The sequence below is a fragment of the Alsobacter soli genome (assembly GCF_003004785.1).
GTDB classification, from domain to species: Bacteria; Pseudomonadota; Alphaproteobacteria; order Rhizobiales; family Beijerinckiaceae; genus Alsobacter; species Alsobacter soli.
Genome location: NZ_PVZS01000022.1, coordinates 1 through 55678, shown reverse-complemented (window position 1 = coordinate 55678; position 55678 = coordinate 1). Strand labels below are relative to the sequence as shown.

Here is a 55678-nt window from a genome sequence, read left to right as displayed (position 1 = left end):
CCCATCCTTGCCGTGACAACGCGATCGCGGCGGCCAGTCCGGCAGCGCCGCCGCCGGCCACGGCGACATCGACGCGGACGGGGTCCTGGGCCGGGGCCGATGCTTCGGTCATGGTTCGCCTCTCTTGCGCACCCGCTGCGCATGAGCCGTCTTGTCCCGCGTGGCCATGATCCGGGTCAAGGCTTCACGCCGCAGTGTGTGTCCCTCTGGTCCGGACCAAACGACGCGGAAGACGGCGTTCGTGTTCCTCCGCATTGTGTTTCGAGCGTTTCGTGCGTTTGCTGCTTTCCGGCTAGACATGTCTCTGGAAACTGTATCCCAGCCTCAGCGGGCCTCTGCGCGCTCGCTCCTTCGCTCGCCAGGCGCCGTGGCCGCTTTGGCCGTCGCCGTCCTGACGCTGGCTGGGTGGGCCGCGTTGCTGGCGGAGGCCTTCCGTGCGGGTGGCGGCGCCGACGCCTTTCTGGGAGCGATCTGTCGCCCCGTGGCGCTGGAGAGGGGCTCAAGCGCGTGGTCGCTCGCCTCGGCTTTCGCAGCTTCCGCGGCGCTTTGGATCGTCATGTCAGTCGCCATGATGCTGCCGACTGCGGCGCCCATGGCGCTGGCCTATGCCGACGTGGCGGAGCGTCGGGCAGCCCAGGGCCTGCGCAGTCCGAGCCCGCTGCTTCTGATCGGGGGCTATCTGGGCGTCTGGGCGGTGATCTCAGTCGCCGCAGCCGCCCTGCAATCGGCGGCGGGAGCTTTCTGGCCCCTCCTGGGCGTGCCGGAGCGCGCCGCCGGCGTGCTCGCCGGCTTCGCGATCGGGGGCGCAGGCTTGTACCAGTTCAGCGACATGAAACTGCGCTGCCTGGCCTTCTGTCGCACGCCAGTGTCCGCGTTCGAGGCCGGCTTGACGGAGCGCCCGTCCAGCGCCCTCCGCTTGGGCGTGCAGCAAGGTGTTCAGTGCCTGGGGTGCTGTGGCGCGACGATGGCTCTGATGCTGGTGGCGGGAACAATGAACCTGCTCTGGATGGGCGTCTTCGCCCTCCTGAACACGGTCGAGAAGGTGACCGCAGGTGGTCTTGCGCCGCGCATCATCGGCGCGGGGCTCATCTTGGCCGGGCTGGGGGTCGCCGTGTCTGCCGTCGGCTTCGACCTCGTATGGCGCGCAATGGTCGCCCGCTGAGACCCCTATCGCGCAGGGCCTGACAACCAGCGGTGCGCAACCGGCGCGAATCTCTGGCCAGAACGGGGCCTGTCGTGATTTAACCCCAAGGGTTTGTTCACCGCTCAGGTGAAATGTCCCTTCGGGCCGTCCGTCCGCGTCGGTCCCTTCTCGGATCGGTGTGCGACGCGTGGAACCTGAAGAAGCCGTAGAACATCGGGCCAGGCGCAACTTCTCGGAGCGACTGCCCGGATATTGCGTCCACTTCTTCACCGCCTCGGGCGGGGCCCTGGCCTTTCTGGCGCTGCTGGCGGCCATCGACCACAACCTTCCGCGCGCCTTCGCCTGGCTCGGGATCGCCCTGATCGTGGACGGGATCGACGGCACCATCGCGCGTGCGCTGCATGTGCGCGACCGCGTGCCCAATATCTCCGGCGACGTGCTGGACCTCGTAATCGACTTCACGACCTACGTCTTCGTGCCGGCCGCCATCCTGGTGTTCTGCGATTTCTGGGCGCGGGACGTAGCGATCCTGTGGGGGATCGTCATCATCGTTTCCGCGGCGCTGTATTTCGCCGACCTCCGGATGAAGACGCCCGACAACTGGTTCGCCGGCTTCCCGGCCGTGTGGAACGTGATCGTGTTCTACCTGGTCGTCTACCATCCGCCTGTCTGGACGGCATCGGCCGTGATCCTGGCGGCTGCTATAGGGCAGGCGCTGCCGATCGTGTTCGTGCATCCGTTCCGGGTGCGTCAGCTGAAGCCGCTTACCTTGCTGATGTCGGCTGTCTGGGCCGTGGCCGGTTTCGTGGCCATCGCCGAGAACCTCAAGCCGGATACAGCCACGCATGCTGCGCTGTTGGTCTGCGCGGCCTATTTCACAGGCCTGGGCTTGGCGCGCCGCCGCCCCAAGACGCTGCAATCTGATCACTGAATGGAGACCTAACGGATGTTCGACTGGCTGACGGATCCCGCCGGCTGGGCGGCCCTGGTCACGCTCACCGCAATGGAGATCGTGCTCGGCATCGACAACGTCGTCTTCATCTCGGTGCTTGTAGCCCGGTTGCCCGAGGACCAGGCGAGAAAGGCGAGGGCGGTCGGGCTCCTATTGGCCCTGGTCTTCCGCATCCTGCTCCTCTCGTTGCTCACCTGGATCATCGGCTTGACCAAGCCGGTGTTCACCCTGATCGGCCACGGCTTCTCCTGGCGCGATCTGATCCTGCTGGGCGGCGGCGCCTTCCTGGTCGCAAAGGCGACTCACGAAATCCACGCCGGAATGGAAGGAGAGCACGACGAGAACGCCGGCGCTGCGCCGAAGGCCTTCGTCGGCGCTATCCTCCAGATCGCGCTGGTCGATCTCGTTTTTTCGATCGACTCCATCGTGACCGCCATCGGCATGGCCGACAACCTGGCGATCATGGTCGCCGCGGTGCTGCTCTCCATGGGGGTGATGTACGTCGCGTCTGGCCCGGTGGCGGCCTTCATCGCCGCGCATCCCACCACGAAGATGCTGGCGCTCTCGTTCCTGATCCTGATCGGGGCCTCGTTGTGCGCCGAGGCGACCGGCTTCCACCTGCCGCGTGGTTACATCTACGCCGCAATGGCCTTCTCGGGCTGCGTCGAGGCGATCAACATCACGGCGGGGCGCAAGGCGCGGCAGCGCCGGGCCGCAAAGCGTTCGCAGTGACGCGCGCCCTCACGCCGCGAGGGCAGTCAGGCTCTGCTCTCGCGCGTCCTCGAGGGTGGCCGCGTAGTCGATGAGCGGCGGGCGCGCGCCGTTCTCGATGAGGGCGCGGCGCACGGCTGGCGAAGCGCCGACCGCGTACACGCGCGACCCGCCACGCACAGCCTTCTCGGCGAAGCTCTTGAGCGACTTTCCAGCCGTGGCGTCGGCGAACGGCACGCGCGTGAGGTCGAGCACGAACACCTTCGGGGTCTGGCCGATGCGGTCCAGCACCGCCGCAACCTCGGCGGCGGCTCCGAAGAAGAAGGGCCCCGAGAGCCGGTAGACCAGGAAATCCTCTTCCGTCTCGGCCCGGTACCGGCCGCGCGCGCCGGCCGCATCCGCCTCGTCGCTTTCGATCAGCCTGGCGCCGGTGTCGATTTCCACGATTTCGGCCATGCGGTGCATGAACATGATCGCGCCAAGCACGACGCCTACGGCGATGCCTTCCGACAGGTCACGGAAGATGGTGAGCAGGAACGTGGAGAGCAGCACGAGGGCGTCGCCCCGGGAATTCCGCAGGATCGCAGCGAACTCCGCCTTTTCAGCCATGTTCCAGGACACCACCGCCAGGACGGCTGCGAGCGCGGCCAGGGGCACGTAGGACGCCAACGGCGCCGCGACGAGCATCAGGACCAGCAGGAATACGGCGTGCAGCATGCCCGACACGGGCCCCCGCGCCCCGGCCCGCACATTCGTGGCCGTGCGTGCGATGGTGCCCGTCGCGCAGATGCCGCCGAAGATCGCGGAAGCGATGTTGGCGACGCCCTGGGCGACCAACTCGCAGTTGGAGCGATGGCGCCGGCCGCTCATCCCGTCGGCGACCACGGCGGAGAGGAGGGACTCGATTCCCCCCAGCAGCGCGAACGTGACCGCGTCCGGGAAGGCCGCAGCGATGCTGTCGGCGGAAAGCGCAGGAAGCGACGGGGCAGGCAGCGTGCTGGGGATCCCGCCGAACTTCGAGCCGATCGTGGCCACCGGGTAGCCAAGCCTGGCGAGCAGCACCGAGAGAAGCGACGCGAGGGCGATGGCGATCAACAGCCCTGGCCAGTGCGGGCGGGTGCGCCTCAGTCCGAGGATCAGGACCACCGAGAAGCCGGCGACGAGCACGGCCGCGGGCGTCACCGTGGCCAGCGATCCCCAGATCGCCTCCAGCTTGGGGACAAGCGCGGCGGGTTCTCGCCCGGGCAGGGTGAGGCCGAGCAGGTCCGTGATCTGGCTTGCGAAGATGATCACCGCGATTCCGCTGGTGAAGCCCACGGTCACGGGGTGTGGGATGTACTTGATGTAGGTTCCGAGCCTCAGCAGGCCCATGGCGGCCAGCAGCACCCCGGCCATGATCGCCGAAAGCAGAAAGCCGTCGAAACCCCTCTGCTCGATGCTGGCCGCCACCACCACGATGAAGGCGCCGGCCGGGCCACCGATCTGGAAGCGGCTGCCGCCGAGCAGGGAGATCAGGAATCCGCCGACGATGGCGGTGAACAGTCCGCGGTCCGGCGTCGTGCCGCTGGCCTTGGCGATCGCCATCGAGAGCGGCAGGGCCACCATCGCGACCGTGATGCCCGCGACGGCGTCGGCCTTGAAGTCCGGGAAGCGGTATCCTTCCCGCAGCACGGTCACGAGTTTCGGAGTGAAAAGCTCAGCAAAGGTGGGCTGGCGGCGGCTGGAAGCCTCTGGGCGCATGATGGGGAACACACCGATGGGGACCGGCGAACGCCGTCGGCGGCGGCGCCAAAATGTACATGGCGCGTATGTGGAATGCACCTTGCCAGATTTGGAGGCAGTTGCCGAGTCAGGGCATCTCCGTAAGATGCCGAAAACTTCAGCCCAGGGGGTTCGAATGGTGAAGGCGGTCAGGGTGCACAAGGTTGGCGGTCCGGAAGCGCTGACCTATGAGGATGTGGAGCTTCCGCATCCGGCCGCGGGCGAGGTGCGGGTGAAGCACCGGGCGGTGGGCCTCAACTTCCTCGACGTCTATGACCGTACGGGCCTCTACCCGGCTCCCTTGCCCATCATTCCGGGCAGCGAGGCCTCGGGCGACGTGGTCGCGGTGGGCGAGGGCGTGACGGAGTTCCGCAAGGGCGACCGCGTCGCCTACGTGGCGCGTTACGGCGGCTATGCGGAAGAGCGCAACGTTCCCGAGAAGGTCCTGGTCAAGCTGCCCGACGCAATCGACTACGAGACGGCCGCCGGCATGATGCTGAAGGGCCTCACGGCCCAATATCTGCTGCGCCGGACCTACAGGGTGCAGAACGGCGACACGGTCCTGATCCACGCGGCGGCCGGGGGCGTCGGCGTGATCGCCAGCCAGTGGGCCAATCACCTCGGCGCGACCGTCATCGGTACGGTGGGCAGCGCCGACAAGGCCGAACTCGCCCGGCAGAACGGCTGCCACCACACCATCCTCTACCGCGAGGAGGACTTCGTGGCCCGCGTGGCAGAGATCACGAAGGGCGAGAAGTGTCAGGTGGTCTACGACGGCGTCGGCAAGGCGACGTTTCCGGGCTCGCTCGATTGCCTGCGCCCGCTCGGCATGTTCGTGAGCTTCGGAAGCGCGTCGGGGCCCATCGAGGCGTTCAACATCGGGATCCTGGGCCAGAAGGGTTCGCTCTTCGCCACCCGCCCCACGCTGTTCACCTACATCGCGAAGCGATCCGACCTGCTGACCATGTGCGAAGACCTCTTCGCGGTCGTGGGCTCCGGCGCCGTAAAAATCCCGGTCACCCGGACATTCAAGCTCGCGGACGCCGCCGAGGCCCACCGCGCGCTGGAGGGCCGCGAGACGACGGGATCCATCGTCCTCACCCCCTGAGGCTGGCGCTGGGCGCCACGCCGATGCATCGTGGCGCCCATTCTGCATGACGGCCTCAGGGCTGGGCGAGGAAGTTCATGGCACGGAGTTTGGACCCGCAGGGGCAGGCCGGCGCGCCGCCGCTCGTGAGCCTGCGCGGCATCGTCAAGCGGTTCGGAGAACTGACCGCCAACGACGGCGTCGACCTCGACATCCGCGCCGGAGAGATCCATGCCCTCCTCGGCGAGAACGGCGCCGGCAAGTCGACGCTGGTGAAGATCCTCTTCGGCCTGCTTCAACCCAATGAGGGCGAGATCCGCTGGCAGGGGCGCCCCATCACCCTGTCGAGCCCGGAGGACGCCGGGCGGCTGGGCATCGGAATGGTGTTCCAGCACTTCTCGCTCTTCGATAATCTCACCGTCGCCGAGAACATCGCCGTCGCTCTGCCGCGCAGCGAGAGCAGGCGCAGCGTGGCACGCCGGATCGGCGAGGTCGGGCAGCGCTACGGCCTCGCCCTGGAGCCGGAACGTCCCGTCTGGACGCTGTCCGCGGGCGAGCGGCAGCGAATCGAGATCGTTCGGGCGCTCCTGCGAGAGCCGAAGCTGCTGATCCTGGACGAACCCACTTCGGTGCTCACGCCCCAGGAGGCCGATACCCTTTTCCTGACGCTCGAGAAGCTCGCATCCACCGGATGCGGGCTCCTCTACATCACCCACCGCCTGGAAGAGGTGAAGCGGCTCTGCACGGGGGCCACGGTCATGCGGGCCGGCAAGGTGGTGGCGGCCTGCGACCCGCGGGTGGAAAGCGTCCGTCGCTTGGCGAGCCTCATGGTGGGTTCGGAGGTCACCGAAGTGCGGGCCGCACCGGCTCACCAACTCGGGCCCGTGCGATTCGAGCTTCGACAGCTGTCCCTGGCGCCAGAGGACGTGCATGGCGTGCCGCTGCGCGGCGTTGATCTGGCGGTGCGGGGCGGGGAGATCGTCGGCGTCGCGGGCGTGGCCGGCAACGGCCAGGCTGAACTCTTCGCCGCCATGTCCGGCGAGCGCCTGGCCGAGGGGCCCGACGCGGTGGTCATCGACGGGCGGCCCGTTGGCCGCGAGGACATCGACGCCCGCCGGCGCCGGCAGGCCGCTTTCGTTCCTGAAGAGCGCAACGGCCACGCGGCCGCGCCCAACCTGACCCTGTCCGAAAACGTGGTCCTGTCCCGCCATGCGACGGGAGGCGTCGCCAAAGGCGGCCTGATCGACTCCCGCGCCGCCGCGGCGGTCGCCGCCGAGGTCATCCGCGTGTTCGACGTGCGCAAGGGACGCGCCGATCCGCCAGCAGGCACGTTGTCCGGCGGCAATCTTCAGAAGTTCGTGGTCGGCCGCGAGATCCTGCGCGAACCGGGCGTGCTGGTCGTTAACCAGCCGACCTGGGGCGTGGACGCCGGCGCCGCCGCGACGATCCGCCAGGCGTTGGTGGATCTCGCCGCCCGTGGCGCGGCGGTGGTGGTCATCAGCCAGGATCTGGACGAGATCTTCGCCATTGCGGACCGCATCGCGGTGATCCATGACGGACGCCTGTCCGCGACGCATCCCGCGCGCGAGATCGATCGCGAGAAGATTGGCCTCCTGATGGCTGGAAGCGCCGAGGAACACCCCCATGCGGCTTGAACTCGTCCCGCGTGGGGACGTTTCGCCCTGGGCCCGGGCTTTGGCGCCGGTGGCCGCCGTGGTCGCCGCCATCCTGATCGGCGGTCTCGTCGTCGCCCTGATGGGCCGCTCGCCGCTCGCAGCCTTCCAGGTCTATTTCGTCGACACCCTCTCTGAGGACTGGGGTCTTCAGGAGATGGCCGTGAAGGCCACGCCGCTGCTCATCATCGCGGTCGGCCTGTCCTTCTGCTTCCGGGCAAGTCTCTGGAACATCGGGGCGGAGGGGCAATTCATCATAGGGGCGCTCGTAGGCGGGATCCTGCCGCTCTATACGGCAGGGACCGAAGCCGGAGCCTGGGTGATCCCTGCTGCGATGGTCCTGGGCGCCCTGGGCGGCCTGGCCTACGCCATGATCCCGGCCCTGCTGCGGGTCGCCTTCGGCGTCAGCGAAATCCTGACGAGCCTGATGCTGGTCTATGTGGCCGATCTCACGCTCGACTATCTGGTCCGGGGCCCCTGGAAAGACCCGAAGGGATTCAATTTTCCCCAGACCGTCAATTTCGACGCGACGCTGCCTTACCTCGCGGAAGGAGGCCGGCTGCATGCCGGCGTCCTCGTCGGCCCGGCGCTGGCGCTTCTGGCCTGGTTTGTGATCAGCCGCACCCTGTTCGGCTTCGGCGTGCGTGTGGCGGGCGAAGCCCCCAAGGCCGCGCGATTTGCGGGCTTCAGCGCGAACCGGATGGTGATCGCGGCTTTCGCGATCTCGGGCGCCGCCGCGGGGCTCGCGGGCATTGTCGAAGTGCTGGGCCAGATCGGGCAGCTCAAGCCCGGCATCTCCTCCGGCTATGGCTTCACGGCGATCACGGTCGCTTTTCTTGGCCGATTGCATCCGCTCGGCATGATATTCGGCGCGCTCGTGGTGGCTTTGACGGTGATCGGCGGAGAAAGCGCCCAGATTGCGCTGAAGCTGCCCCTGGATCTGACGCGCGCGTTTCAGGGTGTGCTGCTGATGTGCGTGCTCGCGGCTGACGCTTTGGTGTCCTACCGCGTCCGCCTGGTGACCGTGGCGAGGGCCTGACAATGGACATCTGGCAGGCCGTTCTCATCACGGTTGTCACGGCCGCGACGCCGCTGCTGATCGCGGCCTTGGGCGAACTCGTGGTCGAGCGTGCCGGAGTCCTGAACCTCGGCCTGGAAGGCATGATGGCCGTCGGAGCCTCCTGCGGTTTCGCCGCCGCCACGCTCAGCGGCTCCTCACTGGTCGGAGTTCTGGCCGCGATCGCGGCCGGTGCGGCGCTGTCGGCGCTCTTCGCCTTGCTGGTGCTTGGCCTCGCCACCAACCAAGTCGCCTCTGGCCTGGCCCTGACCATCATGGGTCTGGGGCTTTCAGGCCTGATCGGCGCCGGGTTCGTCGGCTCCGGCCGGGAAGCTATCCCGCCGATCCGTATCCCGGGCCTTTCGGACTTGCCTGCCGTCGGCCGGCTCGTCTTTGGCGAGGATCCCTTTGTTTACCTGTCGCTCGCCCTGGCTGGAGGCATCCTCTGGTTCCTCTCGCGCAGCCGGGCCGGCCTCACGCTTCGCTCAGTAGGGGAGAACCACACCTCGGCCCACGCCCTGGGCCTGCCGGTGATCCAGGTTCGCCTGCTGGCCATCCTGTTCGGCGGGGCCTGCGCCGGCCTGGCCGGCGCCTATCTCTCGCTCGTTTACACGCCGTTTTGGTCGCCGGGCATGACGGCAGGCCGCGGCTGGATCGCCCTTGCCCTGGTGGTGTTCGCCTCCTGGAAACCGCTCCGCGTGCTGTTCGGAGCCTATCTCTTCGGCGGCGCGACCGTACTGCAGCTGCATGCACAGGCGGCTTCGTTGGGCTTCCCGTCCCAGGTGATGTCCGCCTTTCCCTACGTGGCGACCATCGTGGCGCTGGTGCTGATGTCGCTGGGTCGGCGCAAGGCCGCGATTGCGCCTGGATCTCTGGGAACCTCTTTCGTGCCGGATCGCTGATTTGCTACAAGCAGAATGCGCGGCGATCGATGCCGGATTTCAGCTTGTGCGATGCGGCGCGATGTATTTTGGGGAGAGGCAGGGACGGGATTGGCCTCGCCCGAAGTCATAGTCCCGGAGTGGAGACGAGAATGAAGACAGTGCTCAAGATCGCTGGCGCGCTGGCGATCGTGGCGGGTCTGGCCGCGCCGGCGGCAGCCGCGGACAAGCTCAAGGTCGGCTTCGTGTATGTCGGCCCGATCGGCGATTTCGGCTACAGCTATCAGCACAACCAGGGCCGGCTCGCGCTCGAGAAGGCGCTGGGCGAGAAGGTCGAGACGACCTACCTGGAGAACGTGCCGGAGGCGGACTCCGAGCGCGCCATCGAGCAACTCGCCCGCACCGGCCACAAGCTCATCTTCACGACCTCGTTCGGCTTCATGGAGCCGACCCTCAAGGTCGCCAAGAAGTACCCGAACGTCTTTTTCGAGCACGCCACGGGCTACAAGCGCGACAAGAACGTCGCGACCTATTCGGCCAAGTTCCACGAGGGCCGCTACGTCCAGGGCGTGATCGCCGGCAAGATGACGAAGTCGAACGTCATCGGCTACGTGGCGTCCTTCCCCATCCCGGAGGTCGTGTCGGGCATCAACTCCTTCATGCTCGGCGCGCAGTCGGTGAACCCGAACATCAAGGTGAAGATCGTCTGGGCCAACACCTGGTTCGACCCCGGCAAGGAGGCCGACGCCGCCAAGGCGTTGCTCGACCAGGGCGCGGACATCATCACCCAGCACACCGATAGCCCGGCTCCGCTCCAGCAGGCCGAGGCGCGCGGCAAGCTCGCCTTCGGCCAGGCTTCGGACATGATCCGCTTTGCGCCCAAGTCGATCCTCACCTCCATCGTCGATCACTGGGACGACTACTACATCGCCCGCACGAAGCTCGTGCTGGACGGCAAGTGGAAGTCCGAGGACACCTGGGGCGGTTTCGCCGCCAACATGGTGAACATGGCGCCGTTCACCAACATGCCTGACGACGTGAAGAAGATGGCCGAGGACACGGAGCAGGCCATCAAGTCCGGCAAGCTGAACCCCTTCAAGTGCCCGGTCTACGACCAGGAGGGCAAGGAAGTCCCGTGCAAGGGCAATGGCGCTCTGTCCGATGAGCAGGTTCTCGGGATGAACTTCTACGTGAAGGGCATCGACGACAAGCTGCCGAAGTGATCTGCGGGTCTTGCCTGCAGGGACGGGGCGGCCGGAAGGCCGCCCTTTTCGTTTACGTCTCCGGCCGGGCGGTGGAGCGCCCTGTTTCTGCTGCTGCGGAGCCGGCATCGACCACGGCGGCGTCGATCACATTCACTGCCCCCGACGCGATCAGACTCTCCATGCGGGGAACGGCCTCATCGAGCCTCCCCCAATCGATCTCGCCCGCCGCTTCGCAGCTGGGCCAGTCGTAGTTCCACCAAGCGAGGATGAGCAACGCGTCGCACAATCGTTCGGGGAACCGGGACCGGATAACTTTTGCTGGATTTCCAACCGCGATCGCGAAGGGCTCGACGTCTTTCGTCACGACCGAGCCCGCGCCGATCACGGCTCCCGGCCCGATGGTGACCCCATCTCGCACAAGGGCATGGGCGCCGAGCCAGACATCGGGGCCGATCCGAACCCGCTTTCCGCGCCGATCGAAGGCGGGCGGCGCCCAGGCCTGAGGACCGAAGAGCCGGCGGTCATAAAAGGCCGGCGAGGTCGATACGGCATCCAAGGGGTGCACCGATCCGCCGATGGTCACGTGGTCGCCGATGCTGCAATAGCGATCGACGTCGACGAACAGCAGGTGAGCCCATGGCGCGACGTAGCTGTAAGCTCCGAAGGAGCAGTCCCGCGCCGACACCGAATTGTACAGGACGACCTTGCGCTCGAAGCGGCCATAGCCGCTCAGCTGCGCCGTGCGATGCACGGTCACCTCGTGAGCCTTCAGCCTGGCTAGGATCTCCGGCGCGACCATCCCATCCAGCTACACCGCGACGCCGTGCAGGTCGTAGGCGTCTGCCCTTTCGATCTTCACGGTCACGATATCACCGGCCCGCAGAGGCCGGCGGCTCCCCACAAAGACGGAGCCGTCGATCTCCGGCGCATCCCACTGCGAGCGTCCCTTCGACACCGTCGGTCCGGGCTCGTCGATGATGACCTTGATGCGCCGGCCCACGCGCGAGGCGAGGCGCTTGGCGCTGATCGCCTGCTGCCGGGCCATGAAGCGGTCCCAGCGCTGCTGCTTGACCTCTTCGGGCACGACAGGAAGCCCCAACTCGTTGGCCTTTGCGCCCGTTACCGCCTCGTACTTGAAGCAGCCGACGCGCTCGAGCCTAGCCTCGTCCAGGAAAGCGAGCAGCTGCTCGAAATCCTCGTCCGTCTCGCCCGGGAAGCCCACGATGAAGGTGGACCGGATCGCCAGGTCCGGGCAGACCTCCCGCCAGGAGCGGATGCGGTCCAGGGTCTTTTCCTGGTTTCCGGGGCGACGCATCGCTTTCAGCACGGTAGGGGAAGCATGCTGGAAAGGGATGTCGAGGTAGGGCAGCACCTTGCCCTCCGCCATCAGCGGGATCACCTCGTCCACGTGCGGGTAGGGGTACACGTAATGGAGGCGCACCCAGGCGCCGAGCTCGCCCAGCTCCTTGGAGAGGTCATAGAAGCGCGTGCGCACCTCCCGGTCCTGCCAGGGGCTCGTGGCGTACTTCACGTCCACCCCGTAGGCCGAGGTGTCCTGGGAGACGACCAGCAGCTCCTTGACGCCGGCTTTCACCAGCTTCTCGGCCTCGCGCAGGACCTCGCCGGCCGGTCGCGAAATGAGATCGCCGCGCAGCTTCGGGATGATGCAGAAGGTGCAGCGGTTGTTGCAGCCTTCTGAGATCTTCAGGTACGCGTAGTGCCGCGGCGTGAGCTTGACGCCCTGCGGCGGGACAAGGTCGAGAAACGGGTCGTGCGCCGGCGGCACGGCCTCGTGGACGGCGCTCAGCACGCTCTCGTAGGCCTGCGGCCCGGTGATGGCGAGCACGCCAGGATGCGTCGCGCGGATCTGCTCCGGCTCGGCGCCCATGCAGCCGGTGACGATGACCTTGCCGTTCTCCTTGAGCGCCTCGCCGATGTTGGCGAGCGACTCCGCCTTCGCACTGTCCAGGAAGCCGCAAGTGTTCACGATCACGGCGTCGGCGCCCTGGTGGGACTTCACCAGCTCATAACCTTCGGCCCGCAGCTGCGTGATGATCCGCTCGCTGTCCACCAGCGCCTTCGGGCAGCCGAGCGAGACGAAGGAGATACGGGGCTGGGCCGTCATGTCGATCCGCGATGTTGGAAAAGTCAGGGGCCGGCATCGCGCATCGCGTCCGGCCCGTTGCGGCGTCTCATACTCTGGGCAGCGCGGTGGAGCAAGCTTGGCGCGAATCCGTATGAGAAGATCCGCGATGTGCGCTGGCGCACATGCTGATCCAAGCGTGACGGATTGAACACGCATGTCCTCTAATGACGGCAACTCACGGCAGCGTTCTTGACCGTGGGACGCGCAGTAAGAAGAGTGCACAAGGTTAAAGGCAAGGTTGCGGAACAGTTTTTCAAAAACCGCAATACAAGGCCGTTTCTTCCCTGCTCGGGCCAGAGCGTTTCAATGCGCGCCTTAGACGCGCAGGGGCATGATGGATGATACGCGGGGCTGGATTTTACGCGGCGCTTGCTGTGGCCGTTTGTGCGTCGGCGTCTGCGGCGCGGGCCGAGCCTGTGTCACGGACGGACAGGGCGCTCGGATCGATCGTCGCCAACAAGGGCGGCGAGGAGCTTCGCCTCGTTCGGGATGAAGGCTGGCGGCCGGCCGAGGTGCGGCAGGACCTGCTGGGCGGCGACACCCTGCGCACCAACGCGATCGGCAACCTGGGCATCCTGTTCTCGGACCAGACCCAGATCCGCGTCGGCCCCCGCTCCACGCTCGTGCTGGATCAGATCGCCCAGGGAGATCGCCCCACGACGGTCGAACTCCCCTCCGGCAACGTGTGGGCCCGCGCCGCCCGCGGCGGGACGGGCGTCGTCGTGAAGACGCCTGCCGCGGCCGCCACCATCCGCGGCACCGACTGGTCCTTGTCGGTGGAGGGCAACCGCTCGTCCCTGATCGTCATCGAGGGCGTCGTGGAGTTCTCCAACCCGCAAGGGTCGGTGATCGTCCGCCAGGGCGAGGGGGCGGTCGCCACCCTGGGCTCGGCCCCCACGAAGATCATCCTGGTGCAACGCAAGGAGCGGGAGCAGATGCTCCTGCACCTCAACCTTCGCGACGCGTTCGGCTGGATGCCGGCGACCCCACTCGGGGGACGCACGCTGCGCGCCGAAAAGGCGCGCATCGAGGAGACGCCGGCGGAGCGCCGCACTTCCGAGGATTGGTTGGCTCTGGCGGAAATGGCGCTTGGCCGCGACACGCGCCCGGTGGCCGCGAATGCGCTGGCCCAGGCGAGGGCGAAGGGGCTCTCGGGTTCGCAGCGGGCGCGAGCCGAACTGGTGGCGGCGAGCCTCGCGGCTCTGGATCGGCGGTGGGCGGAGGCGGCGGCTGGTTACAAAAGAGCCGAAGCCGGCCTGACTGGCCGTCGACGCGTGACTGCCGCCTACGGCGCATACATCGCCGCCTCGCTCGCGGACCCGCGCAAGCGGCTCCCGGAGCCCAAGGTGGACGCCGGCGACGCCTACGGCGCGCTCGTGCGCGCCTTCCTGTCCGGCTTCACAGTCGGCCTCGAAGAAGCCGCGCGGCAGGCTGAGGAAGCCGAGAAGCGCTTCCCAAACGACCCGTTGCTGACCGCCTTCTCCGCCCAGGTCGCCTACGCGCTGGACCGGCGGGACGCCATGCGCGCCCGCGTGGAAAAACTGAACAGGCTCGACCCGGACGACCCGATCGCGCTCCTCACCCGCGCCATGTTGAAGGGCGACGTCGACAGCGATCTCGACGGCGCCCTGGCCGACCTGCAACGCGCGGCCGCGGCTGCCCCCGGCGACGCCCAGGTGTGGAACGCCATGGGCCTGGTCCACGACGCCAAGGACGCCCCGCTCGAGTCCGAGGCCGCCCTGCGCCGGGCCATCGAGGTCGATCCCGACGACCCGGTGGCCTACGCCAACCTCGCGATCAAGCTCCTCGACCAGAGCCGCGTGGCTGAGGCGGACGCGCTCGTCGAAAAGGCGTTGGCGATCGACCCCGGCTTTCCGGCCGCGCTCACGGCCAAGGGCCGCGTCTTCCTGCAGCGCGGCGACAGCGCCAAGGCGGTCGAGTATTTCCTGGCCGGCACCGCCGCGAACCCCTCCTATGCAAACGGGGTCCTGGCCGCCGCCGTCGGCTACTACATGGACGGGCAGGTCGACCTCGCGATCCAGCAGTTCGATGCGGCAGAACGCCTGGACCCGAACGATCCTGTCACCGCGCTGCTGCGCACCGCCATCGCCATCGACCAGATGCAGGCGGACCAGGCCGTCGAGAACGCCCGCGAGTCGATCCGCCGCTTCCGTGCGAGGGGTGGCTACTTCTCGCCCCTGGCGGCCACCAAGTCCGGCGGCTCGTACATGGCCGAGGCCTTTCGCCTGATCGGCCTCGACGCCTGGGCCCGCTACTACGGCGACCGTGTCTTCGATCCTTTTTCGGCCACCGGCTATTTCGACGCCGCCAATGCGCGGCTCGGACCGACCCTGCTGAACACGGTTCCAGACCTCAAGAACGAGACCTTCGGGGCCGACAACCAGGCCTTCAGCCTCATCATGCAGGGCCTGCTCTATGATCCGCTGGCGGTTTCGGGTCGCGCCGGCCGCATTGACGTGATCCGGCGGCCCTTCCTGGACACCGAGCTGACGGCCGGGACCTTCACGCAAAATGGCCGGACAGGGTGGACTTCCAGCGCCACGGTCCAGGGCTTCTCCAACCTACCGTACCCGACGTCGTTCACGGCGTCTGCGGGCGTGCTGCGCACGCCAGGCCCGAACCGTCGCGAGTGGGACACCTCGCGCGTCGGCAGCGTGTTCGTTGGCGTAGCGCCCAGCGAGGCGGACCACTTCGTCGCCTACGGCCAGTATTCGCAGCTCGATCCGTACCTGAACGGGCTCTCGCTTGGACCCGACGGGGTGATGCGCGAGCCCAGCACCAGCGGGCAGGGCGGTTTAGCCTGGAGCCATTCCTTCGGTTATCGCAACGCGCTGAACGTCGGGGTCTTCGCCGGCACGGCCAAAACACGTTCGGTGACCACGACCGACACGAGCTTCGACCTCTTCGGCGTCGGTCTGCCGTTTCCGACCGTGCTCTCCTCATACGACCAGCGCCGCATCAATTTCGGAACGGCGGCCGTCAACCACGCGATCGGACTGGGTGATTTCACGCTCCGCTACGGCGTCGAAGGCACGACCGGTCGGAGCGCCGGCTACGACGCGCTCGGGGTGGGGATCGACATCTTCGGATTCCGGGTCGGCGGGGTCGGCGCCACACGGGAGGACGCCACCTTTCGATCGCTGCTCGGCTTCGCCGACGTGATTTGGCGCCCCTCGGACTTTTTCGAAATGGAAGCCGGCCTTTTCAGTCGGGCGACGGACAGTCGCGTCCGGAGCGCGGGTGACGTTTTCACAGCGCTCGTGAATGGGGCCCCGGTTGACCGCCCCTTCAGCGCCCAGGACCGGCGCCTCCTGGGTCCCCGCATCGGGGTGGCCGTGTCGCCGTGGGAAGGCCAGTGGCTCCGCGCCGCCTACCGCCAGGACGTCGAGCCGCTCGGAAACCTGACCCTCGCCCCCGTGAACACGGTCGGCCTCGCGCCGAACCTGCTGCCCAGCCAATTCGGGGGCCGAACCGACTCCGGGATCCTCCGCTGGGACGCCGAATGGACGAAGCGCTTCTTCACGGTGGTGGAATACCAGCACCAGGACGTGCGCGGCCTGTCGATTGAAGTACCCTATTCGCAGCTTGGGTACGGGATCGAGAAAGCGCGCATCGATCGGGTGGCGGCCACGGCCAACGTCTGGCTCGGCTACGGCATCGGACTGTTCGGAACAGTCGGCGCGACCGACAGCGCGATCAAGGACGGCCTCGGGGCCGGTCTGCCCGTACCCTACGTGCCGGCCCGCTTCGCCCGCGCGGGGCTGACGTTCGTGCACCCGTCGCGCATCAAGTTCACCCTCGCCGAAACGGTGGTGAGCGGTCGCCGTGGGGACCTCGCGGGAACGCGCATCGACGATTTCGCGACGACGGACGCTTCGCTCACCTGGGAGACACAGGACCGCCATCTTCAGCTCGGCGTGGGCGTCCTGAATATCTTCGACGAGAAGGCCGAGCGGGTCAGCGGCGTCATCGGCGCGCGCCGCACGTTTACGGCGACCGCCACCGCGCGGTTCTGACGTGAAGCTCGCGCTGCCCCGTCCGTCCATCGCCCTGCTCGGGCGCCGCGATCCGGAAAGCCGCAGCCGGGCCCATCTGCTCGCGCTGGCGCTTGCCGTCGCGCTCGGGTTGCTTTTCCTGCTCGAGCCCTTCCGCCTCGTGGACCAGCGCCTTTTCGACTTCGCGTCCACGACGCTTCCGGCCCGACCCGCCGAGCCAGGAGCTGTGATCGTCGCCATCGACGAGCCTTCGTTTTCCGAACTGGGCCAGCGCTGGCCGTGGCCGCGCAGTCTCCACGCCCACCTCGTCCGCAAGTTGCGCGAGGCGGGCGCAAAGGTCATCGCGCTCGACATCCTCTTCAGCGAACCGTCGCAGCCGCAGGACGACGCGGCGTTGGCCGCCGCGATGGGGAATGACGTCGTGCTCTCGGCGGAGGAGAGCGTGATCGCGATGCCGCAGGGCGTGCAGACCACGCGGGTCGAGCCTATCCAGCCGCTGCTCGACGCCGGGGCCCGTTCGGGGTCGACCTCGGTCGATCTCGATGGAGACGCGTATCTCCGGCGCATGCCGGATGGCGAGGACAGCTTCGCCGCGCAGGCGCTCCGGGCCGCTGGCCTGGATCCGAGGACGCCTCCGCCGGGCGCCATGATCCAGTATTTCGGCCCGGCCCGCAGCTACCCCACAGTTTCCTATTACCAGGCCCTCGACCCCGACCGCTTCCTTCCGCCGGGACGCCTGCGCGGCCAAACCGTGTTCGTGGGCCTGAGCCTCAGCCATCCGCCCGCGGCCAACAGCGGCGCAGGAGACGCTTTTGCGACAGCCTATACGGTTCGGGAGCAGACGCTGACCGCCGGCGTCGAGATCCAGGCCGCGATCTACGATAACCTTCGGCTTGGGCTCTTTGTGGCGCAAACGCCATGGCTAGTGCTGTTCTTCGCGGGGCTGGCGTTTGCGGGCGTCGCGTCGCTCGTGGCGGGCCGGCGGACGTCATGGCGCACGGCTATCGTTGCGGCCCTGTGGTTTCCGGCGCTCCTGATGGGCTCGTGGGTCCTGCTACGCTATGGCCGCGTCTGGGCTTCGCCGGCCCTGCCATTGGCGACATCGCTTTCAGCCTTCGCCAGCCGGGTCGGCCTCGATTACGCCCGCGAGCGACGACTCCGGCGAGCCGTTTCGGACGCCTTCTCGCGCTACCTCGCGCCGGCCATGGTGGAAGAGTTGGCCCGAAACCCGGAAGCCCTGCGCCTCGGCGGTGAGCGGCGCAGCCTGTCGATCCTATTCTGCGACGTGCGGGGCTTTACGGAGATCTCCGAGCGCCTTCGGGATCAGCCGGAAAGGCTGACTTCCCTCATCAATCGACTGCTGGAGCCTCTGTCGGCGGCCGTCCTGGAGCAGGGCGGCACCATCGACAAGTACATCGGCGACTGCGTCATGGCGTTCTGGAACGCTCCCCTGGCGAATCCCGGCCATGCCGCCCAGGCGGTCCGCGCGGGCTTGGCCATGTTGCGGGCTGTGGATCAGGTGAACGCGGAACTCGCGGCGGAGGAGGGCCCCGGGGCGCCACGGTTCGCCGTTGGCGTCGGGATCAACACCGGCGATTGCGTGGTCGGCAATTTCGGATCGCGGTGGCGGTTCGACTATTCGGTGCTGGGGGATCCGGTGAACCTGGCCTCCCGCATCGAGGGCCTGTCCAAGACGTTCGCGGTGTCGCTCCTGGTGGGAGAGGAAACCGCAAAGGCCGCCGGGGACGAGTTCGTCTTTCTTGAACTCGACCGGATCGCCGTGAAGGGACGACAGGAGTTGTCGCCCATCCTCGCGGTCCTGGGAGAACGATCCGCCCTGGGGCCGGAGGCGGAAGCGTTCGCGCGTGCGCACGACAGCCTGCTTCGCGCGATGCGCGTAGGGGATTGGAGCGTCGCGCTCGGCCTGATTGGCCGTTTGCGCGACGCTCATCCTGGCCTGGAGGCCTATTTCGCACGCCTGGAAGCGCGCGTGCTCGCCGATCTGGGTGGCGAGGGCTGACGTCAGGCCGTGGGCGCGGTCGCCTGCATGGAAGGCCGGACCGCGAAGGTCTCGTACCATGCGGCTAGCCGGTCGCGGCCCGTGCGCCAGCCGATCGTCGGGAAACGGAAATCCAGATAACCGAGGGCGCATCCGGCCGCGATCGAACCGATGGTGATCTCGCCGGTGAGCGCCTCCAGCCAGGTCTCCTCGAGTTGCGCGACGGAGGACAGGACCTTCGCCTTTTGTCCTTCCGTCCATTCGGCCCAACGAAGCTGCTCGGGGCGTAGCACGGTTTCATACCGCATGAGCAGGGCCGCGCCGGTCATTTCGTCGGCCAGGGACTGAAGGCAGAGCGCCGACCACCGGGCCGCGCCAGCGGCCGGGAAGAGCCTGGGCCCGTCGATGGCGTCCAGGTACTCGGCTATGACGCGGCTGTCGTACAGCGCCGTGCCGTCGTCGAGCAGGAGAGTCGGAATCTTTCCGGAGGGATTGTGGGCGACCACCTCCGGGTTACGCGCGACGGGACTCGCCGCTGCTGGGACAAGCGTGATGCGCTCATCGAGCCCGCGCTCCCGAGCGACGACGAGGACTTTGCGCACGTAAGGCGAGGCGGCGGCGAAGAAGAGCTTCATGATCGTCCTAAGAAAGCCGGAGATGATGCGCCCGCATTCTCACGGCTTTCCTCGGGATGTAAACGCCGGGATGCCCCGGCGCAGGTGGCTTTTCGGAAAATTCAGTGAACCGACCGGAGATCGGCCAGTACGATAGCCGTCATGCGCTCCTGCAGGTGCGTGAGGCGGCGCTCGAACGTCAGCCGCTCCTGCTTGCGCTCCTGGTCGAGGCGCATGCGCATGTGCGCCCGCATGGAGTCCGGGCCATCCCAGCGGGCGAGGCGGGCTCGCTCCTGCTGGTATTTGAGTTCGATGTCAGCGAGTTTGCCCAGAGTTTCCTGCACCTTGGGCAGCAAGTCGTCGGGGTAGTAGATGAATTCCTCGGCGGCGCGCAGGGGGCCGCACAGCGACATCCGCGTCATACTAGGCCTCCACTTTCTCCCTGTACGCGGATAGTAACCCGGACCTGTGACACTGGGAAGACACTCTTCTAAAAAATCGAACAACGCTCATCAATTCGATCTTGACAGAATTTGAAACGTTCAAAACGACGCGATGTCGCCAACTCGGCGTCCGGAACGGAGGCCAAGCTGGCGAACTGGTCCCGAAATGAACGTCAGACGCGTTGCATGGGGCCATATTCAGCCACGCGGAGCAGGTCCAGCGGCCGCCACGGCTTCTGAAGAAACGTCACGGCGCCGCCCGGCGTCCTCGAGGGCTGGCGGCCGGAGGTCACGATGACGCGGATCCAGGGATAGTGAGTCGCGCATCGCTGGCCCAGAGTTAGGCCATCGAGTTCACCGGGCGTATTGACGTCCGTGAACAGGATGGCGACTTCCTCGGGACGGGACTTCGTGAACTCCCAAGCCTCGTCTGCGCGCTCGAACTCGCAGACCTTCAGTTCAGCTTCCTCGAACAGGGTCGCGGCCAGGGAGCGCAGGTCAGCTTCGTCCTCGACCACCACGATCGTCGTCGGTCTGATTGCGCGTCCCATGTCCCGCTCCTGTGCTGCTGCAGAGTGGGTTGGAACGGGACGGCAGCCCGGATGTTCCCCGGCTCGGGAACTTTTCCAGCGTACGTAGCCGTGCTCAAGAGCAGCAAACGACCATCGACGAGGATCGCTACGACACCTGTCCGGGGTCCGCGCTGAATATAGGCGTCACCGCCTTGAGTTCTTCTATGGGGATGTGACAGGCGATCATGTGTCCGCCGCCGGCGTCGCGCTCCGGCGGAGGCGTATTATCGCAGATGGCTCCCACCTTTCGGGGGCAGCGCGCCGCGAAACGGCATCCCGCGGGGACATTGATGGGACTCGGCGGTTCTCCCTCGAGCCGCAGGTGCTTCTGCTTGACGGTCGGGTCCGGGACCGGCACCGCCGCCAGCAACGCCTCCGTGTAGGGGTGGTAGGGCGGTGCAAAAATGGACGCTACGGGTCCCATCTCCATCACGCGTCCGAGATACATCACGACAACTCGGTCCGCGAGGTGACGCACCAGGGCGAGATCGTGGCTGATGAACACGATGGTGGCGCCGCGGCGCGCCTGGATCTGGAGGAGGAGGTTCACGATCGCCGCCTGGACCGAGACGTCCAGCGCCGATACCGGCTCGTCCGCGACCAGCATCTTCGGATCGCCCGCGAAGGCGCGGGCGATGGCGACGCGCTGCTTCTGCCCACCCGACAATCGTCCTGGCCGCTGTCGCGCCAGGTGAGGCGACAGGCGCACCATGGCGAACAGGTCGCGCACGCGGCTGTCGATCTCCTTGCGGGAGCGTGCGATCCCGAATTTCCGAAGCGCGCGCCCGATGGAGAAGCCGGCCGTGTGCGACGGGTTGAGCGTCGCATCCGGGTTCTGGAACACCATCTGCACGGCGGCGAGCTGCTCCATCGTGCGCCGGCTGGCCGGCATGCGCGACAGGTCCTCGCCGAGCACCCTCAGCTTGCCCCCGCTGGCGTCCTGGAGCCCGGCCAGGATGCGGGCGAAGGTCGACTTGCCCGAGCCGGATTCGCCCACGATGGCCAGGATCTCGCCCTTGTTCGCGTCGAACGACAGGTCTTCGTTCGCCACGAGCTGGCGCGCGGAGCTGAAGCCGAAGAAAGCGTTGCCAAGCTCATAGACCTTGGAGAGGTCGATCGCCTCGAGCACCTTTTCGGCGCTCGGAGACGCGGGCGCGACGTGCTCCTTGTCCCGGCTTTCAAACTGGTCCAGCTCGCGCCAGCGCACGCAGCGGACCGCGTGGCCGGGATCGGTCTCCTCCTCGGCGATCGGCGCCATGCCGCAACGCTGGGGTTCGAAGCCGGCGCAGCGGGGTCCGAAGCTGCAGCCTCGCGGCCGGCTCCCCAGGGAGGGCGGCTGCCCCGGGATCGGCAGGAAGGTCGTCGTGTGCTTGTCGCTGTCCAGCCGCGGCACGCAGGCGAGCAGCCGGCGCGTGTACGGATGGCGCGGGCGCGCGAAAAGCTCCTCCACGGGCGCTTCCTCGACGAGGTCGCCCAGGTACATGACGCCGACCCGGTCACACACCTTCGCGATCACGCCGAGGTTGTGGGAAATGTACAGGAGCGTGGTCCCGTACTTCTCCCTCAGCTCGTTGACGAGGTCGAGAACGGCGGCCTCGACGGTCACGTCGAGCCCCGTGGTCGGCTCGTCGAGGAGCAGCAGCTTTGGGTTGGCGAGCAGCGCCATGGCGATCACCACGCGCTGCTTCTGGCCGCCCGAGAGCTGGTGCGGGTAGCGGTCCATCACCGCGTCGGGATCGGGCAGATGGACATCGGTGAGGATGCGCCGCGCGCGGGCGCGGGCGGACGCGCCGTCGAGCCCCTCGTGCAGCATCGGAACTTCGGCAAGCTGCCTGCCGATGGTCAGCGTCGGGTTGAGGGCGGCGTTGGGATCCTGGTAGACGATGGAGACGCCCCGGCCTCGGATCCTCGCAAGGGCGGCGGCGTCCGCCTTGGTCACGTCCATGCCGTCGAAGACGATGCGCCCGTTCGCGATCCGGCCTGTCGGTCCGAGATAGCCCAGGATGGCCATCAGCAGGGTGGACTTGCCGCAGCCGGACTCGCCGACCAGGCCGTAGCTCTCGCCGGCCCGGATCGTGAGCGACAGGTCCGGAATGGCCGTCACGGCTCCGAGCGACGAGACGTACTCGACCTTCACATGATCCAGCACGAGGAGATCACGCCCGGCAGGGGCGGGCGTTTGGAAGGAAGAGTCGACCGCGGCGCTCATCTCACTCCCTCAGGGACAGTTCGCGCACGCCGTCGGCGAGCAGGTTGAAGCCGAGGATCAGGCTGACGATGGCCAGAGCCGGGAACAGCGACATGTGGGGGCGCACGGAAATCATCGCCGTGCCCTCCTTCACCATGGTGCCCCAGTCGGGATCGGGCGGCGGCAGGCCCAGGCCGAGGAAGCCCAGGATACCGATCGTGATGATGGTGTAGCCCACCCGCAGGCAGAAATCGGTGATCAGCGGCCCACGGCAGTTCGGTAAAAGCTCCACGAACATGATGTAGAGCGCGTTCTCGCGCCTGAGCTGCGCCGCCGCGATGTAGTCCAGGTGCCGCTGCTCGAGCGTGAGCCCGCGCACGATGCGGGCGATCCCCGGCGCGGCCGTCAGCACCACGGCCAGCACGATGTTGAGGGCCGAGGGGCCGATATTCGCGATCAGGATGACGTAGAGGATGATGATCGGGAACGACAGGATGATGTCGGAGAGCCGGCTGATCAGGGTGTCGACCTTCCCGCCGTAGTAGCCGGCCGCCAGCCCGAGCGGGCAGCCGACCACGTAGGCCGACAACGCCGCGAGCGGGGCCACGCTGAGCACCGTCCGGGCGCCCCAGATCAGGCGCGAGAGGATGTCGCGTCCCTTGAAGTCCGTGCCCAGCCAGTGCCGCCAGGACGGCCGGGGATCGGCGAGCGCCATCAGGTCCTGCTTGTTGGGCGGGTCCAGCGGCAGCAGCGGCGCCAGCACGGCGAGGGCGACCCAGAACAGGATCAGCCCCAGGCCCACCATCGCCACGGGCGAGTGCGGCAGCCTTCGCAGGAGGCTCGGCGGAGCCCTTTCAACCGGTGCGGCCGTCAAGGCCGCGGCGTCGGGCGTCGTGGCGGTCATGCGAGCCTGATCTGCGGATTGAGGAAGGCGTAGCCGACATCGCTGACCAACTGGGTCAGGATGGCGATCGTGAGCGCGATGAGCGTGGCCGCCTCGATCAGCGCGATGTCGCCGAACAGCGATGCGTCCAGAATCATGCGCCCGAAGCCCGGATAGGCGAATACCATCTCGGTCACGACCACGCCCGAGATGAGGAAGTTGATTTGCAGGAGGATGACCGTGAAGGGCGCGATCATGGCGTTCCGGACGGCGTGCCGGACAACCACCTCCCGCATCGGCAAGCCCTTGAGAATGGCCGTGCGGATGTACGGCTTGTTCATGACCTCGGCCATGGAGCCGCGCACCATGCGCACGACGTAGCCGGAGTCATAGAGGACCAGCACGGCGACCGGCAGGACCATCTGCGTCCAGATCGGCCATCCCGAGCCCGCGTCGAGCGGGCTGGTGCCCGGCAGCCACCCCAACCCGACCACGAACAGCGCCACGAGGAACACCCCGGACGCGAACTCGGGCACGGAGGTCGCCACGATGCCGAAGATTGAGATGGTCCTGTCGAGACCGCTCCCCTCACGCATGCCGGCCAAGACGCCCAGGACAAGCGACAGCGGCACGATCAGCGCGAATGCGATGCCGGCCAAGGCAGCGGTGGCCTTCAGCCGGCCCCAGATCACGTCGTTGACGGGCGCCTTGTAGAGGGTCGAATAGCCGAAATTGCCGAAATATTTGTCCCCGCGGGGATCCTTGAATTGCAGGCCGAGCGCGGGATCCTGGAGCGGGTCCGCCTTCAGTCCGAGCAGCACGCCCAGCCAGCGCGAATAGCGGACGGCGAGCGGGTCGTGCAGCCCGAGCTTCTGATACAGGATGTCCACCTGGCTCTGCAGCGCGAAGGGCCCGAGCGTCTTGCGCGCCACGTTCGAGGGCGAGAATTCCGTGACGGCGAACACCAGGAATGACGCCGCGAACAGCGTCAGGACCAGGCTCGCCGCGCGCTTGAAGATGAAACGGCCCAAACGCCACCTCGCGGAATGCTGCGGAAAGCCTTGTCGGCTCGCCGCCGGCCCGGCGCGCGAACCACGACGGGCGTCCATACGAGAGATCGCTCCGCGCCTCCGGCGCGATTGGCGCCGGAGGGCAAACGACGGAAAGGGGCGGCCCGGCCGCCCCCACGGTAGGTCAGGCGTCGACCGACAGCTTCCAGGCGAAGATGTAGTTGGTCGGGTGCATCGAGAAGCCCTTCACGCGCTTGTCCATGAACGTGAAGGCGGAGCGGAAGACCGGTTGCACCAGCGGACCGTCCTCCTGCAGGATCTTCTCGAGCTTGGCCACCGTCTCCTTGCGCTTGTCGATGTCGAGCGTTCCCTCGGCCTCGGTCAGGAGCTGGTCGAACTCCTTGTTGGAATAGCCGGACTCGTTCCACGGCACGCCCGTACGGTAGGCGAGGCCCAGGCACATGATGGCCAAGGGGCGGTGATACCAGATGGTCGTGCCCATCGGCACCTTGGTCCAGACGTCCCAGTAAGCCGCGCCCGGCATCGGCGAGAGCTTGATGTTGATGCCGGCGTCCTTCCACATCTCGATGCACGCCTCGGCCTGGCTCTGGAACCACGCCTGGTCATTGGGCACGATGAGTTCGGAGGAAATCCCGTTCGGGTAGCCGGCTTCCGCCAGAAGCTTCTTCGCCGCGGCCACATCGCGCTTGAACGGCTCGAGCTTGGCGTAGTCCGGATGGGCCGGCGAGCAGTGGTGATGCTCGCCGATGATCCCGAGGCCGTGAAGCGCGACCTTCAGGACGACATCCTGGTCGACCGCCAGGCGCATCGCCTTGCGCACCTTCGGATTGTCGAAAGGCTTCTGGTCGCAGCGCATGCGGATCACGCCAGTCTCGGCGGTCGGCACGCTGTAGAAGCTCAGGTGCGGCAACGCCTTGAGCGCGTCGTACTGCCCGGGGTCGGCGAACACGAGCCCGTCGATCTGCTTGGAAGCGAGCGCCGCAATGGCCGCGCTGGCGTCATCGCCCACATCGATCTGCTCGACCGTGTCGATGGCGACGGGGCCGCCCCAGTAGTCCTTGCGCGCCTTCAGCACGGCCTTCTTGCCGAGCTCGAATTCCGTGAGCTGGTATGGACCGGTGCCGACCGAGCCGACCTCGAACACGCCCTTGGAGTCCGGGTGCATGATCGCCATCGGGTAGTGGAACAGGTGCTCCGGCACCGCCACCTGCGGCGTCTTGCAGTTCAGGCGAACCGTGTAGTCGTCCACCTTCTCGACGGCGTTGTCGGACCAGATCTTGGTGGAGGGCTTGCCGTCCACGGTGACGTCGTCCAGCAGGTAGCCCTTGACGAGGCCGATCATGGAAGAGCCGACCGCCGGGTCGAGCACGCGCTTGAGATTCCACACGATGTGGTCTGCGGTGAGGTCCTGGCCGTTCGACCACTTCACGCCCTTGCGGACGTTGAAGGTCCAGGTTTTCAGGTCCGGGCTCACCGTCCATTTCTCGAACAGATAGGGCCGGGTGACGCCCTTCTCGTCCGTGAAGGTCAGGTATTCGAGCACCTGGCGCGAGATGTTGGAGTCATAGCCGCCCCAGGAATAGGTATGCGGGCTCTTGATCTCCTTGACGCGCGTGCCGATGCGCAGCGTTCCGCCCTTCGCGGCCTGCGCCTTGGCGGGCGTCGCCATAGGCACGCCGGCCAGGGCGTAGGCCGAGGCGGCCGATACGCCGACCAGGCAGGCGTAGCGAATGAACTCGCGCCGGTCCATGCGGCCGTCCGCGAGCTGCTGCTGCAATGTTTTCAGATGCGGATTGTCGCGATCGTCCGTCATGTTCCCGCCTCCCGTGGTGGCTTCGCCACCGTTCAACCGTTCCCCTGACGGATGTTCGCGCTTCGCCGGTCTTCCTGCAATGGCTGCGAACGGAGGCTCTTCGGAAGCGGCCGGGCCGCCTCGCCATCCTTGTTCGTCAGCGCATGAAGCTCCCCTTGCCGGCATCCGGCGAAATCCGTCCGCCGGTCCGCGAGCATGCTCCGTTCCCCTGGAGGCAGGCGCGCGTCGCCGGCCCGCCCATGATGCGGCTGCGAAAGCCGCGCTCGCTCAGTCTGATTGCGACATGAACCTGACGAACCACGACATTCGGCCCCCCGGGCGTTGGCTGCGTGGAGCCGGCGCTCGGAACCATGCGAAGCCGTGGCCGTTCTCAAGCGACCTGAAGCTTGGGAGACCACGATGGACAGCGATCGGATCAAAGGTGCCTTCAATCAGGCCAAAGGCAAGGTGAAGGAAGCCGCGGGCGAGATCACCGGCGACGCCAAGCTGAACGCCGAAGGCAAGGCGGACCAGATCAAGGGCAAGATGCAGAACGCTGCGGGCGGCGTGAAGGACGCCGTTCGCGACGCGGACCGGAAGTCGCGGGAGGTCTGAGATGATCCGCTGGGCAATCGTATTCCTGGTGATCGCCATCATCGCCGCGGCGCTTGGCTTTGGCGGCCTCGCCGGCACGGCCATGGAGGGCGCCAAGCTGCTCTTCTACGTGGCTGTCGTCCTCTTCGTGATCTCGGCCGTCATCGGCCTGATGCGGGGGCGCAGTCCAACAGTCTAGCAATCCTGCATCGACGCAGCGCGGCGCCCCCCGGGGCGCCGCTTTGCTTTGAGCGGGAACGAAGGTCCGGGCCCTCCGTTGCTGCGCGGTGGGTCGCAGTCTCGCGCCCGGAACCAACCTGACGGGGATTTCATGGCGGCCGGACACGCGGCTCAACCGGCGGTGCACGCCGCTCTATTCGGGAACCTCGCCGTCGCGACCGTGAAGTTCGGCGCCGCCGCCTGGACGGGCAGTTCCGCCATGCTGAGCGAGGCGGTGCACTCGCTCGTGGACACGTTGAACGAGGTTCTGCTGCTTTACGGCCTGCGCCGGGCCGCGCGCCGCCCCGATCCGGATCATCCGCTCGGCCACGGGCGCGAACTTTATTTCTGGAGCTTCGTGGTCGCGCTTCTCGTCTTTGCGGTGGGCGCGGGCGTCTCGGTCTACGAAGGGATCGTCCATCTGCAGCAGCCGGAGCCGATGGAATCCCCCATCGTGAACTACGTGGTGCTCGGCCTCTCGCTCGTCTTCGAGGGCCTGTCCTGGCGGGTGGCCTATCGCCAGTTTCGGGACAGCAACCCGCACCGAAGCGTGTTCTCCGCGATTCGCCGCAGCAAGGATCCGGCGACTTTCACCGTCCTGCTCGAGGACAGCGCGGCCATTGCGGGGCTGTTGATCGCGGCCCTCGCGACGGCGGGTTCCCAGTACCTTGGCAGGCCCGAACTGGACGGCGTCGGGTCCCTCGCCATCGGGGCCTTGCTGGGCGCGACGGCGCTGCTTCTGGCCCGAGAAACAAAGGGGCTGCTGATCGGGGAGCCCGCGGACCCGGTCATCAACGACCTGATCCTGCGTTTGGCGAAAGAGCAAAAAGGCGTGGTGAGCGCCAACGGCGTCATCACCACCCATCTGGCGCCTGACCAGATCACGGCCTCGCTCAGCATCGAGTTCGACGACGCCCTGCGTACGCCCGAGATCGAGCACGCGGTGCACTGCATCGAGGAAAAGGTGAGGGCGGCGGAGCCGGCCATCACGACGCTGTTCGTCAAGCCGCAGTCAGCTGGCGGATTCGCCCGCGCCAGGAACCGCCGCTACGGCCTGGCGGAACAGGGGCCGGAAACGCGCTCCGAAGTCGGCGCGTGACACGAGGGGAGCGTGGCCGGCCCGAAGGCCGGCCTCAGGCTTGGATCAAGCCTCGAATCAGCCGGCGATTTCGCCGAACTTGCGCGAGATCTGACGCTCCAGGTCGTCGGTCAGGCGACCGCCGTGCTGCTGGATATACTGGGAGATGATCTGCTCGGCCTGACGCTCGCGGACGGCCTGAAGATGTCCGATGAAGCTGGCAAGCAGACCCTTGCGCGGCTCGCGGGCCGGAGCCGAGTGAGCCATGACGCTGAGGGCGAGAGACGAGTTGGCCATTGGGAAATCTCCTGATGTCGAGATCCCCGAGCGCTTCCTGTTCTTGTGTTGGCTGGAATCTAGGATGTTTGCTGCGCTGCAGCATCCGCTGTTTGCTCATGTGCGCCATGAACGGACTGCATGGTTGTCGAAAGGTTTCAGTAACAATGGCGCGCCGCATCAGCGCGGGCGCCGCCGAAAGCGGCCGACTGCCAGGATCTTCGGCAAAAAAGGGCTTCGATTTCAGGCGCTCCCGCAATAGCGTCCGCGCCGGGGGGAGACGCCATGCATTCGATGACGCTCAACGCGCGCCTTGATCGCGCGACGGAAATCGCTCGGGAGGCGGGGACGCTCATGCGCCGTCGCTTCGCGGACCGCGACTCGCGCGCCTACGCCATGAAAGGGCATCAGGATTTCCTGACGGCGGTGGATGGCGAGGTGGAGACGCTCGTCGCCGGTCGCCTGCGGCAGAGCTTCCCCGAGGACGGAATCATCGGCGAGGAGCACGGCGCCACGGGGAGAACCGATGGCGTCTGGGTCGTGGATCCGATTGACGGAACGGCCAACTTCGCCCGCGGCATCGCCCATTTCTGCATCTCGATCGCCTATGTGGCGGCCGGCGAGCCGGTGGTCGGCGTCATTTACGACCCTGTGCGGGACGAGCTTTTCGCCGCCGCCTCGGGCTTGGGGGCGGCGCTGAACGGCGAGGCCATGCGCGTGTCCCAGGCGGAGGATATCCGCGCGGCCTCGGTGGAGTGCGGCTGGAGCATGCGCCGGCCCGTGCAGGACTACATCGCCCTGTGCGGGCGCGTGATGGGGGCGGGTGCGGGGCTGTATCGTTGCGGGTCCGGAGCGCTCGGCATGGCCTATGTCGCCGCCGGCCGGCTGGACGGCTACATCGAACTGCACATCAACGCGTGGGATGTCCTGGCCGGCGTCGTCCTGGTGCGCGAAGCCGGGGGACGCACCAATGATTTCATGGGGGAGGGGGGACTGCAGCGCGGCGCCCCCATCCTGGCCTGCGCGCCGGGGCTGGCCCCGGCGCTGGAAGGGATCGCGGGCATTCGGCTGTGAGTTGGACCGCCGCTGGCGGGATGCCGGTTGACGGCCCGCAGGAGGTCGGATCAAATCTCTCAAAACAAAGCGTTTTGGGAGGAATATGACAATGTCGACGACAGGCGCGGGCCTGCGCTCCGCACTGCTGGCCGCTTCGGCCCTCACCGCCGTCTTCTCCGCCGCCGCGCCGGCCGCCGCAGAGGGCCAGCTCACGGTCTACTGCTCCGTGCAGGAAGAGTGGTGCCGGCCCATGATGGCCGCCTTCGAGAAGGAGACCGGCATCAAGGTCTCCATGACCCGCAAGAGCTCGGGCGAGACCTACGCGCAGGTGAAGGCCGAGGCCGCGAACCCGAAGGGCGACATCTGGTGGGGCGGCACCGGCGACCCGCACATGCAGGCGGCCGAGGAAGGCCTCACGCAGGAATACCAGTCTCCCAAGAACGCCGAGTTGAACGACTGGGCCGTGAGGCAATGGGAGCAGTCCAAGCATCGCGCCATCGGAGTTTATTCCGGCGCCCTCGGCTTCGCGTACAACACCAAGCTCATCGCCGAGAAGAAGCTCGCCGAGCCGAAGTGCTGGGCCGACCTGCTCGATCCCAAGCTGAAGGACGAGGTGCAGGTCGCCGACCCGAACTCGTCGGGCACTTCCTACACCATGCTCGCCACGATGGTGCAGATCATGGGCGAGCAGAAGGCCTTCGACTACCTGAAGGCCCTGCATAAGAACATCAACCAGTACACCAAGTCCGGCGCGGCCCCCGCCAAGGCGACGAGCCTCGGCGAGACCACTGTCGGCATCGCCTTCATGCACGACCATGTCACCATGATCGTGGAGGGCGCGCCCATGAAGGTCGTCGCTCCCTGCGAGGGCACCGGGTACGAGATCGGCTCAATGTCGATCATCAAGGGCGCCAAGAACCTGGACAACGCCAAGAAGTTCTACGACTGGGCGCTTACCCCCGCCGCCCAGGCCATCGGCGCGCAGGCGAAGTCATACCAAGTGCCCTCCAACAAGGCGACGCCGGTGCCGCCGCAGGCCCCGAAGCTCTCCGAGATCAAGCTCATCGACTTCGACTTCGCGAAGTACGGCTCGTCGGAAGAGCGCAAGCGGCTGCTCGCCAAGTGGGACGCCGAGGTGAAGAATCAGCCGAAGTAGTCCTTCCCGTCATGGCCGGGCTCGCCCCGGCCATCCAGAGTGGGCGCATAGAATGACGGCGATCACCGACGTGGCCGGCAGGCCGACCCGGCCGCGGGCGGCGGGCGAAGGCAGCGGGCGCAAGCGGCGCTCCGGCGCCGAGGGCGTGCGCAGCGGGCCCGTCCTGCTGGTCGCGTGGATAGCCTACGCCATCCTGCCCTGGTACTGGCTCGACCTGTCCGGGAGCGCCCACCCGCTGGCGGGCTATCCCGTCGGTCCCGGCGGCAGCGCGCTGGCGCTGGGTGTCACCGGCAGAGCCTGGTGGCTCCTGCCGCTGCTCGTCCCGCTCGCTATCGCCACGGCCGGGTGGCGTAGCGCCGACCCGCAGCGCCGCAACGGGCTCCTCGTTCTCGGCGGCGCGCTGGGGCTGCTCGCAACGCTGAAGCAGGGCTTCCTCATCGGCCTGAAGGGCTGGAGCTTCGCCTGGCTGGCCGCCCTGATGGGCGGGCCGGGTCCGACCCAGGTGGGCTTCGGCCTGGGCGCGGGCGTGCTGCTCTACGCCTTCCTGCTGCTGGTTTGCCAAGGACTGGCCGGCCGCGGGTGGTGCCGGGGCGACGCCTTCGTGGTCGGGGCGGTGGGGACGGTCGTCGCCCTCATCCTGCTGTTCGTGTTCTTCCCGGTCTCGACCATCCTGGCCAGCGCATTCCAGGACAACGCCGGCCATCTCGCGCTGGGCGAGTTCGCCGCCAAGATCACCGACCAGTCCGTGTGGGGCCTCGACTGCGTCACCGGCCAGCTCCGCTGCGGGGTGGCGTGGAACACCGTGTTCCTCGGCCTCATCGTGGGTGTCGCCACCACGGCGCTGGGCCTGGCCTTCGCGCTGATCGCCACCCGCACGCGCTTCCGCTTCAAGGGCGCGCTGCGGCTTCTCTCGATCCTGCCCATCATCACGCCGCCCTTCGTGATCGGCCTCGCGCTGATCCTGATGTTCGGCCGCTCCGGCGCTGTGACGGCGCTCCTCTCCGAATGGTTCGGCGTCCCGCGCTCGCGGTGGATCTACGGTCTGCCGGGCATCTTCATCGCCCAGGTGCTCGCGTTCACCCCTATCGCCTACATGGTGCTCGTCGGCGTTGTGCAGGGCATCAGCCCCTCCCTGGAGGAGGCGTCGCAGACCCTGCGGGCGAGCCGCTGGACCACATTCCGCACCCTCACCCTGCCGCTCATCCGGCCGGGTCTCGCCAACGCATTCCTGCTCGGCTTCGTGGAAAGCCTCGCCGACTTCGGCAACCCGCTCGTGCTGGGCGGCAACTACGAGGTGCTGTCCACCAAGATCTTCTTCGCCGTGGTCGGCGCCGCGACCGACCAGGGGAGGGCGGCCGTGCTCTCCATCGTGCTGCTCGGCTTCACCCTCCTGGCCTTCTGGGCCCAGCAGATGTGGGTCGGCAAGAAGGTCTACGTCACCGTCGCCGGCAAGGGCGACGCCGGCTTGCCGGCCCCGCTGCCCCGCCGCGTCGCTTGGGCCTGCTACGCGACCGCCGTGCCCTGGGCGCTGTTCACCGCCGTGATCTACATCCTGATCCTGGTCGGCGGCTTCGTGCGCAGCCTGGGCCGCGACTACACGCTGACGCTCGACCACTACGTCGCCGGTTTTCGCATCGAGCAGGGGCTCGGGGGATGGGTGTTCTCGGGCGGCGCCTGGGATTCCTTTTTCGCAACGGTTGAAGTCGCCGCCATGGCCGCGCCTCTTACGGCCGCGATCGGCCTGCTGACCGGCTACCTGCTCACGCGCCAGCGTTTCGCCGGCCTTCGCGCCTTCGAGTTCTCGACGCTGCTGAGCTTCGCGATCCCCGGAACCGTGATCGGCGTCAGCTACATCCTGGCCTTCAACGTGCCCCCGTTCGAGCTCACGGGCACGGCGCTGATCCTGGTGATCTGCTTCGTGTTCCGCAACATGCCGGTCGGCGTGCGCTCGGCGGTGGCGACCCTGAGCCAGATCGACAAGTCGCTGGACGAGGCCTCGCTCACGCTGGGCGCACGCTCCTGGACCACCATCCGCCTCGTCGTGGCCCCGCTGCTGCGGCCCGCCATCATGGCCTCGCTGGTCTATTCCTTCGTGCGCGCCATGACGGCGGTGAGCGCCGTGATCTTCCTGGTCTCGGCCCAGTACAACATGGCGACCACCTATATCGTCGGTCGCGTCGAGGCCGGCGAATTCGGCATCGCCATCGCCTATTCCTCCGTCCTGATCGTGGTGATGCTGGTGGCGATCGTGGGCATCGAGGCGCTGGTCGGGAAACGCAAGCTCGGCCGCCGCGAGACGGCCGCGTCCCCGGCAGTGGCGGTCGGCGGCTGAACGCTCCATTCAAGGGAAAGAACGATGCCCAAGGCCCCGGCCTCCGTCGAATTCCGCTCCGTCAGCAAGCGCTACGGCCTGGTCACCGCAGTCGACGACGTCACCTTCACGATCGAGCCCGGCACGCTGGTGACGCTGCTCGGCCCCTCCGGCTGCGGCAAGACCACGACCCTGCGGTTGATCGCGGGCCTGGAGATGGCCTCCGAGGGCCAGATCCTGATCGGCGGCGCCGACGTCACGCGCCTCTCGGCGGCGGACAGGGACGTCAGCATGGTGTTCCAGTCCTATGCGCTCTTTCCCCACATGAGCGTGATCGAGAACGTGGCCTACGGCCCTACTGTCCAGGGCGTACCGAAGGCGCGCGCCCGCGAGATGGCGGCCGAGAAGATCGCCGTGGTCGGCCTCTCCGGGCTGGAGAATCGCTCGCCGTCCGAACTGTCCGGCGGCCAGCAGCAGCGCGTGGCTGTCGCCCGCGCCCTCGTGCTGGAGCCGCAGGTGCTCCTGTTCGACGAGCCGCTCTCCAACCTGGACGCCAAGCTTCGCCGCCGCGTGCGGGAGGACATTCGCGCCTTGCAGCAGCAGCTCAACCTCACGGTGGCCTATGTCACCCATGACCAGGAGGAGGCGCTCGCCGTCTCCGACCGTATCATCGTGATGTCCAACGCCCGCATCGCCCAGGCCGGAACGCCGCGCGACCTCTATGAGCAGCCGGCTGACCTCTTCGTGGCCGACTTCATCGGCGACGCCAACATCCTCGACGGTGTGCTGGAGGAGGAACGCGGCGAGCGTGGTCTCATCCGCCTCGGGCCCGTCGCCCTGGACCTCGCCCGCCGCGGCGCGAGGTCTGGCCCGGTGAAGCTCGCGGTGCGCCCTGACGCCATGGCCATCACGGCCCAGCCGAACGGTCGCGCGAGCGTCGAAGGCGTCGTGGAGCACAGCTCCTATCTCGGCCGCAGCCTGGAATACCGGATCTCCAGCCCGCTCGGCGAGCTGTTCGTGGTCGACAACGGCCGCGCCGCCGTCCACCCGCCCGGCGCCCGCATCCACGTCGGCTTCTCCGAGGGCGGCATCGTCGTGCTTCCGGGGTAGCGGAGCCAGTTCGCATGTAGAACCGTCTTTGCGAGGAGCGCAGCGACGAAGCAATCCAAGGGGTCGCGGCGCCTCTGGATTGCTTCGCTGCGATCGCCATGACGGGAGGTGACCCGTCATGGCCGGGTTCGTCCCGGGCCATTGGGGCGGGGAGACGAGCCATTCGCATGGCGCGGGGGGGGCCTGCCTCCTGGGTTGCTTCGTCGCTGCGCTCCTCGCAATGACCGCGAGCGCTCACCCCACCGCCCGCCTGACCGCGTCCAGGAAGGCCGCGCCATATCGGTCCAGCTTGGCTTCCCCCACGCCCTGCACGGCGGCGAGTTCAGTGCGGTTGCGCGGTCGCAGCATCGCCATGTCGCGCAATGTGGCGTCGTGGAACACCACATAGGGCGGCACGCCCTGCTCGCGCGCGATGCGCATGCGCTCGGCGCGCAGCGCCTCGAAGACGCGTTGCGCGTCGTCGTCCAGCGTGGCGGCCGCAGCGGCCCGGGTCGCCTTCTGTGAAATCCGCTCGGCCTTGAACACGCGGTCCTTGCGCATCTGGACCCGCCGCTCCCCCTTGAGGATGGCGCGGGCGGTTTCGCCCAGCGTGAGCGCCCCGTAGGCGTCATGGTCCACCACGATGGCGCCGTGGGCCGCGAGCTGGCGGATCACGGATTGCCAGACCTTCTCGTCAAGGTCGGAGCCCACCCCGAACGTCTTGATCTGGTGGTGGCCGTTGCGGACGATCTTCTCCGACTCGACGCCTCTCAGGACCTCGATCACGTAGCCGGCGCCGTATCGCTCGCCGGTGCGGTAGATGGCCGAGAGCGCCTTCTGCGCCGCTTCCGTGCCGTCCCAGGTCTCAACGGGCTCAAGGCAGGTGTCGCAGGCGCCGCAGCCGCCAGGATGGCTCTCGCCGAAATGGGCCAGGATAGCCTGGCGCCGGCACCCGGCCGTCTCGCAGATCCCGAGCAGGGCCGAGAGTTTGGCGCGCTCCACCCGCTTCACCTCGGCAGGCGCCTCGCCCTCGTCGATCATGCGCCCGCGCTGGACGACATCGGCCATGCCGTAGGTCATCCAGGCGTCGGAGGGCAGGCCATCACGCCCGGCGCGCCCCGTCTCCTGGTAATAGGCTTCCACGGAGCCCGGCAGGTCGAGATGGGCGACGTAGCGCACGGAGGGCGAATCCACTCCCATGCCGAATGCGATGGTGGCCACAAGCGCCAAGCCTTCCTCGCGCAGGAAGGCGTCCTGGTTGGCGTCGCGCACGGCCCGGTCCATGCCCGCGTGGTAGGGCAGGGCGCGCACGCCGTGGGCGTTGAGGTACTCCGCGATGTCCTCGACCTTCTTGCGGCTGAGGCAATAGATGATGCCGGAATCGCCCTCGTGCCGGCTCAGGAAGTCCAGCAGCTGCCGCCGCGGGTTCTGCTTTGGCACGATGGCGTAGCGGATGTTCGGCCGGTCGAAGCTGGTGGCGAAGACCGGAGCGTCCTCCAGCCGAAGGCGCCGCCGCAGGTCCTCGCGGGTCTGCGGGTCCGCGGTTGCGGTGAGGGCCATCCGGGGCACGCCGGGAAACCGGTCCGCCAGCAGGGAGAGCTGCATGTATTCGGGGCGGAAGTCGTGGCCCCACTGGCTGACGCAGTGCGCCTCGTCGATGGCGATCAGCGCGATGTGCCCGCGCGTCAGGAAATCGAGGAATGGTTCGGAGACGAGCCGCTCCGGCGTGACGTAGAGCAGCTTCAGCTTGCCCGAGAGGTAGTCGCGCCGCACCTCGTAGGCGTCGGCCGCGCTCAGCGTGGAGTTCAAGGCCGCAGCGGCGACGCCCGCCTGCTTCAGGGCCTCGACCTGGTCGCGCATCAGGGCGATCAGCGGCGAGACCACGATGCCCGTCCCCTCGCGGCAGAGAGCGGGCACTTGGTAGCACATGGACTTGCCGGCGCCCGTCGGGAACAGCACCACGGCGTCGCCGCCGGCCACGACATGGCGCACGACCTCTTCCTGCCGCCCGCGGAAGGCCTTGTGGCCGAACCAGCGCTGCAGGACCTCGACCGGCCCCTCGGCCACGCGCGAATCCCCGTCCATCACGGGCGGACGCTGCACGGGCGTGCGCGCGTGCGCAACCCGCCTCGCCGCCGCAGGGCCGCGTTATCCTCACATCCGCCCTGCATGCATTGTGAGCAGCGGCTGCGGGCGCTACATCAGTCGCAACCGATCGACCCTTGCCCCCGAGCCCTGATGACCCGCATCGTTCACCTCATTCGCCACGGCCAGTCCACCTTCAATCACCACTACGAAGCCACGGGCGAAGACCCCGGCCACGAGGACGCGCGCCTGACCGAACTGGGACTGGCCCAGGCCGCGGAGGCTCGCAGCCGGATGGCGGGCGAGCCCGTGGATCTCGTGGTCGTCTCGCCGCTCACGCGCGCGATCCAGACCGCGCTCGGCGTGTTCGAAGGCCGGGACGTGCCGTTCCTGGTCACCTGCAAGCACCGCGAGCGCCTCGAGAGCAGCTGTGACGTCGGCCGCAGTCCGGCGCTTCTCGGTCAGGAGTTCCCCGCCCTGCGGTTCGACCACCTGGACGATCCGTGGTGGCACGCCGGCGAGCCGGACGCCCGGGGCATCCCCTACGAGCCGGAGCACGTGTTCGGCGCCCGGGTCGCCCATTTCGCCGAGTGGCTGGACGGCCGTCCCGAGCGCGCAATCGCGGTGGTCGGCCATGGCACCTTCTTCCGCTGGCTGACGGGACGATGGATGGCCAACTGCGAGGTCGTGACTGTCCGGGGCCCCTTGGCCGAGCTCCAGGGGGCCGCCGCCGCGCTCTAGGGATCGCGGCTCTTGAATCCTACAATCCTTCGCGAGATCGTTCGATGGCGCCGCGTCGGAGTGCCATGGCCGTGTCCGAGCTTAAGAAGCCAAGTCTCGAGAACCGCCTGACTCTTCTCGGGAATCATCCGTTCTTCGCCGCCCTCGAACCTGCTGATCTCGAGCGCCTGGCGTCCTACGCGCGCACCGTCCACCTCGCTCGCGGCGAAGCGCTGTTCCGCAAGGGAGATCCGGGGCAAAGCCTGTTCGTGGTGGTGGATGGGCTGATCAAGATCGGGGCGCCGGCCGCGGACGGGCGCGAGCTCGTCCTCAACGTCATGCGAAAGGGCGACGTGCTGGGCGAGATCGCCCTGATCGACGGCTCCCCCCGCTCCGCCGACGCCGTAGCGATGGCTGACACGGACCTGCTCGTCGTGGAGCGGCGGGATTTCCTGCCCCTGGTCGAAGGCAGGCCAGGCGTCGCCATGCGGATCATCAGCTTGCTTTGCCAGAGATTGCGCAACACGAGCGAGCAGGTCGAGGACGTCGCCTTCCTGGACGTGTCAAGCCGGCTCGCCAAGGCGCTGCTGCGCCTCTCTCCGGGCCGCGGCGGGTACATCGCCATCACCCAGCGGGAGCTTGGGCAACTCATCGGCCTTTCGCGGGAGAGCACCAACAAGCAGCTGCAGGTGTGGCAGCGCCAGAACCTGCTGAGGCTGGTCAAGGGCGGCCTGCACCTGCTCGATCACGGCGCCATGGAGCAACTCGCCAACGCTCCGGGCCGCGACCGCCTTCATTCGACGGATTCCACTTCGCGCGCCCACTGAATTTCGCCGAAAAAATGATAGTTCTGCCTCGAAAACAGCGGTCTCGCTTCGCCTTTCCAGCGGCGGCTTGGCCGTATAGGCGCGACCTGGAGCGCGACCTTTCCAGAAAAGCCGGGGCGCAAGCTTGAAAAATCGGCCGGTCGGTCGTAGATTATCGCAATCGACATTTGGCCGGACGACTGGGCCGCACGCCTGAACACAGGCGCACGCTGCGACAATCTCACCAAACATCGACGAACCGGAGAACGGGCGCTCTCGCGGCCGACCCTCCACGTGCGTTTGCAGTTCTACAAGGATACCCGCTAATGGCTACCGGTACGGTGAAGTGGTACAACGATCAAAAAGGCTACGGCTTCATCCAGCCTGACGCCGGCGGCAAGGACGTGTTCGTGCACGTGTCCGCCATCGAGCGCGCTGGCATGCGTGGCCTGACCGAAGGCCAGAAGATCTCCTACGAGCTCGAGACTGATCGCCGTACCGGCAAGCAGTCCGCTGGCAACCTCCAGTCCGCGTAAGCGTTGTCATGGAGCGCGGCGGAGCCGCGTTCCCGAAATTTTGGGAAGCCGTTCCGCGCGGGACGGCTTCTCGCTTTTGCAGGGCGCGCCCTGCGCATGCAGGCGGGGTTCGGCCAGTTGGGCCGAGGAGACATCCCGCACCCAACCCCTTGAGGATTGATGGCCAAGGAAGAACTGATGGAATTCGAAGGGCAGGTCACGGAGATCCTGCCCGATGCGCGCTTCCGCGTGCAGCTTGAGGGCGGCCACGAGGTGATCGCCTACACGGCCGGAAAGATGAAGAAGTTCCGGATCAAGACGCTGACCGGCGACCGGGTGACGGTCGAGATGTCGCCCTACGACCTCGACAAGGCTCGCCTGATCTATCGCCACAAGGACGAGCGCCCCGGCGGCGCCCCTGGCGCGCGCCGCCCCAACTTCCGCCGCCGCTGAGCGGCCGCCTGCGGGCCGGACGTCGCGCCCGGACCGCCAATCGCTTCGAGCGAGCCCCACTTCCAGAACAAGGAGCCGATCCCATGCGCATCTTCATGTTCGCGTCCCAGGCCAAGGACGGGTTGAACGCCTTTGCGGGCGACGCGGAGGGATCGAAGCTGCCGCAGCGCTACGGCCCCTGGGGCATCACCGGCGTGCTGCAAGCCCGGCAGAACCCGCCGCACAAGTTTTCGCGCCGGACCATCGAGACGGCCATCGGCGAGAACGGCTTCCAGCTCTGGCGCACCAAGGCCTGACGCATCATGCCGCACCAGAAGCGCTGGACCTTCGAGGCCGGCGCGGAGGCGCCGGACTGGTTTATGCGGGGAACGAACTGCGTCCTGACCTTCGGTCAGGACGCCGAGATCGTCGAGATGGCGGAAGCCTACGCGCTCTACCCCATGGTGGACATCGACCCGAACGATTGCATGATCGTCGCCGAGGTCATCGACCCCTCGGTGGACGTCGAGGTCGAGCCCGTGCTGCCCATCTCCGCCCATACAAGTCCGCGCGCCCTGTCGCGCCACTGATCCGCTGCACCGCAGCCTTTCGCGCCGCCCCGTCCCCCGGACGCGGGCGGCGTCGTGTTTCCGTCATCGATCCGTCAAATGAGGCGCGGACAGCGCCGGCAAGAGGCTGCTAGCCTGAGCGCCCGCCGCGATTCTCGCGGCCTGCCTTCTTGCGCCTCATGACGCTTCCCGTCTTCCTGGCGGTCCTCGCCGCCGCCGCGCTGCACGCCGGCTGGAACGCCGTGCTGAAGATCCGCATCGAGCCGTTCCTGGCCATGGTGCTGATCAACGGCGCCGGCGCGGTGATCGGCTGCGTGGCGGTCTGCTTCACCGGCTGGCCGATCGCGGCGGCCTGGCCCATGCTGATCGCCTCGGCGGTCATCCACCTCGGCTACTACCTGTTCCTGACCGCAGCCTACAACCGGGCCGACATGGGGTTCGTCTACCCCATCGCCCGCGGCTCGGCCCCCTTGATGACGGCCCTCGGCTCGCTCCTCGTGCTGCGCGAGCCGCTGCCGCTGCAGGGCTATGGGGGCGTCCTGGTGCTCGGCTGCGGCATCGCCACGATGGCCCTGTCCGGGCGCAAGCGCGCCGTGGCCCCGCAGGCTCTGGCCTATGCGGGCCTGACCGCCATCATGGTCTGCCTCTACACGCTGACGGACGGCACCGGCGCCCGCATCGCCGGCGACCCGCACGCCTACGCGGCCGCGCTGTTCGTGGTCGACGGCCTTGGCCTGACCGCCATCGCCATCTGGAAGCGCGGGCTCGCGGGTCTCAAGCCGCTCTGGCGCTTCAAGCTGCCGGGCCTCGCCGGCGGGACCATGTCGCTCGCCGCCTACTGGATCGCGATCTGGGCCATGACGGTGGCCCCTATCGCGCTCGTCGCCGCCGTGCGCGAGACCAGCGTGCTGTTCGCGACCCTGATCGCCGTGGTCTGGCTCAAGGAGCCGCTCAGCCCGGCCCGCATCCTGTCCGCCGCCCTGATCGTGGCCGGGCTCATGCTGATCAGGCTGGCGTAGCCGCCGGGGAGGGCGCCCGCTCCTCCAGCCAGCCCTCCTGCCGCGCCAGGCGGTGCGCGGCGTCGAAGAACGCGGACACCAGCGCCAGCCTGCGCCGCTCGGTCAGGCACACGACGTATTCGCCCACCTCCAGGCCGCCCTCCACCAGGGACAGCGGCTTGAACCGCGGGTCCGTGCCGAACTCGCTCTCGAAAACCACGCCGACGCCGAACCCGGCCCCCACCGCCTCGCGCACGGCTTCTCGGGTCTGCACCTCGAACAGGGCGCCCGGCCGGATCCCGTCCTGCGCCAGCCGCGTCTCGAACACCTCCCGGGTGATCGACCCCCGCTCGCGGATCACGAGGTCGCAGCCCTCGATCTCCGCCGCCATGATGGCGTCGCGCGCCGCCCACGGATGGGTGCGCGGGACGAAGAGCACCAGCCTGTCGCGCCGGAGCGACTCGGCCGTGACGCGCGGATCCGAGGTGGGCAGCGCCGTGACGGCCACATCCGCCTCGAAGCCCAGCACCTGGGCCAGCACGTTGGCGGAGTTGTCGATTCGCATCTGGAAGGTGAGCCCCCGGTGTCGGTCGCGCATGGCCGCCAGCACCGGCATGACGTGGTAGGCGCTGTCCGCCGCCACGCGCAGGTGGCCGCGCGTCACCCAGCGGTTGCCCGCCAGGAGATCCCGCGCCTCGTCCTCCGCCTGGAACAACGTCGTGGTGATCTGGTGCAGGGAATGGCCCAGCGGCGTCAGCTGCGCGCCGCGGCCCTTCCGGTCGAAGAGGCTGACCCCGTAGGTCGTCTCCAGGCCCTTCACCTGCGCCGACAGGGTCGGCTGCGAGACGCCCCCGGTGCGCGCCGCCACGCTGAAACTGCCTGCGGTCGCCACGAGGTGGAAGGCACGGAGTTGGGTCAGGTTCATGACGGCCGTGCGACGTGAGCCATAGATTGCATCTATAAAACCTATCCAAACACGCCGCTGGCGTCGATACCTGCCGCTGCTAGCCTCACCTCGACAGCGCATCGAGGAGCACACCCATGGCGACGCCAGCGCCCCGCACCGCGGCTTCCGAGACCGGCGATCCTCTCCTGCTCACGCCCGGGCCACTGACCACCGCCAAGAGCGTGAAGGAGGTCATGGTCCACGACTGGGGCTCCCGCGACGCGACCTTCCTGCGCATCAACCGCGAGGTGCTCGAGGGCTTGCCCAAGGTGGTGAACGGGGAGGGGGACTACGTCACCGTTCCCATGCAGGGCTCCGGCACCTTCGCGGTGGAGGCCATGCTCACCACCTTCGTGCCGCCCAAGGGCAAGTGCCTGGTGCTCATCAACGGCGCCTACGGCCACCGGGCCAAGAAGATCCTCGACATCGCCGGCCGCAAGACGGTCGTCTACGAGACGGCCGAGGACACGCCGCCGGACCTCGCCAAGGTCGAGGCGATCCTGAAGCGCACCCCGTCGATCACCCATGTCTTCGCCGTCCACTGCGAGACGACCTCGGGCATCCTCAACCCGGTGCATGAGATCGGCGAACTGGCCCAGCGATACGGCAAGACCTACCTCGTCGACAGCATGAGCGCCTTCGGCGCCCTGCCGCTGGACGTCCGCAGGGCCCATGTGGCGGCCGTGGCGGCCTCGTCCAACAAGTGCATCGAGGGTGTGCCCGGCCTGGGCTTCGTCGTGGCGCGCAAGGCGGACCTCGCCGCCACGGAGGGCAACGCGACCACCCTGGTGCTCGACCTGCACGACCAGTGGCGCAACTTCGAGAAGACCGGCCAATACCGCTTCACACCGCCGATCCACGTCATCGTGTCCTTCCACCAGGCCCTGACGGAGTTCTGGGCCGAAGGCGGCCAGCCCGGCCGCGGGGGGCGCTACGCCGCCAATTGCAGGACGCTGGTTGAGGGGATGCGGGCGCTCGGCTTCGAGACACTGCTGCCCGATGACCTGCAGGCCCCCATCATCGTCACCTTTCACATGCCGACGGACCGCCGCTTCGTGTTCCAGAGCTTCTACGACAAGCTCAAGGACCGCGGCTTCGTGATCTACCCGGGCAAGCTGACCGTGGCCGACAGCTTCCGCATCGGCTGCATCGGCCGGCTCAACACGGATCACATGAACCAGGCGCTCGACGCCGTCCGCGAGGTGCTGGCCGAACTCGGCGTCGCCTCCGCCTCCCCGAAGAAGGCCGCGTGACATGAACGCCCCGCTCACCCGCACCGTCACCGCCAACGGTCGCGACTACCGCTTCCCGCGCCGCCCAACCGTGGTGGTCTGCATCGACGGCTCCGAGCCCGGCTACATCGAGGCTGCAATCGAGAAGGGGCTCGCCCCCAACTTCCAGCGCTTGATGAAGAGCGGGGCCAACCTTCTTGCAAAGTCACAGATTCCCAGCTTCACCAACCCCAACAACATCTCCATCATCACCGGCCACCCCCCAGCCGTTCACGGCATCGCTGGCAACTACTTCTACGACCGCGCAGCCGGCGCGGAGGTGATGATGAACGACGCCCGCTTCCTGAGGGCGCCCACCATCATGAAGGCGTTCCAGGAGGCCGGGGCCAAGGTCGCCGTCGTCACTGCCAAGGACAAGCTGCGCGCGCTTCTCGGCGATGGCCTCGACATGTCCCAGGGGACCGCTGTCGCCTTCTCCTCCGAGAAGGCCGACAAGGTGACCAAGGCCGAGCACGGCCTCGACGACGCGCTCGGCATGGTCGGCATGCCCCTGCCGGACGTGTATTCGGCCGAGCTCTCCGAGTTCGTCATGGCCGCGGGCGTGAAGCTGCTCGAACGCATGCGGCCGGACCTCATGTACCTGTCCACCACGGACTACGTGCAGCACAAGGCGGCCCCGGGCTCCGATTTCGCCAACGCCTTCTATGCCATGATGGACAAATATGTCGGCCAACTCGATGCGCTCGGCTGCACGCTCGTCCTCACGGCCGACCACGGCATGAACGACAAGCACCTGTCCAACGGCGAGCCGGACGTCCTCTACCTCCAGGACGTCATGGACGAATGGCTCGGCAAGGGCGCGGCCCGGGTGATCCTGCCGATCACGGATCCCTATGTGGTCCACCACGGCGCGCTCGGCTCCTTTGCGACCGTGTATCTCCACCAGGACGCGGATCTCGCCGCGCTCGCCGCCCGCATCGCGAGCCTACCCGGGGTCGAGGTGTCGATCACCGCGGAGGAGGCCTGCAAGCGCTTCGAACTTCCAGCCGACCGCATCGGCGACATCGTGGTGATCTCCGGCAAGCACAAGGTCCTGGGCACGAGTCGCGACAAGCATGACCTCTCGGGCCTCACCGAGCCCTTGCGCTCCCATGGCGGCCTCACCGAGCAGGTCGTGCCCATGATCGCCAACCGGCCCGTCCAGGTCCCGCCCGGTCGCGAGCTGCGCAACTTCGACGTCTTCGACGTCGCTCTCAACCTTGTCCAGTGAGGGGCCGATGACCGTGCACGCCAAGCCCCCCATTCGCCGCGAGGCGATGCGAATCGCCGGCCGGCAGGTGACCACGGACGAGGTGGTCGAAGTCTTCAACCCCTACACCAACGAGGTGGTGGGAACGGTCCCGGCCGCGCGGCCGGAGCACGTGCGCGAGGCCTTCGCCAAGGCCCGCGCGTACAAGCCCAGGCTCACCCGCTACGAGCGCCAGCAGATCCTGCTGCGCACGGCCGACATCCTGCGTGACCGAAAGGAAGAGTTCGCCCGCCTGATCACGGCCGAATCCGGGCTGTGCTGGAAGGACAGCCTCTACGAGGCCGGGCGCGCCTACGACGTCTATTCCTTCGCAGGCCAGCTCTGCATCAAGGACGACGGCGAGATCTATTCCTGCGACATCAGCCCCCAGGGCAAGCAGCGCAAGATCTTCACCCAGCGCATGCCGCTGATGGGCGTGATCTCCGCCATCACGCCGTTCAACCACCCGCTCAACATGGTGAGCCACAAGCTCGCCCCGGCCATCGCCACCAACAACCGGGTGGTTCTGAAGCCCACCGAACTGACGCCGCTCACGGCGCTGGCCCTGGCCGATGTGCTCTATGAAGCCGGGCTCCCGCCCGAGATGCTGTCCGTGGTCACCGGCAACCCCGGGACCATGGGCGACAGCATGATCACGGACCCGGATGCGGACCTGATCACCTTCACGGGCTCGGTCCGCGTCGGGAAATACATCGCCGAGAAGGCCGGCTACCGCCGCATCGTGCTGGAGCTCGGAGGCAATGACCCGCTGATCGTCATGGAGGACGCCGACCTCGACAAGGCGGCCGAACTCGCCGTCCAGGGGGCGACCAAGAACTCGGGCCAGCGCTGTACGGCCGTGAAGCGCATCCTTTGCGTGGACTCGGTCGCCGACGCTTTCAGTAAGCTGGTGGTCGAGAAGGCCCGGAAGCTGAAGTGCGGGGACCCCATGGACCCCACCGTGGACGTCGGCACGGTGATCCACGAGGGCGCGGCCAAGCTCTTCGAACGCCGCGTGCAGGACGCCGTGGCCCTTGGGGCCGAGATCCTCCACGGCGCCCCGCGGCAGGGCGCGCTGTTCCCGCCCACCGTGGTCGACCGTGCGCCCTACGACTGCGAGCTTGTGCACGAAGAAACCTTCGGCCCGGTGATCCCGATCATCCGCGTGCCAAATGACATCGACTCCGTGATCCGGATCTCGAACTCGACCGCCTACGGGCTGTCGTCCGGGGTGTGCACGAACCGCATGGATTATGTCGCCCGCTTCGTGAACGAACTCGACGTCGGCACCGTGAACGTCTGGGAAGTCCCGGGCTATCGCATCGAGATGTCGCCCTTCGGCGGCATCAAGGACTCAGGGCTCGGCTACAAGGAAGGCGTGGTCGAAGCCATGAAGAGCTTCACCAATGTGCGCACCTGGTCGATGCCCTGGCCGGCGTGAGCCGGCCAGCTCGAGTGTTGCATAAACAAACAGCGTCAACCCGCCACGAACGCTGAAAAAAGAGCCGGAGATAGCCTGACGGGGACCGTGTCATCCAGCCTTCATCTCACCATGTTTGGTGGCACGCGGAATGCTTCCTGAACGGAAGAAGTCGGAGGGGATCATGAAGCGGAGAACGTTGATCGGCTCGGCCCTCGCGCTGGGCCTGGGACTGGGGATGAGCGTCGGCGCGGCCTGGGCCGAGGCGACGAAGGTCACGATCTACACCGCGCTGGAGAACGACCAGCTGGGGCCGTTCAAGGCGGCCATCGAGAAGGCGGTGCCCGAGGCCGAGGTGGTGTGGGTGCGCGATTCGACGGGCGTCATCACGGCCCGGTTCCTGGCGGAGAAGGACAACCCGCGGGCCGACATGGTGATGGGGCTTGCCGCATCCAGCCTGCTGCTCTTCGAGAACCAGGGCCTGCTTGAGGCTTATGCGCCCAAGGGCGCCGACAAGCTGAAGGCCGTCTTCCAGGACTCGAACCCGCCGCCGACCTGGACCGGCATGGACGCTTTCCTGGGCGTGGTCTGCTACAACACGGCCGAAGCCGGGAAGATCGGCGCCAAGGTCCCGGTCTCCTGGAAAGACCTGACGGACCCGGTCTACAAGGACAAGCTGGTGATGCCGCATCCGGCGTCGTCCGGCACGGGCTACCTCATGGTGGCCGCCTGGCTGCAGATGATGGGTGAGAAGGAGGGCTGGGCCTTCATGGACGCCCTGCACCAGAACATCGCCGTCTACACCCATTCGGGCTCCGCGCCTTGCGTGCAGGCCGCGCGCGGCGAACGCGTCGCCGGCATCGCGCTCGACATGCGCGGCGCGAGCGAGAAGACCAAGGGCGCGCCCATCGAGGTGGTCATCCCGAAGGAAGGCACCGGCTGGGACATGGAGGCGACCGCGATTGTCAAGGGAAGCAAGCACCTCGATGTCGCCAGGAAGATCGCCGACTGGGGCGCCACCAAGGAGGCGAACGAGCTCTATTCCAAGAGCTACGCCGTGGTGGCCTATCCGGGGGTGAACAACACGCCCAAGAACTACCCCCAGGAGGCCGAAGCCAAGATGTTCAAGAACGATTTCGGCTGGATGGCCGCCAATCGCGAGAAGATCCTGACGGAGTGGTCCAGGCGCTACGAGAGCAAGGCCGCGCCGAAGTGATCAGAGGGCCCGGGCCGGCAGCCGCCGCCCGGGCCCTTTGTCGACACGCTCCTTGTTCCGCCGTCATCCCCGGCCGGAGCGACGCAGCCGCGGAGGGGAAGGGGATCCGGGAGACTGGATCCCGTGTGCACGAAAACAGGATGGCGAGCGCATGATGCATGCCGATCCCAAGACCCTGGCCGTCGCGCCGGCCGGCTCCCCGCCGGAGCCGTTCCTACGCATCCGCGGGCTGTCGAAATCGTTTGGCGCCTTCCAGGCCCTGCGCGCTATCGACCTCGACGTCCAGCGGGGAGAATTCGTCTGCTTCCTCGGCCCGTCCGGCTGCGGGAAGACGACCCTCCTGCGCGCCATCGCCGGCCTTGATCGGCAGGACGAGGGCGTGATCCTCATGAATGGGAGGGACGTCTCGGCCGCTCCGCCCGCCGAGCGCGATTTCGGCATCGTCTTCCAGTCCTACGCCCTGTTCCCGAACCTGACCGTGGCCGACAACGTCGGCTACGGCCTGGTGAACCGCCGCATGCGCAAGGTGGAGATCGCGGCCCGGGTGAGGGAGTTGCTCGAACTGGTCGGGCTGGCCGACCAGGCCGGCAAGTACCCGGTGCAGCTCTCCGGCGGACAGCAGCAGCGCATCGCCCTGGCCCGGGCCCTGGCGACGTCGCCGGGCTTGCTGCTGCTGGACGAGCCCCTGTCGGCGTTGGACGCCAAGGTGCGGGTCCGCCTCCGCGAGGAGATCCGCGAGGTCCAGCGCCGCCTGGGCGTCACCACCATCATGGTCACCCATGACCAGGAGGAGGCGCTCGCCATGGCCGACCGCATCGTGGTCATGAACCACGGCGTAATCGAGCAGGTTGGCTCTCCCGAGGAGGTGTACCGCCGCCCCGCCTCGGCCTTCGTGGCGGATTTCGTCGGCAGCATGACCTTCCTGGACGCGGAGGTCGCCGCCCTCGGGCAGGTCCGCGTCGGCGCGATCGCTCTCGCCGCCGACGGGGTGACGAAATCCTACGCGGCGGGGGAACGGCTGCGCCTGGGCCTGCGGCCGGAGGAGATCCGGGTCCGCGGCGTCGCCGACTCCGACCCGAACGCCATCCGGGTGCGCGTCGACGACCTGGAGTTCCTGGGCGCCTTCTGCCGCGCCCGCCTGGTCCCCGAGGCCGACCCCGCCCAGGCCCTGACCGCTGACTTCTCTGCCAATCTCATGCGCGATCTCGACATCGCCCTGGGCGAGCCGCTCACGGTCGCGTTGCCGCCCGCCGCATTGCGCGTCTTCCCGCGCGGCGACCGGCCGGAGGCGGCGCCATGAGCATCGCGCTCGACAGGCGCGACGAGACGTCGGCCGTCCCCCGCCCGCGACTCGGGCTCGTGAGCGAGGGCAAAGTCGCCGGCCTGCTTCTGGGCGCTCTCGTGCTGTTCCTGCTGGTGGCCGTCGCCCTGCCGCTCTGGGCGCTCCTGTCCAAAAGCTTCGAGGACGGCGCTGGGCGCTTCGTCGGCCTCGCCAACTATGTCCGCTATTTCGCCACGCCGACGCTGGTCCAGTCCCTGTTCAACTCGCTCGCGGTCGCGCTTGTGGCCACGGCCATCGTGGTCCCGCTCGCCTTCGGGTACGCCTACGCGCTCACGCGCACCTGCATGCGCTTCAAGGGATTGTTCTACGCCCTTGTGATGCTTCCCGTTTTCGCGCCGTCGCTGCTGTCGGCGATCTCGTTCATCTATATCTTCGGCAACCAGGGCTTCCTGCGCGCCTGGCTGATGGGCGCCAGCGTCTATGGCCCCATCGGCATCGTCATGGCGCAGGTGTTCTACTGCATGCCCCACGCGGCCATGATCCTGGTGACGGCGCTCTCGCTCGCAGACGGGCGCCTCTACGAGGCCGCCGCCGCGCTCGGGACGTCCCGCGCCCGGGTCTTCCGCACGGTGACGCTGCCCGGCGCCCGCTACGGTCTCATCTCGGCGGCGTTCGTGGTCTTCACCCTCGTGGTGACGGACTTCGGGATCCCCAAGGTCATCGGCGGCCAGTTCGGCGTGCTGGCGACGGACGCCTACAAGCAGGTGGTGGGGCAGCAGAACTTCCAGATGGGCGCCGTGGTCGGCATGATCCTGCTCGTGCCCGCGGTCCTCGCCTTCGCGGCCGACAGGCTGGTGCAGAAGAAGCAGGTCTCGCTGCTCTCGGCCCGCGCGGTGCCCTATCAGCCCAGGCCCCGCGCCGGGCGGGACCTCGCCGCCACCGTGTTCTGCGCCGTCGTGGGCGGCCTCATCGCCGCCGTGCTGGGCGTGGCCGTGTGGGCCTCCTTCATCCAGTACTGGCCCTACAACCTCTCGCTGACGCTCGGGAACTACGACTTCCCCGAGTTCGATCCCTCCGGCTGGTCGCCCTACCTCACGTCGCTGCAGCTCGCCTTCGCGGCCTCCGTGATCGGCTCCGCCCTGGTGTTCCTCGGCGCCTACCTCATCGAGAAGCTGAAGGTCGCCCCCGCGCTGCGCGGCTTCGCCCAGTTCCTGGCCATGCTGCCGATGGCGGTGCCGGGCCTCGTTCTCGGCCTGGGCTACGTGTTCTTCTTCAACGCGCGCTGGAACCCGCTCGGCTTCCTCTACGGCACGCTGGGCATCCTGGCGCTGAACACGGTCGGCCACTTCTACACGGTGGCCCACGTCACGGCCGTGACCGCGCTGAAGCAGATCGACGGCGAGTTCGAGGCCGTGTCGGCCTCTCTCAAGGTGCCGTTCTGGACGACGCTGCGCCGCGTTACGTTGCCGATCTGCCTGCCGGCGATCCTCGACGTGGCCGTCTACCTCTTCGTCAACGCGCTCACCACCGTGTCCGCCGTGATCTTCCTCTACGGCCCCAGCACGAAGCTCGCCTCCATCGCCATCGTGCACATGGACGAGGCCGGCTCCACGGCCGCCGCGGCCGCCATGGCGACCTGCGTGGTGGCCACCGCGATCGCCGTGAAGGCCGTCCACCTCCTGCTCGACCGCCTCGTCCTCGCCCGGCTCCAGCGCTGGCGGGTGCGGTGAGCGGTGAGCGGCATAACCAAAGCCTAGCGCCCGTCATTGCGAGGAGCGCAGCGACGAAGCAACCCAGGAGGCTGGGTGTTCCGCCACTCTGGATTGCTTCGCTGCGCTCGCAATGACGGCCCGGGCATGCAGGACATCGCCCCATGACCAGGCATCAGCCTCCGCCCTCCGAGAGCGACACCAACGCGACGCCCCTGCGGGGCGCCTGGCAGGCCGCCCATGTGGGTGAGGCCGAGCGCGCCCTGCTGCGGCGAGACAGCGCCGCCTTCCTGCACCAGTCGGTGTCGACGCCCTGCCTCACGGCCATCGCCAAGGCCGAGGGGATCTGGCTGGAAGACCTGTCCGGCCGGCGCTTCATGGATTTCCACGGCAATTCGGCCCACACGGTCGGCTACGGCCATCCCCGGGTGAAGCAGGCCATCGCCGAGCAGCTGGAAAAATTATCATTCAGCCCGCGCCGCTTCACCTGCGAGCGCTCGGTCGAACTGGCCGAGACCCTGGGCCGGATCACGCCGGGAACGCTGTCCAAGGTGCTCTTCACCACTGGCGGCTCGGACGCGGTCGAGGTCGCCATCAAGCTCGCCCGCGCCGCCACAGGCCGCTTCAAGACCCTGTCCTTCTGGGACGCCTTCCACGGCGCCGGCTTCGGCGCGTCCGCGGTGGGCGGCGAGGCCCTGTTCCGGGCCGGCCCGCACGGTCCGATGATGCCCGGCACGGAGCATGTGGCGCCCTTCGCGTGCTATCGCTGCCCCTATGGCTGGCCCGAGCGCGACGGCAAGCCGCTGCTCGACCAGTGCCGGCTCTCCTGCGCGTCCATGGTGCGCTACGTGCTGGAGCGGGAGGGGGACGTCGCCGCGGTCATCGCCGAGCCCATGCGCGCCACCCCGGTCCCGCCGCCCCCTGGCTATTGGCAGGCCGTCCGCGACGCCTGCGACGCCACCGGGACCCTGCTGATCTTCGACGAGATCCCGACCGGGCTCGGCCGCACCGGCCGCATGTTCTCCTGCGAGCACGACGGGGTGGTCCCGGACATCCTGGTGATCGGCAAGGGACTGGGCGGCGGCGTGCTGCCCATCGCCGCCGTGGTGGCGCGGCCCGAGCTCGACGTCGGCGCCGATTGGGCCTTCGGCCACTACACCCATGAGAAAAACCCCGTCACCGCGGCGGCGGCGCTGGCTACGATCGCGGTGATCGAAGACGAGGGCCTGGTCGATCGCGCCGCCCGCCTCGGCGCCATCGCGCTGGATCGCCTCGAGGCGCTGAAGGCGCGCTGCCCGGCCGTCGGGGACGTGCGGGGCAGGGGACTGATGATCGGCGTCGAGCTGGTCGAGGACCGGGCCGCGAAGCGCCCCGCCAAGGCGCTGGCTGAGCGCACCCTCTATGAAGCGCTGGCCCGGGGCCTGTCCTTCAAGACCACGTTCGGGAACACGCTGACGCTCGCCCCGCCGCTCGTCATCACCGAGCCGGAGCTGATGCAGGCCCTCGATATCCTGGAAGACGCGCTGGGGGCGGCCCTGGCCGCCTGAGCGTCAGCGGCAGCCCACTTCCCCGCATTTCCGCAGGGAGGCGATCATCTGCCCCGTAGTGCGCGGGCCCGGGTAGCCGAAGACGCCCAGCCCGCCGAGCACGAAGGTTGGAGTCGCGATGAAGCCCAGGTTCGCGGCCAGCCGCAGCTGCCCGTCAACCTGCGCCTTGGCCTGCGGCGTCGCCGAGACCTTCTCGATCGCCTCGGCTGGCTTGCCGCTCACATCCGCTGCGATCCGCACCGCTTTGGCGCGGTCGGCCCGGCCGGCCTCGGCGAACATGCGCTGATGGAACCGCCCGGCGGCTGCGTCTCCGGCCATGTTCTGCAGCGCGGCCTCCACGGCCGCCGCGTCCTTCGAGGCGGGCGACAGGATGGGGTTGTTGATCAGCAGGACCCGGAGGTCCGGGTCATTCTCGATGAGCGCGGCGATATCGCCGGCCGCCTTGCGGCACCAGGGGCAGTTGTAGTCGTAGAACTCCGCCAGCACGACGTCGGGGTTCGCCGAGCCCAGGGTGATCCGCCCCGGCGTCGCGTCGATCTGGCTGACGATCTCGACGGGCAGGCGCGCATTGCCGACCGGCTGCCCCTCGTCGCCCTTCAGCTTGATCCACTGGTTCTGACCCTGCGCCCGCGCGGCGGCGGGCAGGGCGGCGGCGAGGCCGGCCAGGAGAAGCGAACGACGGTGCAGATTCATGACGGTGCGACTCGAGCGGTTGATGCGCCTCCGTCGCAGCCCCGCGCGGCGAAACCGTGGCCGCGGAGGCGTCCGGCGGTGCGGAACCTGGGCCGCCGGCGGGCATTGGTCCCCCAAACAGGGAGGCTCGCAATGGATGTGACCCAAGACGAACTCGACGGTCCCGCGCGCCTGCGGTTCTGCAAGTTGGGCGAAAGCCTGCTCAAGCCGGACGGGTGGGAAAGCGCTCGCCGTTTCCCGACGCTGCGCGAAGCCCTCAAGGCGGCGGCCACCGAAGAACCGCCGGCCGGCGCGGCGCCCTTCATCGTCACCAACACCGGCCGCACGCTCAAGCCCGAGCAATTGGCCGTCACCTGGGACGCCATCCAGGGCCCTTGAGCGGGTTCAGGCGCTCGCGACGCGCCGCGCCGGGAACGGAACCACGTTGCCGCCCATCGCGGCGGCGTCGACCGCCGCCGAGCCCTTCGGCATGTCGTGCGCCAGCCGCTCCAGTCCGTCCCGAGCCACGTTCAGCAACGCGTTGACGCGCTCGACGCGGGCGCCGGCCGCCGGCATTTGGGCCAGGTCGTCCAGCGCGAGGTCGATGAGCGACGCGAGCCGCATGGCGATGTCTTCGTTTGAAAGCCGCATGATTGCCCCCGCAAATCGGGGGAAGCACACGCGAGTCGCGCCGGCCTGTCGATGACGGCGGCGCCACACGCCGCGGGAACCTCGCTCAGGAGCGCTCCAGGGCGGGGCCAAGCCTGGTCCCGATGCGGGGCGCCTCTTCCAGCACGAACCTGAGTTGCTCGGCCGTTTCGATCGTCCCCGGGCGAGCGGCGCGGACAAGCGCGACGGCCGCCTCGGGGGCGACTCCGGCATGGACGAGCAGCGTGGCCGCCATCGTGCCCGTGCGACCGAGCCCTGCTGCGCAGTGCAGCGCGACGCGCCCGCCGGCGGCGAGAACGGCGAGGAGCACAGGCGCGATGGACGCCCAGGCGACGATCGTGTCCGGGCCAGGGGCGCGCATGTCCGGAATGGGAACGTGACGCCATTCCATGCCATGCTCCGCCACGGCGCCGGGCAGGCCGGCCGCCCCAAGCCGCTCCCATTCGCCCATTTCCGTGAGCGTCACCAGAATGGACGCGCCCCAGTCCCGGATCCTCGCCAGATCGGCCGCCAGCGGGTCCGGCTCGCCTGCAATGGCGACCGGGCGCCGTCCGGGGCAGGGCGACATCCCGATCAGGCCGCCACGGGGCGGCGCTACGCAGTCGACAGCGGGGTGGGAGCCAGGTCTCTGCATTGGCATTGCAGCGGAAGCATGCCTGACGCCGACGCTGCGGCCAAGCCGGCCACCATCGGGTCGCGCCAGGGGCAGGGACAAAGGCCGCTCTTTCCCAAACCGTCGTAGCGCAGCGAAGCAATCAAGGGGCCGCGCAGTCCTTGATTGCTTCGCTGCGCTCGCAAGGACGGAAAGGGCCACGCAGGCCTTCTCCTCGACGAGCGCTACGACTGGTCGTGCTCGTCCTGGTCCAGGGGCGGCGGGTTCGGGCTCGTGGTCACGAGCGGCTTCGATTCGGGGGGAAGGGTCGTGGCGTAGGCGTTCGCCTCCTGTGGGGACGCGAACTCGCGCGCCGTTGCGCGCTCATAGTGAGGCTGTCCCTCGCCGCGCTCCAGGAAGTGCACGTAGTATCGGGTCTGTGCGGTGGGTCGATCCCGCAGGTCGGTCATCATGGTCACGCCTCCTGCTCCGGCAACGCCCGAGCGGAGACCCCGTTCCGCCCAGGCCTCCAGCGTATCCCCACTGGACCGGACGACGTGCATGAGGCGACAGCGCTGGCGGTCCCGGGAGGACTCGAACCTCCGACCTTCGGTTTAGGAAACCGCTGCTCTATCCTGCTGAGCTACGGAACCGCACGGCGTCCGTTTAGCACGAGGTCGCCGGGGCGCCAATGCGCTGACCTTCGGGGCGAGCGCGGGCCCGCTCTCGCGCCAGCGAGGTCGGGCGCAGCCGCATCCCGCGCCGGAGGTGCAGCCTCCGAGCGCAGAGGAACCTGCCAAAACGCAAGATTGCGGCCCTGCGGACACGCATCAGGCTTATCCCTTTCGAGCATGACCGCGGCCGCCGATCGTTTTCGTGCCCGAAAGGGCCGGCGAACGCCCCGAAATTGCGAGGGTCGGTCCGTTTCGGGCGAGGCTTAGATTTGCTCCCCGCCCCGCGCATCGCCGCCCAGAAGGGCGCCCCGCGGGGCGAAGAAGGGGGGAACGCCATGAAACGGTTCTGGACTGCCCTGGTCGCTGCAAGCCTCGTCCTCGCCTTACCGGAGTTCGCGGCGGCGCAGCGCTCTTCCACCGCCGCCCGCGAGGCGCGCTCGGCCAATGCCGGCGCGGTCGGCGTCATCTCGGGTGGGGCGAGCGGGACCTACATCCGTATCGCCGCAGACCTCGCCACCGTGCTGGACGGGGATGACCTGAGAATTCTGCCCGTCATCGGCCGCGGCTCTCTCCAGAACCTCAAGGACATCATGTTCCTGCGCGGCATCGACATCGGCATCGTGCAGATGGACGCGCGCGAGGCGATGAAGGACGCGGGCCTGGAGAACGAGGCCGAAAAGCGGTTGCGCTATATCGCCCGGCTCTACAACGAGGAGTTCCATCTGCTCGCGGGTCCGGACATCAAGGACATCCGCGACCTTGCGGGCCGCAAGGTCAACATCGACGTGCCGGGCAGCGGCACCAACCTCACGGCGCGCAACGTATTCGCGAAGCTGGGCGTCAGCCCCGAGTTCGTCACGAACGACCAGGCGACCTCCTATGAAAAGCTCCGGGCTGGGGAGATCCAGGCCGTGGCCTATGTGGCGGGCCGCCCCGTCCGCGCCATGGCGGACTTTCAGGAGGGTGGGTACCACCTCCTGGCGATTCCCTTCGAGGGGGACATCGCCGAGTCGTATCTCCCTGCGAAATTCTCGGCCTCCGACTATCCCCGCCTGGTGCAGCCTGGCGGAACCGTCGACACCGTGGCTGTCGGAAGCATCCTGGCCGTCTTCAACTGGCCCCGGGACACCGACCGATACCGCCGCATCAGGCGCTTCGTGGACGCCTTCTTCGGGCGCTTCGACGAGTTCCAGCAGCCGGCCCGTCACCCGAAATGGAAGGACGTCAGCCTCGCGGCGGAGGTTCCGGGCTGGAAGCGCTTCAAGCCCGCGCAAGATTGGCTCGACCGGCAGGGGGAGTCCGCCGGAAAGGCCCATCCGGCGCCAGCCGGCCGGCGCGCGGAGCTCGGCCCGTCCTCCTGGCGGCATCCTTCGGATCTGTTGACGACCTCGCGACTCCAGCCCTGAGGGAGGGTGGCATGACGCTCGATGCGATCAACGCCGAGGCCCGGGGCGGCCAGGACGTCCTGCTGCATGACCGCAGGCGCGGAGCCTTCGCCGTGGGACGGTGGTCCGAGCAACACCACGCGTGGATCGACGGGGGAGACGAACTTCTGCCGATCTCGCCTACCCATTGGGCGGCGCTGGGCCCAGGCTACATCGGCAAGGCGCGCCGCCGCGGCATGCGCGCGAGCGGCGTCCTGGCCTGCGTGCTCGTCGCCCTGGGGGCGGGAGCCGCAGGTGGCCTGCGATGGAACAATCTCCGCGTGATGCTCCTGGAGCACGGGCGCTACAGGCCGGCCAGCCTGGCCGAAGCGGTTGGGCCTACGCCGCCGACGAATCCGGGCGTGGCGCCCACCTTCCTCGCGCCCGGCCTGGCCGCGATCCTTCCGCTGGTCGAGGACGACCCGTCGGGTTCGGACGCTGAGCGGCCTGGGCTGGAACGGGAGCGGCGCCGCGCGCTCCTGGCCGAGAAGGACGCCGCGTTCCTGCGACAGGAACTGGAGCGCGTCCGTGCGCGCCTCGCCCAGCGGGACACGCAGCCCCGAGCTTCCTCCGCCGAAGGCAGGTCTCGGTCGGAGGAACTGGCCAAGGACCTCGCCGACGAGCGCCACACGTCCGAGACCCTCATGAAGCAGATGGCGCAGGCCAACGCAGCGCACGCCACCACCGTCCAGGCCTGGATCGCCGCGCGCGACGCCGCGGACCGGGAGCGGCGGCGGGCCGAGGCGCTGGAGCGGCAGCTGGCCTCCGCCACGGCTGCGCCGGCGGCCGCGGAGGCCGCGCTCGCCGAGGCGAAGGCGCAGGCCCAGGCCCAGGCCGAGCGCGCGGATGCGGCGGCTGTCGAGCTCGCGCAGGCGCGCGACCGCGTCGCCTCCCTGGAGAACGACCTCACGGCCGCGCAGGCGGCGGCCTCCGCGGCCGCCGAACGGG

The 55678-nt window shown here is 68.0% G+C and carries 52 protein-coding genes and 1 tRNA gene (1 of these 53 cut by a window edge); 34 read left to right on the top strand and 19 right to left on the bottom strand.

The features are described from left to right. Positions 1–112, bottom strand: the beginning of a protein-coding gene (locus SLNSH_RS17910; protein ID WP_106338385.1) for a UbiH/UbiF family hydroxylase. 1076 nt of this gene lie to the left of the window's left edge; 112 of the gene's 1188 nt are visible here — the first part of the coding sequence; its start codon is at positions 110–112; its stop codon lies beyond the left edge, outside the window. 255 nt (positions 113–367) lie between these two features. Between SLNSH_RS17910 and SLNSH_RS24950 the strand changes: the two genes are divergently transcribed. The 3 genes from SLNSH_RS24950 (at position 368) to SLNSH_RS17895 (ending at position 2828) form a co-directional block, all read left to right on the top strand. After that, entirely contained in the window at positions 368–1162 is a 795-nt protein-coding gene (locus SLNSH_RS24950; protein WP_210202532.1) for a DUF2182 domain-containing protein, read from the top strand. A 169-nt stretch (positions 1163–1331) separates the two neighbouring features. Further along, complete coding sequence (locus SLNSH_RS17900; RefSeq protein WP_106338383.1) at positions 1332–2075, top strand: CDP-alcohol phosphatidyltransferase family protein; 744 nt, start codon at positions 1332–1334, stop codon at positions 2073–2075. 15 nt (positions 2076–2090) lie between these two features. Continuing rightward, positions 2091–2828 (top strand): TerC family protein, encoded by a 738-nt coding sequence (locus SLNSH_RS17895; protein ID WP_106338382.1) that lies wholly within the window; start codon positions 2091–2093, stop codon positions 2826–2828. 9 nt (positions 2829–2837) lie between these two features. Here the strand turns inward: SLNSH_RS17895 and SLNSH_RS17890 are convergent, their stop codons facing one another. Further along, positions 2838–4547 (bottom strand): SulP family inorganic anion transporter, encoded by a 1710-nt coding sequence (locus SLNSH_RS17890; protein WP_106338411.1) that lies wholly within the window; start codon positions 4545–4547, stop codon positions 2838–2840. Positions 4548–4704: 157 nt separating this feature from the next. Between SLNSH_RS17890 and SLNSH_RS17885 the strand changes: the two genes are divergently transcribed. From SLNSH_RS17885 to SLNSH_RS17865, 5 genes are all read left to right on the top strand, one after another. Continuing rightward, complete coding sequence (locus SLNSH_RS17885) at positions 4705–5676, top strand: quinone oxidoreductase family protein (RefSeq protein ID WP_106338381.1); 972 nt, start codon at positions 4705–4707, stop codon at positions 5674–5676. A 77-nt stretch (positions 5677–5753) separates the two neighbouring features. Beyond that, entirely contained in the window at positions 5754–7310 is a 1557-nt protein-coding gene (locus tag SLNSH_RS17880) for an ABC transporter ATP-binding protein (RefSeq protein ID WP_106338380.1), read from the top strand. After that, positions 7300–8367: an ABC transporter permease gene (locus SLNSH_RS17875; RefSeq protein ID WP_106338379.1), complete on the top strand. Its 1068-nt coding sequence runs from the start codon at positions 7300–7302 to the stop codon at positions 8365–8367. Before SLNSH_RS17880 ends, SLNSH_RS17875 begins: the two co-directional genes overlap by 11 nt. 2 nt (positions 8368–8369) lie before the next feature. Then, complete coding sequence (locus SLNSH_RS17870) at positions 8370–9287, top strand: ABC transporter permease (RefSeq protein WP_106338378.1); 918 nt, start codon at positions 8370–8372, stop codon at positions 9285–9287. Between the two features lie 131 nt (positions 9288–9418). After that, complete coding sequence (locus SLNSH_RS17865) at positions 9419–10489, top strand: BMP family ABC transporter substrate-binding protein (RefSeq protein WP_106338377.1); 1071 nt, start codon at positions 9419–9421, stop codon at positions 10487–10489. A gap of 52 nt (positions 10490–10541) precedes the next feature. Here the strand turns inward: SLNSH_RS17865 and SLNSH_RS17860 are convergent, their stop codons facing one another. Both SLNSH_RS17860 and rimO read right to left on the bottom strand, forming a co-directional pair. Further along, the gene (locus SLNSH_RS17860) at positions 10542–11270 is read right to left on the bottom strand and encodes a CatB-related O-acetyltransferase (protein WP_106338376.1); all 729 of its coding nucleotides are present in this window, start codon (positions 11268–11270) and stop codon (positions 10542–10544) included. Positions 11271–11279: 9 nt separating this feature from the next. Next, positions 11280–12596 (bottom strand): 30S ribosomal protein S12 methylthiotransferase RimO, encoded by a 1317-nt coding sequence (gene rimO, locus SLNSH_RS17855; RefSeq protein WP_106338375.1) that lies wholly within the window; start codon positions 12594–12596, stop codon positions 11280–11282. Positions 12597–13033: 437 nt separating this feature from the next. Between rimO and SLNSH_RS17850 the strand changes: the two genes are divergently transcribed. Both SLNSH_RS17850 and SLNSH_RS17845 read left to right on the top strand, forming a co-directional pair. Then, on the top strand, positions 13034–16654 hold the full coding sequence (locus SLNSH_RS17850) for a FecR domain-containing protein (protein ID WP_158266811.1): 3621 nt from the start codon (positions 13034–13036) through the stop codon (positions 16652–16654). A gap of 1 nt (position 16655) precedes the next feature. Beyond that, entirely contained in the window at positions 16656–18653 is a 1998-nt protein-coding gene (locus SLNSH_RS17845; RefSeq protein WP_280954484.1) for a CHASE2 domain-containing protein, read from the top strand. Positions 18654–18655: 2 nt separating this feature from the next. Here SLNSH_RS17845 and SLNSH_RS17840 read toward each other — a convergent pair whose 3' ends face one another. The 7 genes from SLNSH_RS17840 to SLNSH_RS17810 all read right to left on the bottom strand — a co-directional run bounded on the left by SLNSH_RS17840 (position 18656) and on the right by SLNSH_RS17810 (position 26176). Then, a complete protein-coding gene (locus SLNSH_RS17840) occupies positions 18656–19267 on the bottom strand; it encodes a glutathione S-transferase (protein ID WP_106338373.1) in 612 nt (203 codons plus the stop codon). Between the two features lie 101 nt (positions 19268–19368). Further along, positions 19369–19668 carry a hypothetical protein gene (locus SLNSH_RS17835; RefSeq protein WP_106338372.1) on the bottom strand — a complete coding sequence of 100 codons (300 nt, stop codon included), beginning with the start codon at positions 19666–19668 and terminating at the stop codon, positions 19369–19371. A gap of 194 nt (positions 19669–19862) precedes the next feature. After that, positions 19863–20240: a response regulator gene (locus SLNSH_RS17830; protein ID WP_106338371.1), complete on the bottom strand. Its 378-nt coding sequence runs from the start codon at positions 20238–20240 to the stop codon at positions 19863–19865. A 127-nt stretch (positions 20241–20367) separates the two neighbouring features. Beyond that, entirely contained in the window at positions 20368–22470 is a 2103-nt protein-coding gene (locus SLNSH_RS17825) for an ABC transporter ATP-binding protein (protein ID WP_106338370.1), read from the bottom strand. Between the two features lies 1 nt (position 22471). Beyond that, positions 22472–23353 carry an ABC transporter permease gene (locus SLNSH_RS17820; protein WP_106338369.1) on the bottom strand — a complete coding sequence of 294 codons (882 nt, stop codon included), beginning with the start codon at positions 23351–23353 and terminating at the stop codon, positions 22472–22474. Then, the gene (locus tag SLNSH_RS17815) at positions 23350–24363 is read right to left on the bottom strand and encodes an ABC transporter permease (RefSeq protein WP_106338368.1); all 1014 of its coding nucleotides are present in this window, start codon (positions 24361–24363) and stop codon (positions 23350–23352) included. Before SLNSH_RS17815 ends, SLNSH_RS17820 begins: the two co-directional genes overlap by 4 nt. Before the next feature lie 163 nt (positions 24364–24526). Further along, entirely contained in the window at positions 24527–26176 is a 1650-nt protein-coding gene (locus SLNSH_RS17810) for an ABC transporter substrate-binding protein (protein WP_106338367.1), read from the bottom strand. 399 nt (positions 26177–26575) lie between these two features. Between SLNSH_RS17810 and SLNSH_RS17805 the strand changes: the two genes are divergently transcribed. From SLNSH_RS17805 to SLNSH_RS17795, 3 genes are all read left to right on the top strand, one after another. After that, positions 26576–26770, top strand: coding sequence for a CsbD family protein (locus tag SLNSH_RS17805; protein WP_106338366.1), 195 nt, complete (start codon positions 26576–26578; stop codon positions 26768–26770). A 1-nt stretch (position 26771) separates the two neighbouring features. After that, entirely contained in the window at positions 26772–26948 is a 177-nt protein-coding gene (locus tag SLNSH_RS17800; protein ID WP_106338365.1) for a DUF1328 domain-containing protein, read from the top strand. 132 nt (positions 26949–27080) lie between these two features. Then, on the top strand, positions 27081–28067 hold the full coding sequence (locus SLNSH_RS17795) for a cation diffusion facilitator family transporter (RefSeq protein ID WP_106338364.1): 987 nt from the start codon (positions 27081–27083) through the stop codon (positions 28065–28067). Positions 28068–28124: 57 nt separating this feature from the next. Here the strand turns inward: SLNSH_RS17795 and SLNSH_RS17790 are convergent, their stop codons facing one another. Further along, a complete protein-coding gene (locus tag SLNSH_RS17790) occupies positions 28125–28343 on the bottom strand; it encodes a hypothetical protein (RefSeq protein WP_106338363.1) in 219 nt (72 codons plus the stop codon). Between the two features lie 264 nt (positions 28344–28607). On the opposite strand from SLNSH_RS17790, the gene SLNSH_RS17785 reads away from it, so the two are divergent. From SLNSH_RS17785 to SLNSH_RS17770, 4 genes are all read left to right on the top strand, one after another. Further along, the gene (locus tag SLNSH_RS17785) at positions 28608–29396 is read left to right on the top strand and encodes an inositol monophosphatase family protein (RefSeq protein WP_106338362.1); all 789 of its coding nucleotides are present in this window, start codon (positions 28608–28610) and stop codon (positions 29394–29396) included. 91 nt (positions 29397–29487) lie between these two features. Further along, on the top strand, positions 29488–30534 hold the full coding sequence (locus tag SLNSH_RS17780; RefSeq protein ID WP_106338361.1) for an ABC transporter substrate-binding protein: 1047 nt from the start codon (positions 29488–29490) through the stop codon (positions 30532–30534). Positions 30535–30586: 52 nt separating this feature from the next. After that, a complete protein-coding gene (locus SLNSH_RS17775) occupies positions 30587–32866 on the top strand; it encodes an ABC transporter permease (protein ID WP_106338360.1) in 2280 nt (759 codons plus the stop codon). 24 nt (positions 32867–32890) lie between these two features. Then, positions 32891–33955, top strand: a complete 1065-nt coding sequence (locus SLNSH_RS17770; RefSeq protein WP_106338359.1) for an ABC transporter ATP-binding protein — start codon at positions 32891–32893, stop codon at positions 33953–33955. Between the two features lie 234 nt (positions 33956–34189). Here SLNSH_RS17770 and recQ read toward each other — a convergent pair whose 3' ends face one another. Continuing rightward, complete coding sequence (gene recQ / locus SLNSH_RS17765; protein ID WP_106338358.1) at positions 34190–36019, bottom strand: DNA helicase RecQ; 1830 nt, start codon at positions 36017–36019, stop codon at positions 34190–34192. A 153-nt stretch (positions 36020–36172) separates the two neighbouring features. On the opposite strand from recQ, the gene SLNSH_RS17760 reads away from it, so the two are divergent. The 7 genes from SLNSH_RS17760 to SLNSH_RS17730 all read left to right on the top strand — a co-directional run bounded on the left by SLNSH_RS17760 (position 36173) and on the right by SLNSH_RS17730 (position 40080). Beyond that, the gene (locus SLNSH_RS17760) at positions 36173–36760 is read left to right on the top strand and encodes a histidine phosphatase family protein (protein ID WP_106338357.1); all 588 of its coding nucleotides are present in this window, start codon (positions 36173–36175) and stop codon (positions 36758–36760) included. A gap of 71 nt (positions 36761–36831) precedes the next feature. Continuing rightward, positions 36832–37566: a Crp/Fnr family transcriptional regulator gene (locus tag SLNSH_RS17755; RefSeq protein ID WP_158266810.1), complete on the top strand. Its 735-nt coding sequence runs from the start codon at positions 36832–36834 to the stop codon at positions 37564–37566. Between the two features lie 305 nt (positions 37567–37871). Further along, the gene (locus tag SLNSH_RS17750) at positions 37872–38081 is read left to right on the top strand and encodes a cold-shock protein (RefSeq protein WP_106338355.1); all 210 of its coding nucleotides are present in this window, start codon (positions 37872–37874) and stop codon (positions 38079–38081) included. A gap of 159 nt (positions 38082–38240) precedes the next feature. Further along, positions 38241–38513: a translation initiation factor IF-1 gene (gene infA / locus SLNSH_RS17745; protein WP_106338354.1), complete on the top strand. Its 273-nt coding sequence runs from the start codon at positions 38241–38243 to the stop codon at positions 38511–38513. An 83-nt stretch (positions 38514–38596) separates the two neighbouring features. Beyond that, the gene (locus SLNSH_RS17740; protein WP_106338353.1) at positions 38597–38809 is read left to right on the top strand and encodes a hypothetical protein; all 213 of its coding nucleotides are present in this window, start codon (positions 38597–38599) and stop codon (positions 38807–38809) included. 6 nt (positions 38810–38815) lie between these two features. Beyond that, a complete protein-coding gene (locus tag SLNSH_RS17735; protein WP_106338352.1) occupies positions 38816–39082 on the top strand; it encodes a hypothetical protein in 267 nt (88 codons plus the stop codon). A gap of 158 nt (positions 39083–39240) precedes the next feature. After that, positions 39241–40080 (top strand): EamA family transporter, encoded by an 840-nt coding sequence (locus SLNSH_RS17730; protein ID WP_106338409.1) that lies wholly within the window; start codon positions 39241–39243, stop codon positions 40078–40080. Here SLNSH_RS17730 and SLNSH_RS17725 read toward each other — a convergent pair. Continuing rightward, positions 40067–40984 (bottom strand): LysR substrate-binding domain-containing protein, encoded by a 918-nt coding sequence (locus SLNSH_RS17725; RefSeq protein WP_158266809.1) that lies wholly within the window; start codon positions 40982–40984, stop codon positions 40067–40069. The two genes, SLNSH_RS17730 and SLNSH_RS17725, sit on opposite strands and share 14 nt — an antisense overlap. 116 nt (positions 40985–41100) lie before the next feature. Between SLNSH_RS17725 and SLNSH_RS17720 the strand changes: the two genes are divergently transcribed. From SLNSH_RS17720 to pbfA, 7 genes are all read left to right on the top strand, one after another. Beyond that, a complete protein-coding gene (locus SLNSH_RS17720; RefSeq protein WP_106338350.1) occupies positions 41101–42258 on the top strand; it encodes a 2-aminoethylphosphonate--pyruvate transaminase in 1158 nt (385 codons plus the stop codon). 1 nt (position 42259) lies between these two features. Next, a complete protein-coding gene (gene phnA / locus SLNSH_RS17715) occupies positions 42260–43507 on the top strand; it encodes a phosphonoacetate hydrolase (protein WP_106338349.1) in 1248 nt (415 codons plus the stop codon). Between the two features lie 7 nt (positions 43508–43514). Next, positions 43515–44966: a phosphonoacetaldehyde dehydrogenase gene (gene phnY / locus SLNSH_RS17710; protein WP_106338348.1), complete on the top strand. Its 1452-nt coding sequence runs from the start codon at positions 43515–43517 to the stop codon at positions 44964–44966. Between the two features lie 163 nt (positions 44967–45129). Beyond that, positions 45130–46161 carry a putative 2-aminoethylphosphonate ABC transporter substrate-binding protein gene (locus tag SLNSH_RS17705; protein ID WP_106338408.1) on the top strand — a complete coding sequence of 344 codons (1032 nt, stop codon included), beginning with the start codon at positions 45130–45132 and terminating at the stop codon, positions 46159–46161. A gap of 151 nt (positions 46162–46312) precedes the next feature. After that, entirely contained in the window at positions 46313–47461 is a 1149-nt protein-coding gene (locus SLNSH_RS17700) for a putative 2-aminoethylphosphonate ABC transporter ATP-binding protein (protein WP_210202531.1), read from the top strand. Beyond that, positions 47458–49173 carry a putative 2-aminoethylphosphonate ABC transporter permease subunit gene (locus tag SLNSH_RS17695; protein WP_106338347.1) on the top strand — a complete coding sequence of 572 codons (1716 nt, stop codon included), beginning with the start codon at positions 47458–47460 and terminating at the stop codon, positions 49171–49173. Before SLNSH_RS17700 ends, SLNSH_RS17695 begins: the two co-directional genes overlap by 4 nt. Positions 49174–49316: 143 nt before the next feature. Beyond that, positions 49317–50699 (top strand): (R)-1-hydroxy-2-aminoethylphosphonate ammonia-lyase, encoded by a 1383-nt coding sequence (gene pbfA / locus SLNSH_RS17690; protein WP_106338346.1) that lies wholly within the window; start codon positions 49317–49319, stop codon positions 50697–50699. Positions 50700–50702: 3 nt separating this feature from the next. Here pbfA and SLNSH_RS17685 read toward each other — a convergent pair whose 3' ends face one another. Continuing rightward, a complete protein-coding gene (locus tag SLNSH_RS17685; RefSeq protein WP_106338345.1) occupies positions 50703–51392 on the bottom strand; it encodes a DsbA family protein in 690 nt (229 codons plus the stop codon). Positions 51393–51524: 132 nt separating this feature from the next. Here SLNSH_RS17685 and SLNSH_RS17680 point away from each other — a divergent pair, with 132 nt between their 5' ends. Then, a complete protein-coding gene (locus SLNSH_RS17680) occupies positions 51525–51770 on the top strand; it encodes a hypothetical protein (RefSeq protein WP_106338344.1) in 246 nt (81 codons plus the stop codon). Positions 51771–51776: 6 nt separating this feature from the next. On the opposite strand, the gene SLNSH_RS17675 is transcribed toward SLNSH_RS17680, so the two are convergent. From SLNSH_RS17675 to SLNSH_RS17660, 4 genes are all read right to left on the bottom strand, one after another. Further along, the gene (locus tag SLNSH_RS17675) at positions 51777–52022 is read right to left on the bottom strand and encodes a hypothetical protein (protein ID WP_146140302.1); all 246 of its coding nucleotides are present in this window, start codon (positions 52020–52022) and stop codon (positions 51777–51779) included. Positions 52023–52107: 85 nt separating this feature from the next. Further along, positions 52108–52674, bottom strand: coding sequence for a phosphatase domain-containing putative toxin (locus tag SLNSH_RS17670; protein WP_210202530.1), 567 nt, complete (start codon positions 52672–52674; stop codon positions 52108–52110). A gap of 203 nt (positions 52675–52877) precedes the next feature. Then, the gene (locus tag SLNSH_RS17665; protein WP_146140301.1) at positions 52878–53111 is read right to left on the bottom strand and encodes a hypothetical protein; all 234 of its coding nucleotides are present in this window, start codon (positions 53109–53111) and stop codon (positions 52878–52880) included. A 97-nt stretch (positions 53112–53208) separates the two neighbouring features. Then, positions 53209–53285, bottom strand: a tRNA-Arg gene (locus SLNSH_RS17660). 356 nt (positions 53286–53641) lie between these two features. On the opposite strand from SLNSH_RS17660, the gene SLNSH_RS17655 reads away from it, so the two are divergent. Together SLNSH_RS17655 and SLNSH_RS17650 are read left to right on the top strand one after the other, a co-directional pair. Beyond that, positions 53642–54712 (top strand): TAXI family TRAP transporter solute-binding subunit, encoded by a 1071-nt coding sequence (locus tag SLNSH_RS17655; protein ID WP_146140300.1) that lies wholly within the window; start codon positions 53642–53644, stop codon positions 54710–54712. A gap of 11 nt (positions 54713–54723) precedes the next feature. Further along, on the top strand, positions 54724–55678 hold a 955-nt coding region (locus SLNSH_RS17650), incomplete at its 3' end, for a hypothetical protein (protein ID WP_425353018.1).

What these genes read in the sequence shown, in the direction of transcription:
- SLNSH_RS17670 (WP_210202530.1), bottom strand. Translation starts at nt 52,674, where the DNA reads ATGCAGAGACCTGGCTCCCACCCCGCTGTCGACTGCGTAGCGCCGCCC.
- SLNSH_RS17770 (WP_106338359.1), top strand. Translation starts at nt 32,891, where the DNA reads ATGCCCAAGGCCCCGGCCTCCGTCGAATTCCGCTCCGTCAGCAAGCGC.
- SLNSH_RS17720 (WP_106338350.1), top strand. Translation starts at nt 41,101, where the DNA reads ATGGCGACGCCAGCGCCCCGCACCGCGGCTTCCGAGACCGGCGATCCT.
- SLNSH_RS17750 (WP_106338355.1), top strand. Translation starts at nt 37,872, where the DNA reads ATGGCTACCGGTACGGTGAAGTGGTACAACGATCAAAAAGGCTACGGC.
- SLNSH_RS17890 (WP_106338411.1), bottom strand. Translation starts at nt 4,547, where the DNA reads ATGCGCCCAGAGGCTTCCAGCCGCCGCCAGCCCACCTTTGCTGAGCTT.
- SLNSH_RS17655 (WP_146140300.1), top strand. Translation starts at nt 53,642, where the DNA reads ATGAAACGGTTCTGGACTGCCCTGGTCGCTGCAAGCCTCGTCCTCGCC.
- SLNSH_RS17810 (WP_106338367.1), bottom strand. Translation starts at nt 26,176, where the DNA reads ATGACGGACGATCGCGACAATCCGCATCTGAAAACATTGCAGCAGCAG.
- SLNSH_RS17695 (WP_106338347.1), top strand. Translation starts at nt 47,458, where the DNA reads ATGAGCATCGCGCTCGACAGGCGCGACGAGACGTCGGCCGTCCCCCGC.
- SLNSH_RS17895 (WP_106338382.1), top strand. Translation starts at nt 2,091, where the DNA reads ATGTTCGACTGGCTGACGGATCCCGCCGGCTGGGCGGCCCTGGTCACG.
- SLNSH_RS17825 (WP_106338370.1), bottom strand. Translation starts at nt 22,470, where the DNA reads ATGAGCGCCGCGGTCGACTCTTCCTTCCAAACGCCCGCCCCTGCCGGG.
- SLNSH_RS17870 (WP_106338378.1), top strand. Translation starts at nt 8,370, where the DNA reads ATGGACATCTGGCAGGCCGTTCTCATCACGGTTGTCACGGCCGCGACG.
- SLNSH_RS17840 (WP_106338373.1), bottom strand. Translation starts at nt 19,267, where the DNA reads ATGAAGCTCTTCTTCGCCGCCGCCTCGCCTTACGTGCGCAAAGTCCTC.
- SLNSH_RS17780 (WP_106338361.1), top strand. Translation starts at nt 29,488, where the DNA reads ATGTCGACGACAGGCGCGGGCCTGCGCTCCGCACTGCTGGCCGCTTCG.
- SLNSH_RS17675 (WP_146140302.1), bottom strand. Translation starts at nt 52,022, where the DNA reads ATGCGGCTTTCAAACGAAGACATCGCCATGCGGCTCGCGTCGCTCATC.
- infA (WP_106338354.1), top strand. Translation starts at nt 38,241, where the DNA reads ATGGCCAAGGAAGAACTGATGGAATTCGAAGGGCAGGTCACGGAGATC.
- SLNSH_RS17860 (WP_106338376.1), bottom strand. Translation starts at nt 11,270, where the DNA reads ATGGTCGCGCCGGAGATCCTAGCCAGGCTGAAGGCTCACGAGGTGACC.
- SLNSH_RS17685 (WP_106338345.1), bottom strand. Translation starts at nt 51,392, where the DNA reads ATGAATCTGCACCGTCGTTCGCTTCTCCTGGCCGGCCTCGCCGCCGCC.
- SLNSH_RS17865 (WP_106338377.1), top strand. Translation starts at nt 9,419, where the DNA reads ATGAAGACAGTGCTCAAGATCGCTGGCGCGCTGGCGATCGTGGCGGGT.
- SLNSH_RS17790 (WP_106338363.1), bottom strand. Translation starts at nt 28,343, where the DNA reads ATGGCCAACTCGTCTCTCGCCCTCAGCGTCATGGCTCACTCGGCTCCG.
- SLNSH_RS17795 (WP_106338364.1), top strand. Translation starts at nt 27,081, where the DNA reads ATGGCGGCCGGACACGCGGCTCAACCGGCGGTGCACGCCGCTCTATTC.
- SLNSH_RS17760 (WP_106338357.1), top strand. Translation starts at nt 36,173, where the DNA reads ATGACCCGCATCGTTCACCTCATTCGCCACGGCCAGTCCACCTTCAAT.
- SLNSH_RS17885 (WP_106338381.1), top strand. Translation starts at nt 4,705, where the DNA reads ATGGTGAAGGCGGTCAGGGTGCACAAGGTTGGCGGTCCGGAAGCGCTG.
- pbfA (WP_106338346.1), top strand. Translation starts at nt 49,317, where the DNA reads ATGACCAGGCATCAGCCTCCGCCCTCCGAGAGCGACACCAACGCGACG.
- SLNSH_RS17880 (WP_106338380.1), top strand. Translation starts at nt 5,754, where the DNA reads ATGGCACGGAGTTTGGACCCGCAGGGGCAGGCCGGCGCGCCGCCGCTC.
- SLNSH_RS17730 (WP_106338409.1), top strand. Translation starts at nt 39,241, where the DNA reads ATGACGCTTCCCGTCTTCCTGGCGGTCCTCGCCGCCGCCGCGCTGCAC.
- SLNSH_RS17800 (WP_106338365.1), top strand. Translation starts at nt 26,772, where the DNA reads ATGATCCGCTGGGCAATCGTATTCCTGGTGATCGCCATCATCGCCGCG.
- SLNSH_RS17700 (WP_210202531.1), top strand. Translation starts at nt 46,313, where the DNA reads ATGATGCATGCCGATCCCAAGACCCTGGCCGTCGCGCCGGCCGGCTCC.
- phnY (WP_106338348.1), top strand. Translation starts at nt 43,515, where the DNA reads ATGACCGTGCACGCCAAGCCCCCCATTCGCCGCGAGGCGATGCGAATC.
- phnA (WP_106338349.1), top strand. Translation starts at nt 42,260, where the DNA reads ATGAACGCCCCGCTCACCCGCACCGTCACCGCCAACGGTCGCGACTAC.
- SLNSH_RS17830 (WP_106338371.1), bottom strand. Translation starts at nt 20,240, where the DNA reads ATGGGACGCGCAATCAGACCGACGACGATCGTGGTGGTCGAGGACGAA.
- SLNSH_RS17775 (WP_106338360.1), top strand. Translation starts at nt 30,587, where the DNA reads ATGACGGCGATCACCGACGTGGCCGGCAGGCCGACCCGGCCGCGGGCG.
- SLNSH_RS17835 (WP_106338372.1), bottom strand. Translation starts at nt 19,668, where the DNA reads ATGACGCGGATGTCGCTGTGCGGCCCCCTGCGCGCCGCCGAGGAATTC.
- SLNSH_RS17680 (WP_106338344.1), top strand. Translation starts at nt 51,525, where the DNA reads ATGGATGTGACCCAAGACGAACTCGACGGTCCCGCGCGCCTGCGGTTC.
- SLNSH_RS17785 (WP_106338362.1), top strand. Translation starts at nt 28,608, where the DNA reads ATGCATTCGATGACGCTCAACGCGCGCCTTGATCGCGCGACGGAAATC.
- SLNSH_RS17735 (WP_106338352.1), top strand. Translation starts at nt 38,816, where the DNA reads ATGCCGCACCAGAAGCGCTGGACCTTCGAGGCCGGCGCGGAGGCGCCG.
- SLNSH_RS17875 (WP_106338379.1), top strand. Translation starts at nt 7,300, where the DNA reads ATGCGGCTTGAACTCGTCCCGCGTGGGGACGTTTCGCCCTGGGCCCGG.
- recQ (WP_106338358.1), bottom strand. Translation starts at nt 36,019, where the DNA reads ATGGACGGGGATTCGCGCGTGGCCGAGGGGCCGGTCGAGGTCCTGCAG.
- SLNSH_RS17725 (WP_158266809.1), bottom strand. Translation starts at nt 40,984, where the DNA reads ATGAACCTGACCCAACTCCGTGCCTTCCACCTCGTGGCGACCGCAGGC.
- SLNSH_RS17820 (WP_106338369.1), bottom strand. Translation starts at nt 23,353, where the DNA reads ATGACCGCCACGACGCCCGACGCCGCGGCCTTGACGGCCGCACCGGTT.
- SLNSH_RS17740 (WP_106338353.1), top strand. Translation starts at nt 38,597, where the DNA reads ATGCGCATCTTCATGTTCGCGTCCCAGGCCAAGGACGGGTTGAACGCC.
- SLNSH_RS17805 (WP_106338366.1), top strand. Translation starts at nt 26,576, where the DNA reads ATGGACAGCGATCGGATCAAAGGTGCCTTCAATCAGGCCAAAGGCAAG.
- rimO (WP_106338375.1), bottom strand. Translation starts at nt 12,596, where the DNA reads ATGACGGCCCAGCCCCGTATCTCCTTCGTCTCGCTCGGCTGCCCGAAG.
- SLNSH_RS17705 (WP_106338408.1), top strand. Translation starts at nt 45,130, where the DNA reads ATGAAGCGGAGAACGTTGATCGGCTCGGCCCTCGCGCTGGGCCTGGGA.